Genomic DNA, 57671 nt, shown 5'->3' on the forward strand with positions numbered 1-57671 from the left:
CTGGTGCTGCCGATCCGGCAGCCCGTGCGCACCCCCTGACGCCGGAACCCCCGGGGCCCGGGCGGCCCCGGATCAGGGCGCCGGCGCCCGCGCGCGTTGGGCTTCGTGCGTGCGGAACGCCTGCTGGATGTGCTCGCGCAGTTCGCGGTCGTCCCAGGGCTTGGTCAGGAAGCGGTAGATCGCGCCGTGGTTGATCGCCTCGGTGACCGTGGCGAGATCGGCATACCCCGAGAGCACGATGCGGATGGTGTCCGGGTAGAGCATCTTCACCTGGGCGAGGAACTCGGTGCCGCTCATCTCCGACATGCGCTGGTCGGACAGGATCACCTGGATCTCGTTGGTCGCCAGCAGCGCCAGCGCCTCGCGCACGCTGTTCACGGCAAGGATGCGGTAGCCGTCGCGCCGGAACAGGCGCGCCAGCGCGTTCAGCACGTTCTCCTCGTCGTCCACCAGGAGCAGGGTCTGGTCGGCGCGGGTGGTGGTGAAGAGCTCGGGCCGCAGGTGGCGTGCCCGCAGGACCTGGCCGGCGGGCCCGGCCTCCACCGGCTCGCCGAACAGGTAGCCCTGGAAATAGTCGCAATCGGTGCGACGGAGGAAACCGAGCTGGGCCTCGGTCTCGACGCCATTGGCGATCACCTTCATCCCCAACTGGTGGGCCATCGCGATCATGGCGCGCAGGATCGCGGTCTCGCGGCTGTCGAGCAGGGCGGCCTTGGTGAAGCTGCGGTCGATCTTGAGCGTGTCGGCGGGATAGCGCACCAGGGTGCGGAGGTTGGCGTCGCCGGTTCCGAAGTTGTCCAGGGTCAGGCCGATGCCTTCGCGACGCAGCGCCCGGATGGTCTGGAACACGATATGGGCGTCGTTGTTGAGCACGCTCTCGTTGATCTCCAGCACGATCGCAGGGGCGGGCACCCCGGCGTGCTGCATCAGCCCCAGCAGGTGCTCGACGAAGCCCGGCTGCAGCAGCTGCAGGGTCGAGACGTTGACCCCGATGAAGAAGTCGTCCACGCCCTGCTCGCGCCACTCGCGGGCCTGGGCCACCGCGCGCTCGATCATCCAGTCGCCGATCTGCAGGATCACGCCGAGGCGTTCGGCGGTGCGGATGAAACGTTCCGGCAGCAGCTCGCCCAGAGTGGGCGACTGCCAGCGGATCAGGGCCTCCATGCCGAGCACGCGGCCGTCGCGTGCGCTGATCTTGGGCTGGTACCTGAGCGTGAACTCGTTCCGGGCCAGGGCGCCCACGATCTGGCTGGAGATGGCGCGTTCACCCTGCGGCGTCCTGCTGGTCCGCCCCGAATGCACGTACACCGGCGCATCGGCCCCCGGCGACGCACGCCACATCGACGCTTCGGCCAGCTGCAGCAGCGTGCTCGCGTCGGTGGCGTGCTCCGGCGACAGGCTGATCCCCGCCTTGGCGGTGAGCAGGAGGGTATAGGGAAGGATGGTGAGCGGCTGCTCGATCAGGGCGATCAGGGCCTCGGAGATCTGCTGCGCCGAATGGTCCTTCTCGTCGAGCGTCGCCACCGCCACGAACTCGTCGCTGCCGTGGCGCCAGACCTCGCCCCGGCCCGCGAGTCCGGCGCGCAGGCGCTGGCCGACGATCTGCAGCACGGCGTCGCCGACCTCGGTCCCCATGTTCTGGTTGATCGATGCGAACTGCTCGATGTCGATGTGCAGCACCATCAGGCGGCCGTTGCGCGCTGCCACCGACGTGACCATGGCCTGCAGCGCGGGATGGCCGGCGCCCAGGCGGGGCAGCAGGACGGGAGCGGCGTCAGGGTCCAGCGTCGACATGAACCTATTCTATGCGGCGGCGGGCGACGTTCCCGGCGCTACCGGCACGGGAGGGACGCCAGCACCCGCGTGCCGCGCCCGGGGGCCGAGGCGATGTCCATGCGCCCGCCGGCACTGCGTGCCCGTTCGCGCATCGCCACCAGTCCCGGGCCGACGGTCACGAGAGGATCGAAGCCGCGCCCGTTGTCGACGACTTCCAGCACGCACCGGTCGTCCTCGACGCGCAGCGCCAGCGAGACCCTGTCCGCGCGCGCGTGCCGCAGGGCATTGGCCAGCGCCTCCTGGACGATCCGGAAACCGGTCTGCTCCACGGACGGCCCCGGGCGGCGCGGCAGCGGGTCGATCCGCAGTTCCAGCGCACAGCCTGCAGCGACGCATGCGGCCTCGGCGTGCCAGCGCAGCGCGGCCTCCAGACCCAGCGCGTCGAGCGGCGGGGGACGCATCCGAGCGCAGATCGTGCGCACCTGATGGAGCGCGGCGTCGGCCTGCGCAAGGATGTCCTCGAGCTCCTCCCTGCGCCGGTCCGGGTCGGTCTCGTGCAGGGCCGCGTGCGCGGCCATGCGGATCGCGGTGATCGACTGGCCGGCACCGTTGTGGAGGCCGCGCGCGACCATGCGCCGTTCCTCCTCCTGGGTCGCGAACAGGTGGTCCGCCATCGCCCGCAGTTCGCGATTCTCGGCTTCGATGCGCTCGTGGCGGAGGCCGCGAGCGGCGGGTTCGCCCTTCGGCCTCTCGGCCGGGTCGGGCACGACGGGAACGTCGGAAGCCATCGGGAATCCACGGGACGGGGATCCCAGTCTACCGGCCTTCCGGCGCCGCGCCCGTACGGCGGCGTGCAGACTCAGAACAGCTCGACCGTGCCCGCGCTCATGGATTCCTGGGTCACCGGCTTGTGCGGCGGCTTCTCCCAGGTGGCGCGCTGGGTATGCAGGCGCTGGCTGACCTTCCGCAGTGCTTCCTGCATCTCGTCGTCGAAGACGCCGCCGTTGCGCCGCAGCAGGTCCTGCAGCTCGATGGCCTCGCGGTTGATGGTGTTGAGGCGCTCGAGGTGCGAATGGACGCCGCCCAGGGCCTGGGTGGCGATGTCCTCGAACTGCAGCGCGCGCACCGCCTCGGCGACGGTGGCGTCGATGGCGCGGCCGCATTCGGAGATCTCGCGCATGCCGTCGCCCAGCGAACGGTTGATGGCGGCGACCTGGTCGAGCATTTCGGCGGCCTCGCCGCGCGCCTCGCGCGAACGGTCGAGGTCGCGCGAGGCCATGTTGGACACGGTGTCGCGGACCTTGGCGATCGACTCCTTGGAGCTGTGCGCGAGCTTGCGGATCTGCTCGTTGAAGGCCGTGGAGCGCTCGGACAGGTTGCGGACCTCGTCCGCGACCACCGCGAAGCCACGGCCGGCCTCGCCCGCGCGCGCTGCCTCGATGGCGGCGTTGAGCGCCAGCAGGTTGGTCTGGTCGGCGATCGACTTCACGTCCTCGAGCAGGGCGAAGATCCCGTCCAGGTGGCCGGCCATCTCGTCGATGTGGGTGACCGTGGCGCCACTCTGGCCGCTGACCTGCTCCAGGGCCTCGACCAGCTGCTCCATGCGCTGGCTGGCGTGCTGGGCGAAGCGGGCGACGTCGGAGCCGCCGCCGCGCTGGTCACCGGCCTGGTCGAGGATGCGGGTCATCGCCTGCGCCTGCTGGCGGGACTTGCGGTTCATCGCCTCGAAGCTGCTGCCGAGCCCCGAAACAGCCTGCCTGACCAGGTCGCGCGCACGCTCCACCTCCACCCGCGAGCCCTCGATCTCGGCACCCACGAACTGGCGCAGTTCGGTGAGGAGCTTGTCCTGCTCCCTGGTGGCGCGCTGGTGCGCCGCCGGCCGGGTGACCTCGCGCCGCACCAGCCAGAAGCAGAGCACCAGCCAGCTCGCGGTCAGGGTCAGCAGGATCGCCCAGCGGACCGGCTCCGGCCAGCCGAAGGCGAACGCCAGCGGCAGCAGCAGGGTCAGGGCCAGTGGGGCGGCCAGGCGGATCAGGGTGCGTGCGTACATGGACACTACTCGGCGGATTCTCAGATCCCCGTATCGGCGCCCGCGCCGTCGACTTTAGCCGCGGCTCCCGCGCGTCCTCTGCCCCCGGCCTGGAGCGTGACGGCGGTCACCCTCCCTGTCAGTGCAGCAGTTCCTCCACCGCCCGCGTCATCGCTCCGCGCTGGAACAGGAAGTCCCAGGGGCTGCCACCGTTCTGGCGCCACAGCACCGCCGAGCGCAGCGCCGCCATCAGCATGGCGCGGATCTCGGCGACGATGGCCGCCTGGCCCAGGTAGTGCGGGTTGCCCTGGACCAGCACCCGCGGACGCAGGTGGCTGACCGTGTCGGCGTAGAGGGCGCCGAGCCTGGACAGGACGTCGGGGTGCGCCGTGCCCAGGCTCCGCGCCTCGTCGCGGATGGCAAGGATGCCCGCGTGCACGCGCCCCGCGACCTCCTCGTCCTGCACGAAACGGCGCTCGAGCTGGGTCACCGCCAGCGCCAGCTTGGGCAGCAGCGGATCCTGGCCACGGTTGGCCAGGTAGTCGCGCACCAGCATCAGACCGGGACGGACGTTGGCGACGCCGCCGTACACATCGGCGGTGGATTCGGCGTCGATCCTGAAAACGCTCTCGAGCGCCGTTTCCAGCACCACACCTTCGGCCTGGCCGGTCTCGGCCACCCGGCGCACCTGGCGCAGCGCCTGCGCCAGGCCGGCCAGCGCCAGCATGCGGTCGTGCATCGCGTTCATGCCGCCATGCCCTGCGGTGCGTCCGTGGTCGCGATGACGGCACCGCCGAGGCAGGCCTCGCCGGCGTAGAGGACCGCGGACTGGCCGGGCGTGACCGCGCGCTGCGGGCGGTGGAACGTGACCCGCAGGGCACCGGAATCGTCAACAGACACGTCGCATGGCTCCTCTTGCTGTCGGTAGCGCACCTGGGCGGTGCAGGTGAAGGCCCGCGCGGGTGGCGCGCCGGCGATCCAGTGTGCCGGCTCCGTCCAGAGCGTGCATGCCATCAGCCAGGGGCTGTCGTGGCCCTGGTCGACGGTGAGCACGTTCGCCGCCACGTCCTTGCCGACCACGTACCAGGGCTTGTCGTCGAAGCCGCGGCGGCCGCCGATGTGCAGGCCCTCGCGCTGGCCGAGGGTGAAGTAGAACACGCCGGGATGTTCGCCCACGACTTCCCCGGCGGGAGTGCGGATCTCGCCAGGACGGGCAGGCAGGTACCGGCCCAGGAACGCGCGGAAGTCCCGCTCGCCGACGAAGCAGATGCCGGTGGAGTCCTTCTTGGCCGCCGTGGGGAGGCCGGCGGCCGCGGCCATCGCGCGCACCTCGTCCTTGCGCAGGTGGCCGAGCGGGAAGAGGGTGGCCGCGAGCTGTTCCTGGCCGAGCTGGTGCAGGAAGTAGCTCTGGTCCTTGCCGCGGTCGGCCGCGCGGAGCAGGCGCAAGCGCCGGCCCTCCCGGTCGATGCGGGCATAGTGCCCGGTGGCGATGCGCGCCGCGCCCAGGTCGCGTGCGGCGTCGAGGAAATGCCTGAACTTGATCTCGCGGTTGCAGAGCACGTCCGGGTTCGGCGTGCGGCCGGCGGCGTACTCGGCGAGGAAGTGTTCGAACACCCCGTCCCAGTACTCGCGGGAGAAGTCGCGGAAGTGGATCGGGATGCCGAGGCGGCCGCAGACCGCCACCGCGTCGCGGCGGTCCTCGTCGGCGCGGCAGTGGCCGCTGCCGTCGTCGGCCCAGTTGTCCATGAACAGCCCGGCGATGGATTCGCCGGCGTCGCGCAGCAGCAGCGCCGCGACCGAGGAGTCGACGCCGCCGGACATCCCCACGATGGTGCCGGGCGCGGCCATCAGCGCACCGACCGCAGCAGCGAGAGGGGTGGCGGCTGCCGGCGAGATGGTCGGCGACGACCTGCCAGACCAGCGGGCTGCGATGGCGCCCGGCCTGGGCCTGGAGTTCGGCCGGGGTCAGCCACAGCGCGCGCACGATCCCCTCGTCCAGGACGCGTGCCGGATCGTGCGACAGCGGCCGCGCGGCGAACGCGAAGCGCAGGTAGTGCCGTCCGGGGCTGCCATCGGGCAGGGCGGGCGAGGTCCACTGATAGGCGCCGATGAAGGCCGTCGCTTCCACGGACCACCCGGATTCCTCGAGGGTCTCGCGCACTGCGGCCTCGACCAGGTCTTCGTCGGGCTCGAGGTGCCCGGCCGGCTGGTTGAGCACGACCCGCCCGGCGGAGTGTTCTTCGACGCAGAGCAGCCGGCCGCCGTCGACCACCACGGTGGCCACGGTCACGTCGGGCTGCCAGAACCTGCCCTGCCGGAAGGTCACGGACGGCACGGTGCGCGCGCGGCGGCGGGGCGGGGGAACGCGGCGCAGCGATGGAGGCGGGCAGGCGGCATCGAGTCGAAGCGGCGGCGGGGCCCGCATTTTCGCCCGCGCGACCGGGTCCGTCCACCGGCCGTGCAGCATGCGCGCCGGTATAATCGCGGCATGAGCAACACTCCCGGACACGAGCGCGACCACGGCGTCGCCGTCGAGGCCGGCCGCCCCGAACTGGCGCGGCCGCCGCTGTACTCCGTCCTCCTGCTGAACGACGACTACACCCCGATGGACTTCGTGGTCGAGGTGCTGGTGCGGTTCTTCGGCATGGACATCGAGCGCGCCACCCAGGTCATGCTCCACGTCCATACCCGCGGCCGCGGCGTGTGCGGGGTCTTTTCCCGCGACGTGGCCGAGTCCAAGGTCGCGCAGGTCAACGAGTACGCCCGGCTGAACCAGCATCCGCTGCTGGCGACCATCGAGAAGGCCTGAACCGCCGCTCCGCCGGCGCCTCCGCGCCGCCCGTGCCTCACCCGGCGAAGACAGGCACCGCCGGGATACTGCGGACCATGGCCGGTGCTTGCACGGGACGCGGGCGAGGGCCTACAAGGACTCCATCGCCGGATGGAAAAGCCGCACGGTCGTCCCCATCTGGTCAGCAGTGCAACCAGGAGGCTCGCGCCCCATGTTCAGCAAGGATCTCGAATACAGCATCGGCCAGTGCTACAAGCGCGCCCGCGAGGCGCGCGACGAGTACATGACGGTCGAGCACCTGCTGCTGGCACTGCTCGACAACCCTTCCGCGGAGACCGTCCTCAAGGCCTGCGGCGCCGATTTCCCGCGGCTCCGTTCGGACCTCGAGCAGGCCATCGGCAGCTCGGTCTCGCGACTCGCCGAAGACGACGGCCGCGACACCCAGCCGACCCTGGGCTTCCAGCGCGTGCTCCAGCGTGCGGTCTACCACGTGCAGTCGTCGGGCAAGAAGGAGGTCAGCGGCGCCAATGTGCTGGTGGCCATCTTCGGCGAGAAGGACTCGCACGCGGTCTACTTCCTCAACCAGCAGGACGTCACCCGTCTGGACGTGGTGAACTACCTGTCGCACGGCATCGCCCGCACCGGCGAGGAGCCGCAGTCCCGCGGCGAGGATCCCGTCGCCAGGGCCGAGGGCGCGGAAGGCGAGGGCAAGGGCGACGCCCTCGCCGAGTACGCCACCGACCTCAACGCCCAGGCACGGCAGGGGAAGATCGATCCGTTGGTGGGACGCGCCGACGAGATCGAGCGCACCATCCAGGTGCTGTGCCGCCGGCGCAAGAACAACCCCCTGTACGTCGGTGAGGCCGGCGTGGGCAAGACCGCGATCGCGGAAGGCCTCGCCAAGCGCATCGTCGACGGCGAGGTGCCCGCGGTGCTCGCCGACGCCACGATCTATTCGCTCGACCTGGGCGCGCTGGTGGCCGGCACCAAGTACCGCGGCGACTTCGAGAAGCGCCTGAAGGCGGTGCTGGCCGCGGTCGGCAAGCATGAGGGCGCGATCCTCTTCATCGACGAGATCCACACCATCATCGGCGCCGGCTCGGCGTCGGGCGGCACCATGGACGCGTCGAACCTGATCAAGCCCGCGCTGGCCTCGGGCGAGCTGCGCTGCATCGGCTCGACCACGTTCCAGGAGTACCGCGGCATCTTCGAGAAGGACCGCGCGCTGGCGCGCCGCTTCCAGAAGATCGACATCGTCGAGCCCACCGTGGGCGAGACCTACCAGATCCTCCAGGGCCTGAAACCCAGGTACGAGGCCCACCACGACGTCACCTACGCCGACGAGGCGCTGCAGGCGGCGGTGGACCTGTCGGTCAGGCACATCGGCGACCGCCTGCTTCCGGACAAGGCCATCGACGTCATCGACGAGGCCGGCGCCCGCCAGCGGCTGCTGCCCGAGAACGTGCGCAAGTCGCTGATCGACGTCGAAGAGGTGGAGACCATCGTCGCGCGCATGGCGCGCATCCCCGCCAAGCAGGTCAGCGCCTCCGACAAGGACGTGCTGCAGCACCTGGAGCGCAACCTGAAGATGGTGATCTTCGGCCAGGATCCGGCGATCGAGACCCTCACCAGCGCGATCAAGCTGGCGCGCTCCGGGCTCGGCAACCCGGACAAGCCGATCGGCAACTTCCTGTTCGCCGGCCCCACCGGCGTCGGCAAGACCGAGGTCACCCGGCAGCTCGCGCTGCAGCTGGGCATCGAGCTGGTGCGCTTCGACATGTCCGAATACATGGAGCCGCATTCGGTCAGCCGCCTGATCGGCGCCCCTCCGGGCTACGTCGGCTTCGACCAGGGCGGACTGCTGACCGAGAAGATCGTCAAGACTCCGCACTGCGTGCTGCTGCTCGACGAGGTCGAGAAGGCGCATCCGGACATCTTCAACATCCTGCTGCAGGTGATGGACCGCGGCATCCTGACCGACACCAACGGCCGCGAGGCGAACTTCCCGCAACGTGATCCTGGTCATGACCACGAACGCGGGCGCGGCGCAGGCGGCGCGGCGCAGCATCGGCTTCACCACCCAGGACCACAGCAGCGACGCGATGGAAGTGATCCGCAAGGGTTTCACCCCCGAGTTCCGCAACCGCCTGGACGCGGTGGTGCAGTTCCAGCCGCTGGGCTTCGAGCACATCCTGCGCGTGGTCGACAAGTTCATCATCGAGCTCGAGGAGCAGCTGCACGAGAAGGGCGTCAGCCTGGCGGCGACCCCGGCGGCGCGCGAGTGGCTGGCGCAGCACGGCTTCGACCCGCTGATGGGCGCGCGGCCGATGGCGCGGGTGATCCAGGACAGGGTCAAGCGGCCGCTGGCCGACGAACTGCTGTTCGGAAAGCTCGTGGGCGGCGGCAGGGTGTCGATCGACGCGGTGGACGGCGAGCTGGTGCTCGACGTCCAGGCCGAGCCGGAAAAGCTGCTCCCGGCGACCGTCGGGTGAGCGACAAACAAGAAAGGCGGCCCTGGGCCGCCTTTCTTGCAGGGGCGCGATTCGCGCGCCTTACTTCATGCGATACGTGATCCGCCCCTTGGTCAGATCGTAGGGCGTCATCTCCACCTTGACCCGGTCGCCGGTCAGGATGCGGATGTAGTTCTTGCGCATGCGTCCGGAGATGTGCGCGATGATCTCGTGCCCGTTCTCCAGCTTCACCCGGAACATCGTGTTCGGGAGTGTCTCGGAGACCATGCCTTCAAATTCAATGACGTCGTCTTTCGCCATGCGTCCTGTACTGACCAGTCGAGGGGCCGGGCGCGGGGCCCGAAAGACGGCAATTGTCGCACGGACGGGCGTTCCGCGCAAAAGTTCCGTTAATCGTTTCCGGGGTGCGGATCCGGCCGGGGCGGGGCCAGCGCCGCCGCGGGGATGCGGCCGAACGCCTCTCCCCAGGGGCCGGGCCGGCCGGGCAGGGCGACCAGGCGCCTCACTTCGGCCAGGAACCGCGTCCGGGGCCAGGACTGCGCACCCATGCGCAGCAGGTGCGGGTTCTCCACCTGGGCGTCCAGCAGCGGCCAGCCCCAGCCGTGCAGCGTCCGCGCCAGGGCGGCGAGCGCGAGCCGCGAGCCGCCGCTGGTCGCGCTGAACATGCTTTCGCCGAAGAACATCCGGCCCAGCGCGACGCCATACAGTCCGCCGGCCAGCCGGCCTTCGCCGTCGAGGACTTCGATCGAATGCGCGTGCCCCAGCGCATGCAGGCGCGAGTACGCCGCGCGCATCGCGTCGGTGATCCAGGTCCCCTGCTGTCCGCCGCGTGGCGCGGTCGCGCAGGCCAGCACCACCTCGTCGAAGGCATGGTCCGCGACCACGGTCCAGTCCGAGCGCCGCAGCTGGCGCCGGAAGCGCGAGGACAGGTGCACGGCATCGGTGGCGAACACGGTGCGCGGGTCGGGCGACCACCACAGCAAGGGCTGGCCCTCGGCGTACCAGGGGAAGATGCCGTCGGCATAGGCGCGGAGCAGGCGCTCCGGAGCGAGGTCGCCGCCGACCGCGAGCAGGCCGTCGGGCTCGCGCAGCGCCGTTTCCGGATCCGGGAACCGGGAACCGGGATCCGGGCCGAGCACCACGGGCAGCGCCCGGCTCACGGCGGCGCGCTCCGGTCGCGGAACGGGGAACGTTCCCGCAGCGTCCGCGCCATGCGTTCGACGGCCTCGCACTCCTCGCGGCACCATGCCTCCAGCGCCGGGCGGAAGCCATCGTCGGCGATCCAGTGCCGGCTGCGCACCGGCGCGGGCAGGAAGCCGCGAGCGATCTTGTGCTCACCCTGGGCGCCGGGCTCGAACCGGCGCAGCCCCTCGCGCAGGCAGTATTCGATGCCCTGGTGATAGCAGGTCTCGAAGTGCAGGCCGGGCAGCTGCCGCGTGGCGCCCCAGTAGCGGCCGTAGAGGGTGTCGCGCCCGCGCAGGCTCAGCGCTCCGGCGATCGCTTCACCGTCGAGGTCGGCCAGGACCAGCACCAGCGCACGCGGCAGGGTTTCCGCGAGATGGTGCAGGAAGCCCAGCGTCAGCGCCGGGGCGTTGCCGTAGTCGGCGAAGGTCTCGAGGTAGAAGCCATGCATGACCGCGAGGTCGCGCGCATCGGCCTCGTCGCCGTGCAGCACACGGAAGGTCACGCCCGCCCGGGCGACCTTCGCGCGTTCCTGGCGGATGTTCTTGCGATGGCGGTGGTCCATGTCGCCCAGGAAGGCCGCGAAGTCGGGCCAGCCGGCGTCGTTGCTCCAGTGGTACTGGATGTCGGCGCGGCGCAGCCAGTCGTCGCCGAAGTCCGCGTCCTCGGCAGCGGTGTGGAAGTTGACGTGCGCGGAAGACAGTCCGAGCGCGCTCGCGTCATCGACGATCGCCGCGAGCAGCGCGCGCCGCGCGGCGCCGTCGCGCGCCAGCAGCCGCGGCCCCGTCACCGGCGAGTAGGGCACCGCGCCCAGCCATTTCGGGAAATACGCGCGCCCATGCCGAGCCCAGGCATGCGCCCAGGCATGGTCGAACACGAACTCGCCGTGCGAGTTTCCCTTCCAGGTAGCCCGGGGCCGCGGCGACCAGTTCGTCGCCGTCCCAGAGCGTGACGTGGCGCGGCGTCCAGCCCCAGCGCGGGCGCAGGCAGCCGCTGGATTCGAGGCCCTCCAGGAACGCGTGCGCGACGAAGGGGTTGCCCCCGTCGTGCAGCGCGTCCCAGGCCGCGGCGGGAATCTCCGCGAGCGATGCATGGACGCGCGCGACGGGCATGTTCCGACTCAGCCGCGCGGGGAAGCCGCGCGCGGCGTCTCAGGCATCCTTGTCGAGGAAGCGCTCGGCGTCGAGCGCGGCCATGCAGCCGAAGCCGGCCGAGGTGATGGCCTGGCGGTAGACCTGGTCGGCCACGTCGCCGGCCGCGAACACACCCTTGACCGAAGTCTCCGTGGCGCCGCCGGCAAGTCCCGAGCGGATCTCGAGGTAGCCGTTGTTCATCGCCAGCTGGCCCTCGAACAGCGATGTATTGGGCGTGTGGCCGATGGCGACGAAGAAGCCGTGCACCTCGACCTCGCGGATGCCGTCGTCCTGCACCGACTTCAGGCGCAGGCCGGTGACGCCGGCGTCGTTGCCCAGCACCTCGTCCACCACGTGGTGCCAGACCGGCTCGATCTTCCCGGCGTCGATCTTCGCCTGCAGCTTGTCCTGCATGATCTTCTCGGCGCGCAGGGTGTCGCGGCGGTGCACCAGGTAGACCTTGCGCGCGATGTTGGACAGGTACAGCGCTTCCTCGACCGCGGTATTGCCGCCGCCGACCACGGCCACGTCCTGGTCCTTGTAGAAGAAGCCGTCGCAGGTGGCGCAGGCGGAGACGCCGCGGCCCTTGAACTTCTCCTCGGACTCCAGGCCCAGGTACTTGGCGGTGGCCCCGGTGGCGATGATCAGCGCATCGGCGGTGTAGTCGCCGCTGTCGCCCCTGAGGCGGAACGGCCGCTCCGAAAGGTCGGCGCTGTGGATCTGGTCGAACACCACCTCGGTGTCGAAGCGCTCGGCATGCGCCTGCATGCGCGCCATCAGGTCGGGACCCATCAGGCCGTGGGCATCGCCGGGCCAGTTGTCGACCTCGGTGGTGGTCATCAGCTGGCCGCCCATCTGCATGCCGGTGACGAGCACGGGCTTGAGGTTGGCGCGGGCCGCGTAGACGGCGGCGGTCCAGCCGGCCGGGCCGGAACCGAGGATCAGCAGGCGGCAGTGCTTGGAAGTGCTCATGTATACTCGCGGGCCATGGAATCACGGCGTTGGGAAGCCCATAGCTTGGCGGCGCCGGAGCGGCAAGACAAGGCGGAGCGGGCCGTCGCGGCCGCAACGCAGGGTTCCCAGCGACACCACGACGCGCCGCACATGCGGCGTTTTTTGTGCATCACATGAGAGGGCGAGAGATGCGTATCGGCGTTCCCAAGGAAACCAAGACCCTGGAGGGCCGCGTCGCCCTCGTGCCCGCGGCCGCGGGCGACCTCGTCAAGCGTGGCCACGAGGTGTGGCTCGAGAAGGATGCCGGCATCAAGTCCGGCTTCGCGGACGCCGCCTACGCGGCGCTGGGCGTCAACATCGCTCCCGATGCCGCCGCGCTGTATGAAAAGAGCCAGATGATCGTCAAGGTGAAGGAGCCCATCGCGGGCGACCTGGAGCATCTGCGCGCCGACCACCTGCTGTTCTGCTACCTGCACCTAGCCGCCGAGCCGGCGCTGACGCGCAGGCTGCTCGACATCGGCCTGACCGCCGTCGCCTTCGAGACCGTCGAACTGCCCAACGGCGACCTGCCGCTGCTGGCACCGATGTCGATCGTGGCCGGCCGGATCGGCGTCCAGGTCGGCACCCGCCTGCTGCACCAGCCCGAAGGCGGCAAGGGCAAGCTGCTCGGCGGCCTGCCGTCGACCGAGCGCGGCCGGGTGGTGGTGTTCGGCGCCGGCAAGGCCGGCGGCGCGTCCGCGGCGCTGGCCGCGGCGGGCGGCGCCAACGTCACCGTGTTCGAAATGCGCCAGGACCGCATGGACGAGATGATGCGCCTGGGCAACAACGTCACCGCGCTGTACCCCTACCACGACGTGGTGGCGCGCGAGATCGCCGCGGCCGACCTGGTGATCGGCGCGGTGCTGGTCACCGGCGCCCGGGCGCCCAAGGTCGTGACCCGCGACATGCTCAAGGCCATGGAGCCGGGCAGCGTGCTGGTGGACATCGCCATCGACCAGGGCGGCTGCTTCGAGACCTCGCGCCCGACCAGCTGGAAGGAGCCGACCTACGTGGAGGAGGGCGTGACCCACTTCTGCGTCACCAACATGCCGGGCGCTGTGCCGCAGACCTCGTCGCAGGCGATCTGCGCCGCGATCCTGCCCTGGGTGAACCGGCTGGCCGCAGGCGGCGACTGGGCCGCGGACCCGGCGCTGGCGCGCGGCATCAACGTCGCCGGGGGAAGCTGGTGCACCCGGCCCTGCTGGACATGGCCGTCTGAGCCGCAATGTGATTAGAATCATCCCATTGCGGGAACTTCTTAAGGTCTGATCACACGTGGCAGCACGCGCGGCAAGCGAACGTGGCACCCGGCGCCCCCGCAAGGCGGCGTCGGGCGCGGCCGCCTCCGCGCCCGACCCGCGGCGACAGAGGCTGCTGCGCGACATCGCTCTGATCGCGATCGCGCCGCTGCTGGTCTACCTGCTGGTCTGCCTGGTGACGTACTCGCCCGGCGACCCGGGCTGGAGCAACGCCGGCAGCCTGACCGCGCCGCTGAACAACGCCGGCGGCCGGGTCGGGGCCTGGACCGCCGACGTGCTGCTCGGGCTGTTCGGGCACGTCGCCTTCCTGCTGCCCCTGCTCCTCGGTGCCGTGGCGTGGATCGCACTGTTCGGCATGGACAGCGATGGCGACGGTGCGGCCGACCTCGGCCCGGCGCTGCGCCTGGTCGGCATGGTCGGCTTCATCGTCTCGGCCACCGGCCTGCTGTCGCTGCGCATCGGGCCGGTCGAAGGCTGGTCGGCGGGTGCCGGCGGCATCCTCGGCCGTCTGGTCGGCAATTCGCTTTACTCGGCGTTCGGGCCGGTGGGTGGCAACCTGTTCCTGCTGGCCCTGCTGCTGGTCTCGGTCACGCTGGCCACCGGGCTGTCCTGGCTCCGGGTGATGGACGTCATCGGCGGGTGGGTGCTGAAGCTGCCGGCGCTGTTCCGCCGCGGCAGCAAGCAGGCCAGCGAGTGGCAGGAAGCGCGCGCCCATCGCGAGGAACGCACGGAAACCCGCAAGCTCGACACCGAGCTGCGCGCGAAGCGCGGGAAGGTGCGGATCGAGCCGCCGCCGGCGCCGGTGGTGGAGAAGAGCGAGCGCGCCAGGCGCGAGCAGCAGATCCCGCTGTTCAACGTCGGCGACGGCAGCGGCATCCCGGCGCTTGCGCTGCTGGACGACCCGAAGCCGCAGCCCAAGGGCTACGACGAGGAAACGCTGGAAACGCTGTCGCGCCAGATCGAGTTCAAGCTCAAGGACTTCCGCATCGACGCCCAGGTGGTCGGCGCCTATCCCGGCCCGGTGATCACCCGCTTCGAGATCGAGCCGGCCCCGGGCATCAAGGTCAGCCAGATCAGCTCGCTGGACAAGGACATCGCCCGCGGCCTGAGCGTGAAATCGGTGCGCGTGGTCGACGTGATCCCGGGCAAGTCGGTGATCGGCCTGGAAACGCCGAACACCCACCGCGAGATGATCTATCTCTCCGAACTGTTGCGCTCGAAGGAATACGACAGGTCCGCCAGCCCGCTGACGCTCGCGCTGGGCAAGGACATCGCCGGCAGGCCCACGGTCGCCGACCTCGCGCGCATGCCGCATCTGCTGGTGGCGGGCACCACCGGCTCGGGCAAGTCGGTCGCGGTGAACGCGATGGTGCTGAGCCTGCTCTACAAGGCGTCGGCCAAGGACGTGCGGATGCTGATGATCGATCCGAAGATGCTGGAGCTCAGCGTCTACCAGGGCATCCCGCATCTGCTGGCGCCGGTGGTCACCGACATGAAGGAGGCCGCGAACGGCCTGCGCTGGTGCGTGGCGGAGATGGAGCGCCGCTACAAGCTGATGAGCGCGGTGGGCGTACGCAACCTGGCCGGCTTCAACAAGAAGGTGCGCGAGGCCGCCGACGGCGGCCAGCCGCTGCTGGACCCGCTGTTCAAGCCCAATCCGGAGCTGGACGAGGCGCCGCAGCCGCTCGAGCCGCTCCCCTACATCGTCGTCTTCATCGACGAATTCGCCGACATGATGATGATCGTCGGCAAGAAGGTGGAGGAGCTGATCGCCCGCCTGGCGCAAAAGGCGCGCGCCGCCGGCATCCACCTCATCCTGGCCACCCAGCGGCCGTCGGTGGACGTGATCACCGGCCTGATCAAGGCCAACATCCCCACGCGCATCGCCTTCCAGGTCTCCAGCAAGATCGACTCGCGCACCATCCTCGACCAGAGCGGCGCCGAGACGCTTCTGGGCCATGGCGACATGCTGTACCTGCCCCCGGGCACGGCAATGCCCGAGCGCGTGCACGGTGCCTTCGTCTCCGACGAGGAGGTCCACCGCGTGGTGGAGTACCTCAGGCAGTCGGGCGGCGGCCCGGACTACATCGAGGGCGTGCTGGAGGAAGTGCAGGCCATGGGCGACGGCATCGTGGTCGGCGCCACCGGACTGCCCGAGTCCAGCAGCAGCGGCGACGAGAGCGACCCTTTGTACGACGAGGCGGTACGCGTGGTGACCGAGACCCGCCGCGCCTCCATCTCGGGCGTGCAGCGGCGGCTGAAGATCGGCTACAACCGCGCCGCGCGCCTGGTCGAGGCGATGGAGGCCGCCGGCGTGGTGTCCGCGCCCGAACACAACGGCGACCGCAGCGTGCTGGCGCCGCCGCCACCCCAGTAACCCCCCAAGCCCCCATCCGTAGGAGCCGCTACAGCGGCGACCCCGGCCTCTGCAGAAGCCGGCGACCGGCGCGGTATCGTTTTCCGCGGTCGCGGCTATAGCCGCTCCTGCAATGGGTGGGTGGCGATAGCGGCCGCCAGCCGCGTGGGGGCGCATTCAGCGCCACCGCGACACACTTCGCAACGCATTCCCCCACGGAGCCACCGATGATCCGCATGCGCTACTGGCTGGCCGCGCTGGCCTTGCTGTCCACCCTCGCCGGGACCGCTTCCGCCGCTGCCCGGGACGATCTGGCCGCGTTCAGCAGCGGCCTGAAGGGACTGGACGGCCGCTTCGAGCAGAAGCTCTACGACCTTGACGGTCGCCTCCGGGAGACCTCCACCGGCCGCGTCGCGCTGTCCGCGCCACGTCTGTTCCGCTGGGAGTACGCCACCCCCTATGCGCAACTGATCGTGGCCGACGGCGAGAAGGTCTGGGTCTACGATCCCGACCTCGAGCAGGTGACCGTCCGCGCCCAGGGACCCGAGGAGCAGAACAGTCCGCTGGCGGCGCTGGTGGACCCGGCGAAGCTGGAACGCGACTTCAACGTCCGCGAGAGCGGCGACGCCGACGGCCTGTCCTGGCTGCTGCTTTCCCCGCGCGATGCCGAACAGGCCAGCTTCAGCAGCGCGCGCCTGGGCTTCAGGGGCGCTTCGCTGGTCCGCATGGACGTGGTCGACACCCTGGGCCAGCGCACCGAGGTGGTCTTCAGCGGCTGGACCCGCAACCCGGCCTTCGCGCGCGGCACGTTCCGGTTCGTGCCCCCGGCGGGCGTGGACGTGGTCGGCGAAGGCTGAGGACGGTCGCCGCGCCCTTCGGCGCGCCATCCGCGGCGACGGCGCGGAGGATGTCCCCCTCCGCATCGATCCCGCGTTGGCTTTCGATGCCGGCAGTCCACCACGCCCCGCCGCTGTTCCTGACCAGACGTCGACCGCCGCCCCTCCCCCGGCGCGCAGTCGGACACAGGGGAGGGCAGGGTCAGGGCGGGGGGGCTGCCGACACCATTCCCGGCTCCCGGCGGCCACCTTGGTATCGTGGCATTACAGGATTCCGTGGAAACGACGTGCCCCGCAAGCAAGCCCCCTCCGCCGGCCAGCCCGGCCTTTTGCCACCCGGAGACGATGCATTGGCGCTACGCCCGCTGGCCGAGCGCATGCGCCCGCGCACCCTCGACGAGATGGTCGGCCAGCGACGGCTGCTGGCGCCCGATTCCGCGCTGCGACGCGCGGTCGAGGCCGGCCGCGTGCATTCGATGGTGCTCTGGGGCCCGCCCGGCTGCGGCAAGACCACGCTTGCGCTGCTGCTGGCCGAGTACGCCGACGCCGAATTCCGCGCGATCTCCGCGGTGCTCTCCGGACTGCCCGAGGTCCGCAAGGTACTGGCCGAGGCCGAGCACACCTTCGCCGGTGGCCGGCGCACGGTCCTGTTCGTCGACGAGGTGCACCGTTTCAACAAGGTGCAGCAGGACGCCTTCCTGCCCCACATCGAGCGCGGCACGATCATCTTCGTCGGCGCGACGACCGAGAACCCCTCTTTCGAACTGAACTCGGCGCTGTTGTCGCGCTGCCGGGTGCACGTGATGGAGGCGGTGTCGGCCGATGACATCGGCACCGCGCTGCGGCGTGCGCTCGATGACGGCGAGCGTGGCCTCGGCGGCCGCGGCGTCGCCATAGGCGAAGGACAGCTGCAGCTCGTCGCGCGCGCCGCCGACGGCGACGTGCGCCGCGGGCTCACCCTGCTCGAGATCGCCGCGGAACTGGCCGGCGACGGCGGCACCATCACCGACGACACGCTCGCCCAGGTCCTGGCCGACCGCACGCGCCGCTTCGACAAGGGCGGCGAGCAGTTCTACGACCAGATCTCGGCGCTGCACAAGTCGGTGCGCAGCTCCAACCCGGACGCGGCGCTCTACTGGCTGGCACGGATGCTCGACGGTGGCGCCGACCCGGCCTATCTCGCGCGCCGGCTGGCGCGCATGGCGATCGAGGACATCGGCCTGGCCGACCCGCGCGCGCAGCAGATGGCGGTCGATGCCTGGGACATGTACGACCGCCTGGGCAGCCCCGAGGGCGAGCTCGCGTTCGCGCAGCTGGTGATCTACCTGGCCAGCACCGCCAAGTCGAACGCCGGCTACGCGGCGTTCAACGCCGCCCGCCGCGACGTGCTCGAGCACGGCACCCAGGACGTGCCCATGCATCTGCGCAACGCGCCCACGAAGCTGATGAAGGGCCTCGGCTACGGCAAGGGCTACCAGTACGACCACGATGCCGAGGGCGGGGTGGCGCTGGACCAGACCGCATTCCCGGATGCGATGGGGGAGCGGGTCTACTACCTCCCGGTCGAGCGCGGCCTGGAGCTGAAGCTCAAGGAGAAGCTCGACCGGCTGCGCGCCGCACGCGCCGGGGCAGGAGAACGCGGCACCAGGGCTGGCAGGGACTGATGCGGGATCACGATTGCGCAGGCAACCGGGGATCCGTCGGCGGCAGGTTGCCGCGATCGCCTCCGACCTGTTCCAGGATCCTGTCGAGCCGCTCGATGATCGCCCTGTCGATCTTCTCGTGCAGCCGCATGATCTCCAGCTCGGCGCGCAGGTTGACCTCGAAATCCAGGCTCGCCGCGATCCGGTCCTTCGCCGCCTGCCGGTTCTGGCTCATCATGATGATCGGCGCCTGGATCGCGGCGACCGTCGAGAGCATCAGGTTGAGGAAGATGTACGGGTAGGGGTCGAACGCCAGCCCGACGCGCGACAGCACGTTGCTGTTGAGCAGCATCCATCCGAGCAGGACCAGGATGAAGGCGATGATGAAGGTCCATGAGCCGCCGACGGCCGCGACCCTGTCGGACAGGCGCTCGCCGAAAGTCTGTTGCTGGTCGGCGGCGTCGGCGGCGTCCCGGCTGATGGGGCGGCCTTCGGCGATCCCGTGCAGGACGCTGATCTCTTCGGGTTCGAGCGCATGCAGCGCCTTCCCGAGCAGGCGCTCGGCGAGCGCGGCGACGTGGCTGCGGTTCGTGGCCATACCTCACCTCCTGTCATGCATGCGCGGAAGCGACAGGTTCGACCGCTGGCGCCCCGGCGGTCAATGCAGGCCGCCGCCGGTCCTCAGGGCGGCGGCAGGCAGCCCAGCGCGGCGAGCGGACCCGCGAGAGCGGGGATCTGCATCAGCCACGGCGCGGCGATGGTCAGCAGCCCCGCGACCAGCACCAGTCCCCCCAGGGCCATCCGCCATGGCCCGCGCTGCAGCCACTGGCCCAGGCGCGCGCCCGACCAGGTCAGCGAGACCATCAGCGGCAGCGTTCCCAGGCCGAAGGCGGCCATGGTCAGGGCACCGTTGCGGGCGTCGGCCTGCAGCCAGGCGGCGGCGAGCATCGTCGTGCTGAGGCCGCAGGGCATCCAGCCCCAGAGCACGCCCAGCGCGATGCGCTTGCCGGCGGTGTCGGCCGGGAGCAAGGGCGCCTGCAGCCGGCGCAGCCGCTGCCAGAGGGCCACGCCGGGACGGCCCAGGAACGACAGTCGCCCCGAACGGTCCAGCAGCCGCAGCGCCACCAGCACCAGCACCACGCCCACGAGCATGCGCGCGCCGAAGGCCAGCCACGGGCTGCGCGCCGCGGCCAGGATGCCGCCGCCGAGGCCACCGGCGATCGCGCCGGCCAGCACATAGCCACCGACCCGTCCGAGATTGGGCTGCATCGCGGTCCACCAGCCCCGACTGCCACCCATGGCGGAGAAGCCGGTGGCGATGCCGCCGCACATGGCGGCGCAGTGCACGCCGCCCATCAGCCCGGTGAGCAGCGCCGCGGCGATGGCGAGCCAGTCAGTCGGCATGGTCCCGGCCGGGAGCTTCGTCCGGCGGCTGGTCGGCGCTGTCGTCGCGCAGGATGTCGATCGCGGCGGCATCCAGATTCTCGAACTGGCCCTTGCGCACCGCCCAGCGGAAGGCCCAGATCGCGACCAGCAGCAGGACCAGGCTCAGCGGGATCAGCATCAGCAGGACGTTCATGGTTCCGGGCTCCGCGCCAGGCGCAGCGCATTGAGGGTGACGATCAGCGACGACAGCGCCATGCCCAGCGCGGCCACCCAGGGTGTCACCAGTCCGGCCGCCGCCAGCGGGATCGCCACGATGTTGTACCCCAGCGCCCAGGCCAGGTTCTGGCGGACGATGGCGCGGGTGCGCCGCGCGAGGCGCACCGCGGCCGGGATGCGCAGCAGCGACGGTGCGGTCAGCACCAGGCCGGCCGCGCGGTGGGCGAGGGCGGCTCCGCTGCCGATCGCGATCGAGACGTCGGCGCCGGCGAGCACCGGGGCGTCGTTGAGGCCGTCGCCGACCATGGCGACCACGCGGCCGTCGGCCTGCAGGGCGCGCACGCCGGCGAGCTTGTCTTCGGGCGACTGCCGCGCGGCCACGTGCGCGATGCCGAGGCGCTCTCCGAACGTGGTCACCGACGTCGCGGCATCTCCGCTCGACAGGTGGACATCGAGGCCGAGGCGACGCAGCGCCGCGACGGCGTCGCCGGCGTCCTCGCGCAGGGGCTCCTCGAGCGTGAAACGGGCCGCGGCGGTCGCACCGTCGCCGAGCCAGAGGGCGCCGTCATCCACACGCCCCGCCGCGAAGTCGGCGCGGCCCAGTCGCCAGGCGCGGCCTCCGACGTTGCCGGCCAGGCCCAGTCCGGGGCGCTCCTCCACCCCGGACACGGTCATGCCGACGTCCTGGCCGTCGAAGGCCCGCGCGATCGGATGCAGGCTGTCCCGCTCCAGCGCCGCCGCGATGCCGGTCGCATCCTCGACGTCGAGGACCCCGAAGGCCTCGACCCGCGCAAGCGTGGGGCGTCCGCTGCCGAGGGTTCCGGTCTTGTCGAACACGAGATCGGTGGCGGCGGCCAGCGACCCCATCGCATCGGGATCGGTCGCCAGCACGCCGAGCTTCGCCAGCGCGCCATGGGCGACCGCGAGCGCGGTGGGCACCGCCAGCGACAGTGCGCAGGGGCAGCTGATCACCAGCAGCGCCAGGGTGACCTCGAGCGCGCGCGACGGATCGTGGATGCGCCAGCCGAGGTAGACCAGCGCCGCCACCACCAGGATGCCGGCCACGAAACGGCTGGAGACGGCGTCGGCCAGCTGGGCCGCGCGCGGCCGATGGGACTGTGCACGTTCGACCATCGCTTCCAGCTGCGACAGCCGGGTGCCGGTGCCGACCTGCTCGATGCGGATCCGCGCCGGCGCCTCGCGGCAGACGGTGCCGGCGAAGACCGTATCACCGGGCACGCGGCGGACCGGGTGCGCTTCGCCGGTGAGCAGGGCTTCCTCGAACCGCGCCGGTTCGTCCAGCAGGACGCCGTCCGCAGGCACCGTGTCGCCGGCGGCGACGCAGGCGACGTCCCCCACCGCCAGCGCCGCGGTCGGCACCACTTCGCGGCCGCCGTCGGCCAGCTCGCGCGTGGCCAGCGCCGGGCGCGCCCGCGCCAGCGTGTCCACCTGGGCCACGGCGATGCGCCGGGCGCGCTGCTCCAGCATGCGCGCGCCGAGCAGCAGGAAGACGAACATCACCGCCGCGTCGTACCAGACGTGGGTGCCACCGCGCACGGTCTCGAACACGCTGGCGAAGTACGCCAGCAGCGTCGAGCTGGCGATCAGCGTGTCCATGCCAAGCCGGTGGTTGCGCAGCTCGCGCAGCATGCCGGCGATGAAGGGCCAGCCGCACCAGAAGACCACCGGCGTGGACACGAGGAAGGTGATCCAGCGCAGGAAGTCGCGGGTGGCGACCGGCATCTGCTGGTAGATGTCCAGGTACAGCGCCTCGGCGAACATCATCGCCTGCATCGAAGCCAGCCCCGCGATGCCCATGCGCACCAGATCCCGGTTGCGCTGGGCGCGCCGCTCGCGCTCGCGGGCGATGCCGCCGGCCAGGTAAGGCACGTAGCCGAGTCCGGCCAGTCGGCGCAGCGGCGCGGAGAGGGTGGTGCGCGCCGGGTCCCAGACGATGCGGATGCGGCCGGTGACGGCGTTGGCGACCACTTCGAGCACGCCACGTTCGCGCGCCACCGCGCGGTCGATCAGCCAGGCGCAAGCGGCGCAGCGCATGCCGTCGGTCAGCACGGTGACCTCGCGTCCGCCATCGACCTGGCGGACGTGGCTGGCCTGGACATCGTCGCGGTCGAAGGCGGCGAGCTGGGCCTCGAGGTCGGTGGCGGCGCGGCCGCCGGGCTCGGTGCGCAGGCGATAGTAGTCGACGAGGTCGGCGTCGCGGATCCACTGCGCGGCGGCGGCGCATCCGTCGCAGCAGAAGCGCCGTGGCTGGCCGTCGATCCGGGCGACCGCCGCGGACGGCGGCAGCGCTTCGCTGCAGTGGAAGCAGCCTTCCCCCACGCCGTGCGCGTCGCGCACGGCGGCGGCCGTGGCGACCGCGCCCGCGCTCACCTCACTCCTGCTCGCCGGAGAAGCCCGGCTTCACGTGGGCCGCGCGCTGTCCCGCGGGCAGGCGGCCCTGGAGGCGCCATGGCATGCCCTCGGGCATCACCTCGAGCTTCCAGTCATGGTCGAGGGGGAGTTCGACCTCGGCGCGCCAGCCGTTGTCGCCGGGCGCTGCCCGAAGCTCGACGTCCGAGGCGGCCAGGGTGGGGTGCCGCAGCACCAGACGCAGCGGCGCCGCGCGGTCGAACTCGCCGGTCACCGGCAGCACTTCAACATAGTCTTCGTCCACGCGCAGGATCGCGCTCAGGCGCAGGTCGCGCGCGCGGGCGTCCGGGCTGAGGTCGGCGACCTGGATCTGCGCGGTGCGCGTGACGAGGTCGCCCACCGAGTCGCTGGAGTCGCGCATGGCGACGGTGAGCAGGAACACGCCAGCAACCACCGAGGCCAACGGCAGGCCGATGACGAGCCACATCATGGGCTCGCGCCAGAAGGGACGCTTTTGCGGTTCGCGGGTCATTGGAGGGGTCCGAAGAAACTGCTGTCGACCGTCTGGCTGGCCTCGCCGTCGACGGTCTCGACGCGGAAGCTCAGAGCATGGCGGCCCTTGAGTGAATCCGGCGCGGCGACGATCACCGGGACGCTGAGCACTTCCTCCGCCCGCGCCTGCACCGCGTCCAGGCCACGGCCACGGAGCTCCACGCCGGGCGCGGCGCCCTCGATGACGATGCGGTAGGTCTCGGCGGAATCGCTCTTGTTCACGACCTTGATGGTGTAGTCGTTCTCCACCTGGCCGTCGCCGACCACGCGGTACAGCGCGTTGCGGTCGCGCAGCACCTCGACGATCAGCGGGCTGCGCATGTTCACGCCGGCCACCCAGGCGACCGCCAGCGCCAGCAGCAGGGTTCCGTAGACCAGCACGCGCGGACGCAGCACGCGGGTGGCTTTGCTGTCGATGGCGTTCTGCGTGCTGTAGCGGATCAGGCCGCGCTCGAAGCCCATCTTGTCCATCACGGCGTCGCAGGCGTCGATGCAGGCGCCGCAGGCGATGCACTCGTACTGCAGGCCGTTGCGGATGTCGATGCCGGTCGGGCAGACCTGGACGCACATCGTGCAGTCGATGCAGTCGCCCAGCGCGTCGGGCTCGAACTTCGGCAGCGGTTCGGCCACCTCGCCGGCGCCGCCGAGGGTGATGGTTCCGGCAGCCTGGACGCGGTTGTCGGCCGCGGTCGGGTGCAGCGCCGCGCGGAACACGTAGTCGTAGGCGGTGACCTGGTCGAGCAGGGCGCGGCCGCGGGCGGCGATGCTGCCCAGACCGCGCTTCCGCGGGCCGCGCGGCTCGCCGCGCATCGGGTCGTAGGCGATGATCAGGGTGTTGCGGTCGAACATTGCGCTCTGGAAGCGCGCGTAGGGGCACATGTACTTGCAGACCTGCTCGCGCAGGAAGCCGGCGTTGCCCCAGGTGGCCAGGGCGTAGAACAGCACCCAGAAGGTCTCCCAGCCGCCCCACTCGAACGGCACCAGGCGGGCGCCCAGCTCGGTGATCGGGGTGAAGAAGCCGACGAAGGTGAAGCCGGTCCACAGCGCGAACACCAGCCAGAGCGTGTGCTTGGCGCCCTTGCGCAGGACCTTCTCGCGGGTCCAGGGGCCGGCGTCGAGCTTCATCCGCTTGTTGCGGTCGCCCTCGGTCCAGCGCTCCATCCACAGGAACACTTCCGTCCACACCGTCTGCGGGCAGGCATAGCCGCAGAACAACCGGCCCGCGAGTGCGGTGAAGAAGAACAGCGCCAGCGCCGCGATGATCAGGAGCAGCGCGAGGAACAGGAAGTCCTGCGGCCAGAAGGTCAGCCCGAACACGTGGAACTTGCGCGCCGGCAGGTCGAACAGCACCGCCTGGCGGCCGTCCCAGCGCAGCCACGGAAACACGTAGAACATGCCCAGCAGCCAGAACACGGCCGCCACGCGCAGGGTGTTCAGACGTCCGGAGACCTCGCGCGGATAGACCTTCCGCTCCTTGACGTACATCGAGCCGCCGGTGTCCTCGGCGAGCTCCAGGGGAATGCGACGGTTCATTTCTCTCGGGGGAGCGCCCGGTTGAAGCGGCTCGACGGGCGCAGGAGGATCCAGGTGAACAGGCTCGAGGCCGCGGTCGCGACCCAGAACATGAAGAAGGCGATGGAGTAGCCGAGGCTGCGGCTGATGTCGAGGTCTGGGAAGGTGATGTCACGCAGCTGCAGCGGATCGACGAAGGCCGAGAACACCATCGTCGCCACGCAGGCCGAGAAGAAGCTCGGCCACAGAATGGCGCCCACCCGCTGCGCCATGGGGCGCGGCGGGTGGTCGAAGGCGGGGCCGGGCGTGCCGGTCATTGGTTCTCCGCTTGCCGCGTCGCGCCCGCAGGAGGATTGGACAGCGACCAGACGTAGGAGCCCACCAGCCGCGAGCGGGTCTCGCCCAGCAGTTCGCGGTGCGCCGGCATCACGCCATGGCGGCCCCGGTTGATGGTCTCCATGATCGATTCCAGCGAGTTGCCGTACATGGCGTACCCGTCGGTCAGGTCGGGTGCGCCGAGGTCCTGGTTGCCCTTGCCGTCGATGCCGTGGCAGGCCACGCAGACGCCCTCGTACAGGCCCTTGCCCTGGGCGGCGAAGTAGTCGTTCGCGGGCACTTCGCCGGCCAGCGCACGGACGTAGGTGGCGACCGACAGCACCGCGTTCTCGCCGCCCATGCCGTTCAGCACCGTGCCCCATTCGGGCATCACGCCCTGGCGGCCGTCGAGGATGCTGGCGAGGATCCGGTCCTCGGAGCCGCCCCAGTGCCAGATGTCGTCGGTCAGGTTCGGGTAGCCGATCGCTCCCTGGGCGGACGAGCCGTGGCAGGTGGCGCAGGTGTTGGCGAAGATCGCACGGCCCAGCTCGACCGCACGCTCGTCGCCGGCCAGGTCGGAGATCGCGCGACCGGCGTAGGGGGCGAAGGTCTCGGCGAGGATGGCGTCGTGCCTGGCCTTGTCGGCGGCATGTTCGCCGGCGGAGCTCCACTTGCCCAGGCCCGGGAAGGTGCCGAAGCCGCCGTACCACACCAGGTAGCCGACCGAGAACACGATCGTCAGGTAGAAGCCGATGATCCACCAGCGGGGCAGCGGCTTGTTGTACTCGCGGATGTCGCCGTCCCAGACGTGGGTGGTGTCCTCCGGCTTCGGATCACCGGGACGCCGGCGCTTGGTCCAGGAGAGCAGTGCCCAGCAGCCGGCCAGGTTCGCCAGCACCAGCACGATGACGTAAATGCTCCAGCCGGTGCTCATTCCCGGGGCTCCTCGGAATCGTCCTCAAGGGGCAGCCGCGCGGCTGCGTCGAACTCGGCCTTGTGCGAAGGCCGCCAGATCCAGATCCAGCCGCCCACGAAGAGCAGCAGCAGTGCGAGCGTGATGATCCCGCCGGTCATCGGGCGTTCTCCACGGGCTCGGCCTGGCCTTCGACCGCCGCCGCGGTGACCGCGGCGGCGGTCGGCGCGTGGCGGCCCAGGCCCTGCAGGTAGGCGACGACGGCGTCGAGCTCGGTCTTGCCGGTCACGGCCTCGGCCGCGCCTTCGATCTGCTCGTCGGTGTAGGGATCGCCGAGGCGGCGCAGGTTGCGCATGTTGCGGGTCACGGCCTCCGCGTCCACCGGCGTCTCGGCCAGCCACGGGAAGGAAGGCATGTTCGATTCCGGCACCACGGCGCGCGGATCGACCAGGTGCACGCGGTGCCAGTCGTCGGAATAGCGGCCGCCCACGCGGGCGAGGTCCGGTCCGGTGCGCTTGGAACCCCACTGGAACGGACGGTCGTAGACCGACTCGCCGGCCAGCGAGTAGTGGCCGTAGCGTTCGGACTCGAAGCGCAGCGTGCGCACCATCTGCGAATGGCAGTTGTAGCAGCCTTCGCGGACATAGACGTCGCGGCCGGCCAGCTCCAGCGCCGGGTAGGGCTCGACGCCGGGAAGCGGCTCGATGGCCTCGGCCTGGTACATCAGGGGCACGATCTCGGCCAGGCCGCCGAAGGACACGGCGATGGCGATCAGTCCGATCAGCAGGCCGACGTTCTTCTCGACCTTCTGGTGGGCGTTGGGTGGGGGCGTGGTCTTCTGGTCGCTCATGTCAGGCTGCCTGGGTGGACGCGCGTGCATCGGACGGATCGGGCGGCAGCACGGGCTGCGGCACCGGGTCGCGGGCCATCTGGAAGGTCTTCCAGGTGTTGACCGCCATCAGCAGCATGCCCGCGAGGATCAGCACGCCGCCGCCGAAGCGCACGAGGTAGTAGGGATAAGTGGCGTTGAGCGACTCGACGAAGCTGTAGGTCAGCGTGCCGTCGGCGTTGGTCGCGCGCCACATCAGGCCCTGCATCACGCCGGCGATCCACATCGAGACGATGTAGAAGACCACGCCGATGGTGTGCATCCAGAAATGCACGTCGATCCACTTGACCGAGTACATCTCCTTCAGGCCGAGCACGCGCGGCATCAGCGAGTAGATCGAGCCGAGCGTGATCATCGCGACCCAGCCGAGCGCCCCGGCGTGCACGTGGCCGACCGTCCAGTCGGTGTAGTGCGACAGAGAATTGACCGTCTTGATCGACATCATCGGCCCCTCGAAGGTCGCGATCATGTAGAACGACAGCGCGACGATCAGGAACTTCAGGATGGGGTCCGTGCGCAGTTTGTACCAGACGCCGGACAGGGTCATGATGCCGTTGATCGCACCGCCCCAGCTGGGCGCAAGCAGCACGATGGAGAACACCATGCCCACCGACTGCACCCAGTCGGGCAGGGCCGTGTAGTGCAGGTGGTGCGGGCCGGCCCACATGTAGACCGCGATCAGCGCCCAGAAGTGGACGATCGACAGGCGGTAGGAATAGACGGGGCGCTCGGCCTGCTTGGGCACGAAGTAGTACATCATGCCGAGGAAGCCGGTGGTCAGCAGGAAGCCGACCGCGTTGTGGCCGTACCACCACTGCACCATGGCGTCGACCGCGCCGCTGTACACCGGGTAGGACTTGGCGAAGCCCGAGGGGATCGCGATGTTGTTGACGATGTGCAGCAGCGCGATGGTGATGATGTACGCACCGAAGAACCAGTTGGCGACGTAGATGTGCTGCACGCGGCGCTTGGCGATGGTGCCGAAGTACAGCACCGCGTAGGCCACCCAGACCACCGCGATCGCCCAGTCGATGGGCCATTCCAGTTCGGCGTACTCCTTGCCCTGGGTCATGCCCAGGGGCAGGGTGATGACGGCGGCCACCAGGATCGCCTGCCAGCCCCAGAAGACGAACGCCGCCAGCCGGTCGGAAATGAGGCGGACGTGGCAGGTGCGCTGCACCACGTGCAGGCTGGTGGCGAACAGCGCGCTGACGCCGAACGCGAAGATCACGCCGTTGGTGTGCAGCGGCCGGAGGCGGCCGTAGCCCAGCCACGGGATGCCTTCGCCGAGGGTCGGCCAGTACAGCTGGGCGGCGATGAATACGCCGACGGCCATGCCGACGATGCCCCAGACCACGGTCGCGATCGTGAACTGGCGCACGACCTTGTCGTTGTAATAACCGGACCTGGCGGCGCCGCGGTCGCAGGCGACGGCGTTGGCCGATACGGTGGCTGGGGTCGAGGACATGTGCGGTGACCTTGGTTGCGTGGCGTGGATTGTCCGGCAGGGGGCCGGGCGCGGGTTTGATCGCGGTCAAATTCGCGCGGATATCCCCGGAGCCCGCCGATGGGCTTCTTGCGAGGGCCGACGCCGATGGCGTGCGGCGATGTTGCATCGCACATTATATGTCGCGGACGAAAAAAAGGTTCTTCTCTCTCCTTTCGAGTCCGGGTCGCCCGCCACGGACGCAGGGGGGATGCCCAGCCGGATTCTCCGCGTCCTGCTGCCAGATCCGGCCGCCGGCCATCCATGACCGGCTCTGGGCATCCCCCCCTGCATCCGCGGCGGGCACGACCTTTGGTCGCGGTCGGGACGAGGGCCACGTCGACGTCCACGTCGAAACGGAGGGCGTCATGACCGGGAGCAGCCCGGCTCCGCCGTTGATCTTCCGTCCCGAAGCCGCAGAACGTCGGAGCCCGTCCCGCGTACAGGGGGTGTGCGGACAGCCGGCCATGGATGGCCGGCGGCCGGCAGTGGGAGCAGGACGCGGAGACGGCCGGGGGAGCACACCCCCTGTACGCGGGACGGGCTGCGCGGACCCCAACGAGGCGACTCCAAGGCGCGACGCTGCGCCAGAAGCGCGACAACGCGCCAACTGCACGCCGTCACCCCCCGGAGTCTGGCGACGAACCGAAAAAAAGGGCGCGCCTTCCGGCGCGCCCACTGGGGAAAGGATTCCGCGCCCCGAGGGTGCGCGTCGGGTCTTCAGGGGGTGACGACCAGCTTGCCCTTCATCAGCGCGGCATGGCCGGGGAAGGAGCAGAAGAAGGTGTAATCGCCGCCCGCCTTCAGCTTGCTGCCCGGGAACGAAGCCTTGGTCTTCGCGCCGCCGCCGATCATGTCGGTGGCGCCGAGCACCTTGGCATCACCCTTGGGGAGATAACCGGCGGCCGCGCCGGCCTTGGCGCCAGCGGCGTTGATCGCCTGGACGTCCGCCGTTGCGGCGACGACAACGTTGTGTCCCATCGCCACCACCGGCAGCTGGCCGGTGTGCTCGAGCTCGATGCTGATCGTCTTGCACGAGGCGGACACGGTGATTTCCTTCTGGTCGAACTGCATGCGGTCGTCGCCCTTGAGCTTGATCGTGCAATCGGCCGCGGCGGCGGTGCCACCGAAGGCGAGCAGGCCGAGGCCGAGGGCTGCGATGACCAGGTGCTTCATGGTGGATCTCCTGTGGGGATGGATTCAGCGTATGGGCAAAGTATTGTCGCCGTGACCGGTCCGCGCCATGACGTGGGTCAAGCGGCAGCCAGCAGCCAGAACACGCCGCCCGGATGGTGGGCCCGCGCGATGCTGTACATGAAGGCGAAGGTCGCGACGGCCGCGACATAGCACGCCGTACGCACCCGCGCCGAGCGGCCGCGCCTGAGCGCGAACATGCCCAGGGCCACGTAGGCTACCAGCAGCACGATCTTCGCGGTGAGCCAGCCATTGGCGAACAGGGCACCGGGCAGGATGGTCAGCAGCATCAGCGCCGCGGTGAGCAGGGTGGTGTCGATGGCGTAACTGAGGTAGCGCACCGGCGCGGCCAGCGCCCAGCCCGGCTGCCCGAACTGGACCAGCAGGCCGCGCAGCGCGAACAGCAGCCCGCTGGCCATCACCGCGGCGACGTGCACCCACTTGATCTGCGGATAGAACTCGATCATCTCGCTATCCCGGCCTCCCGTCGGCTCGCGGCGACAGGTAGATCCTGCCGAGTCGCGCCACCCAGGGACCCAGAGCCACCAGCCAGCCGAGCGCGGCCACCGCCCACCAGGCACCCGGATCGCTCGCGACGTCGGCGAGGATGCGGACGATCGCCACCACCTGGATGGCGATGAAGGCGAACCAGGCCACCCCCGGCATCTCGATCCTGCGGCCGGAATGGCCCTGGGTGACCCGGGTGACCATCGCCACCAGCAGGCTGCCGAAGAAGCCCACGAACAGGGCATGTGCGGGCGCCCGGCCGAGGACGAAGCCCTCGCCGGCGAAGTAGACCAGGCTCTGCACCGCATACAGCCCGAAGGTCACCGGCAGCCAGGCCAGGCCGAGGAACAGCACTGCGAGGATCCCCGGCTTGGGTCCGCGCGGCCACCAGCGCCACAGCGCGAGCAGGGACAGGCCCAGCAGCGGCAGGTCAGCCAGCCACAGCCAGGCGTAGGCGTGCACCAGTTCGAGGGCCAGGTGCAGCAGGCACAGCGCCCAGAACGCCCCCAGCAGCCACAGTGGCCGCCAGGAGACATAGCCGGGCACCACGTTGCCCGCGAAGAACGGGAACATCCGGTGCGCCACCGTCAGGTAGACCGGCAGCAGCAGGCCGAAGGTGCCGATCTTGATGCTGGCGAAGATCCATGACGGCGACCCGACCAGCAATGCCGCGCCGAACGCCGCCAGCCCGATCCAGCCCATCAGCAGGGCCGCGAAGCAGGAGCGTGCATGCCAGGTGCGGTTGCGGTCGCGCAGCACCAGGTCGCCGAGGAAGCACAGCCCGGCCGTCCAGCCGGCCAGGGTCATGGCCAGACCGATCTCGATGCCGGCAGGCGCGCCCAGGGCCCCGAGGAGCGTCGCGATCTGTCCGCCGAACATGCCCAGGCCCACCGGCACGTAGTGCCAGCGCGCCGCCTCGGGCAGTCCCATCCACTTCGGGAACGTGGTCAGCAGGAAGCCGAAGATGAAGCTCGGCAGCATCTGGTACTGCATGACGATGGCGTGCAGCCAGCCGGCGTACGGGTCCGGCTGCGACATCGACAGCAGGCCCGGCCAGCGCGCTGCGGCCAGCCAGGCTGTCCACCACGCCATCGCCAGCAGCACGTTGCCGGCGCCGACGAAGAACATGATGCGGTGGGGGGGCGGCGGCGAGCAGCCGCGGCGAGAGGCGGGCATCGGATCGTGTGTCCATGGCGCAAGTGTGGGCCTTCCGGCGGCGGAGCGGCCTTGACCCAGGTCACCGGGAGCGCTGGTGAGGGCTCAGGCGTTCTGCGGGAGATGAAAAATGGTTCTTCTCCGGACTCCGGGGGTGACGGCATGCAGTTGGCGCGTTGTCGTGCTTCTGGCGCACGGTCGCGCCTTGAAGTCGCTTCGTTGGGGTCCGCGCAGCCCGTCCCGCGCACAGGGGGTGTGCTCCCCCGGCCGTCTCCGCGTCCTGCTCCCATCGGCCGGCCGCCGGCCATCCATGGCCGGCTGTCCGCACACCCCCTGTACGCGGGACGGGTTCCGACGTTCTGCGGCTTCGGGAGGAGGATCAAGAGCGGCGGAGCCGGGCTCCTAGTCATAACGCCCCGTTTCGACGTCGACGTGGCCCTCGTCCCGACCGCGACCAAAGGTCGTGCCCGCCGCGGATGCAGGGGGGATGCCCAGAGCCGGCCATGGATGGCCGGCGGCCGGATCCGGGAGCAGGACGCGGAGAATCCGGCTGGGCATCCCCCCCCTGCATCCGTGGCGGGCGGCCAGGACTCGAGCGGAGCGTCCGTGGCGGGCGGGCCGGACTCGAACGGAGCGTCCATCGATCAGGAGAAAAACCTGAAAAAAAAGGGGGCGGACTGCGTCCGCCCCCTCCGGCCATGCGCCGGGAAACGATCAGGCTTCGTTGCCGAGCCGGTCGCCGACGGGCTCGCGGCGGCGACCCGGCGAGAGCCAGAGCGAAGCCACGAACAGGCCGATCAGCAGTGCGCCGCAGGCGAAGATCACGTCGCCCGGGGTACGCATCCAGACCAGCATGTCGATGATCGGACGGCCCATGAACTCGGCCGAGCGTGCATACCAGTAGCCGTCGTTGATGCTGGCCTCGAGCTGCAGCACGCCCAGCGGCAGCAGGGTCAGCACGGTCATCAGGGCCAGACCGATGTTGAGCGCCCAGAAGCCCGAACGCAGCAGGCCCTCGCGCCAGACCAGGTTGGGCTTGAGGCCGCGCAGGCAGTACAGCATCAGGCCGATGCCGAGCATGCCGTACACGCCGAACAGGGCGGTGTGGCCGTGGGCCGCGGTCAGGTTGGTGCCCTGCATGAAGTACAGCGCGATCGGCGTGTTGATCAGGAAGCCCAGCAGGCCGGCCCCGACCAGGTTCCAGAAGCTGACCGCCAGGAAGCACATGATCGGCCACTTGTAGCGCTGCATCCAGGGCGTGGCGCGGCCGTTCTGCCAGGTCTCGTAGGCCTCCCAGCCGATCAGCGCCAGCGGGACCACTTCCAGCGCCGAGATGCTCGAGCCCACCGCGATCACCGCCGTGGTCGTGCCGGCGAAGTACAGGTGGTGGAAGAGGCCCAGCACGCCGCCGGCCATGAAGATGATGGTGGCGAAGAGCACGCTGTTGGTCGCCGTCCTGCCGCGCACCAGGCCCAGCTTGACGAAGATGAAGCTGATCACCGCGACCGCGAACACCTCGAAGAAGCCCTCCACCCACAGGTGGATGATCCAGAAGCGCCAGTAGGTGATGATCGAGATGTGCGAGTGCTCGCGCCACATCAGACCGGCCGCGTACAGCAGGCCGATGGCGACCACCGACAGGAACAGCAGGCCGGCGATCGAGGACATCTCGTCCCTGCGCTTGAGCGCGGGCCACAGGGCACGTCCCATCAGGGTCAGCCACAGCAGGAGGCCGATGAAGAGATAGATCTGCCAGAAGCGGCCGATGTCGGTGTACTCCCAGCCCTGGTGGCCGAACCAGAAGTTCCTGTCCAGGCCGAGCTTGTTCATCACCGCCATCCACTGGCCGGCGAACGAGCCGACCACGATCAGGATCAGGCTGATGAACAGGAAGTTGACTCCGAAGCGCTGGAACTTCGGCTCATGCCCCGAGATCGCCGGCGCCAGGTACAGGCCGGTGCCCAGCCAGGCGGTCGCGATCCAGAGGATCGCCAGCTGGGTGTGCCAGGTGCGGGTCAGCGTGTAGGGCAGGTATTCCGCCAGCGGCAGGCCGTATGCGGCCTGGCCTTCCACCTGGTAGTGGGCGGTGGTCGCACCCAGCAGGATCTGCACCAGGAACAGCGCCATCACCAGCCAGAAGTACTTGGACACCGCGCGCATCGAAGGCGTCACCGCGATCGACAGCGACGGGTCGCTCTTCGGCGGCACGAGCGGCGTTTCCTTGCCGTGGCTGACGGCGTAGTGCCAGACCAGCAGGGCGATGCCGGCGATCATCAGCAGGACGCTGAAGAGCGACCACATCAGGCTGCTGGAGGTCGGAGTGTTGCCGACCAGGGGGTCGTGCGGGAAGTTGTGGGTATAGCTGATCTCGCTGTCCGGGCGCTCGGTCACCGTGGCCCAGGACGCCCAGAAGAAGAAGCCCGACATCAGGCGCCGGTGCTCGGCGTCCGGGATGGGGTTTTCGCGCAGGGCGTAGGTCTCGCGCAGATGGGCGCTGGCCGGGTCGTCGGAGAACACGCTGTCGTAGTGCGCGCTCACCACCTCGATGGCGCGGGCACGCTCGTCGCTGATGACGAGGGTGTCCTCGGAACCGTTGTAGGTGTTGATGCGGATGTCGGGCCGCAGCTGCGCCTGGAGGCGGGCCTGGTCGTCCGCGGGCAGGGAGCCGTACGAAGCGCCGTACTGGGCCTGCGCCCGGCCTTCCAGCATCGCCAGGGCCTCGCGGTGCAGCCATTCGGCCGACCAGTCGGGCGCCAGCAGGGCACCGTGGCCCCAGATCGAGCCGATCTGCTGTCCACCGAAGCTCTGCCAGACCTGGCGACCGGTTTCCAGTTCCTGCTTCGTGAAGACCACCTGGCCGCTCTGGGTCACGATCTTCGATGGAAGCGGGGGTGCCTGCTGATGGATCTCGCGACCCATCCACAACATGACAGCGAACGTGACCATCAGCAGGGCGGACAGCCCCCACCACAGTCGTTTGGTGGTATCCATTCAACTCTCCTCGGACACAGGCTTTGTGCCGGCGCAATCCTGACGAGTGGCCGAGAAAAACGAACTGACGTGGGTCAAGCAGAAGTGAACCGGCGTTGTCCGGTGCGAGCGGAGGACTCAGCTGCGCAGGACGGGACCTGCGAGCGTCTCGAGTTGGACGCGATCGAGGAGTTCGAGTTCGCGGCGGTCGACGGCGATCATGCCATCGCGCTGGAAGCGCTTGAGCACGCGACTGACGGTTTCCGGCGCCAGCCGCAGGTAGTTGGCGATGTCGGTCCGCGCCATGGTCAGCTGGAAGCGGTCGGGCGAGAAGCCGCGCGCCTCGAGTCTCCGGGAGAGTCCGATCAGGAACGCCGCCATGCGCTCGTCGGCGGTCCAGTCGCCGGCCAGAAGCGCGGCACGGCCGATGCTGCGGCTCAGCAGGCGGAACAGGTGCTGCTGCAGGCCGGGCAGCTTCCCGGCCAGCACCGAGATCTTCGGAAACGAGAACCGGCACAGCATGACCGTGTCCAGGGCCACGGCGTTGCATGGGTAGGTGTCGCCGTCGATGCCGTCCAGGCCGATCACCTCGCCCGGGAAATGGAAGCCGAGCACGTGCTCGCGGCCGTTGGCATCGATGATGTAGGTCTTGACCGTGCCGGCCCGCACCGCGGCGATCGCCTCGAACGGATCGCCCACGCGGAACACGTGGTCGCCGGCATGCAGCGGGCCGACGTGCTCGACCAGCATGTGCAACTCGCCCAGCGAGGCCTTGTCCATGCCCTGGGCCATGCAGGCCTGGGAGAACGCACAGGTGGAACAGAAGTGCAGCTCGTCGCCATCGTCGGCCAGGATGCTGGGATCGACGCGCGGAAACGCGACCTTGTTCACCACGGACGGACCTCCCCCGGCGTCAGATGGCGCGGGAGAAGCGGGGCCGGGTGTCCGGGTCGGCGGGGGGCGGGGTGAGATAGCGGTCGAAGCACATGGCAATGTTACGCAAGAGCAGCCGTCCGCGCGCGGTCACTCTGATCCGGCGAGGTTCGATGCGTACCAGACCGTCCTCCTCCAGGGGCTTCAGCTTCTCCAGCCCTTCGGCGAAATAGTCTTTGAAAACAATGGCATGGCGCCGCTCCAGCGCATCCATCGGCACCTCGGCCTGGCACATCAGCTGCTGGATCAGATCCGCGCGGATGACGTCGTCCTCGTCGAGCTGCATGCCGCGGAACACCGGCAGGCGGCCCTCGTCGATCGCGAGCTGCCACGAGGGCAGGTCGCGCGGGTTCTGGCTGAAGGTGTCGCCGATATGGCTGATGGCGCTCACGCCCATGCCGATCAGGTCGCTGTCGGCATGGGTGGTGTAGCCCATGAAGTTGCGGTGCAGGCTGCCCCGGGCCTGGGCCATGGCCAGGTCGTCGTCGGGCAGGGCGAAATGGTCCATGCCGATGTATTCGTAGCCGGCGGCCGACAGCTTCCGGATCGCCAGCTCCAGCAGGCCGAGCTTCTCCTCGGGGCTGGGCAGGTCCTCGGCCTTGATCCGGTTCTGCGGGCGGAAGACCTCGGGCAGGTGGGCATAGCCGTAGACCGCCAGGCGGTCCGGGCGCATCTCCAGAACGGTGTCGAGCGTGCGCGCGAAGCCCTCGGGGTTCTGCCGGGGAAGACCGTAGATCAGGTCGACGTTGACCGAGCGGAAGCCGTTGGCGCGACAGGCCTCGACCACCGCGCGCGTTTCCTCCACCGACTGGATGCGGTTGACCGCCTCCTGTACCACCGGGTCGAAGTCCTGGACGCCGAAGCTCGCCCGATTGAAGCCGATGCGGCCGAGCTCGGCGATGTCGGCCGGCGACACGAAGCGCGGGTCGAGCTCGATCGAGATGTCGCTTTCCTCCGGCCGGGCGAAGTGGTACTGGCGGCGCAGGGCATCGACCAGTTCGCCGATCTGCGACGGATCCATGAAGTTCGGAGTGCCGCCGCCCAGGTGCAGCTGGACCACCTCGCGGTCGCGGTCGAACAGCGCCGCGGTCATGTCGATCTCCCGGTACAGCCTCGCCAGGTAGGTCTCGGCGCGGGACTTGTCGCGGGTGATGATGCGGTTGCAGCCGCAGTAGAAGCAGGGGCTGACGCAGAAGGGGACGTGGACGTAGAGCGACAGCCGACGCGGGATCGGGTCCCCATTGCTGGCCGCCGCGGCTTCGCGCAGCTGGTCCTCCCCGAACGCGCTGCTGAACTGCGGCGCGGTGGGATAGGAGGTGTAGCGCGGCCCCGGCCGGTCATAGCGGCGGAGCAGGTCGGCATCGAAGGGCTGGGAGGCGTCCATGGAGGGGATACTGAAGCAGGGTCGGGAGGCATGCCTTGACTCCGGTCAAGGCCTGCCATAGGGTCCCGGCCCGGCCTCACCCGCATGCGCCTGGCTGCCCCGGCGACAGGGGAGGTAGATGTCGCGCCCGGGATCGTACAGCGTCGTGCGCACGTCGGTGAGCCCGAGCAGGGTATGGAACAGGTTGTCGTGCGTGTACTCCAGCCCGGCGCTCCCGCGCACGCAGGCGATGTCGAGCCCGGTCTGCCGGCGCCATCCCCGTGAGAACCAGGCGACCATCGGCACCCGCAGCTGTTCGACGGGCGCAATGGCATGAGGCATGCCATGCAGGTACAGCCGGTTCTCGCCCAGCGATTCCCCGTGGTCGGACAGGTAGAGCAGGGCGGTATCGTAGTCTTCCATCCCGGCAAGCGCGTCGATCGCCTGGCCCAGCACGTGGTCGGTGTAGAGCAGGGCGTTGTCATAGGCGTTGACGATGTGCGCGCGCTCGCAGCGGCCCAGGTCCGAGGTCGCGCACACCGGCGTGTAGCGGGCGAATCCGGCGGGATAGCGCTCCGAGTAGGTCGGGCCGTGGTTTCCGAGCATGTGCAGCACGAGCACCCGGTCGCCGGGCTCCCGGCGCGCGGCCGCGGCGAGGTCGCGGACCAGGATGCCGTCGAAGCAGTGCGCGCCACGGCAGAGATCCCGATCCGTGCCGCCCCTGAAGTCCTCGAACGCGAGGCCGCTGCAGACGCCCTTGCAACCGGACTGGTTGTCGCGCCACAGCACCGAGACTCCTGCGCGCTGGAGCACATGCAGCACCGATTGGTGGCCGCGGATGGCCTTCCCGTCATAGTCGGCGCGTCCCTGCGGCGAGAACATGCAGGGCAGGGAGACTTCGGTGCTGCTGCCGCAGGCGGTGACATGCGGATAGTTGACGACGTCGCGCCTGGCCAGCGCCGGCGTGGTCTGCCGGTGGTAGCCGCCGAGGCCCCAGTTGGCCGCGCGCGCGGTTTCTCCGACCACCAGGACCAGCAGCCGGGGCCTGCGCATGGTCGCCGCCGGCAGCTGCACGGCATCCTCGCCGATGGGCAGCTGCACGCGCGCCGAGCGGGGGCGCTCGCTGGCGACCTTGGCCAGCGAGACGACCGCATTGGCGGGCGTGAGCAGGTAGCGCACCTCGCGCTGGTTGCGCAGGAAGGAGGACAGGGACTGCATCGAGACCGCCGCACCGGCCAGTCCGAGCATGACCATGGCGACGAGGAACATCGCGCGCACCAGCAGGACGCGGCCCGGCCGGCGCGGCGTGATCCGCACCCGGGCCAGGAACAGCAGCGCTGGCAGCGACACCAGCAACGGCCGCAGGACGTCGGGGCCGAGCAGATCGCGGGCCTCCGCCCAGTCGGTGTTGACCACGTTGCGGACCATGTCGGCATCGATGTAGATGCCATAGGCCGCCATGTAATGGCCTGCGATGGCCGCCAGCAGCACCAGCGCGAAGAGCATGCCGCGCCAGATGCGTGGCCACAGCAGCAGGCCCAGCAGGAAGCCCTGAGCCGCGACGGCCATCAGCACCAGCGACAGGATCCACCGCGGCGCGATCGGTGCCGGCACCGCCGCCTTCCAGAACACCGGGTTCGAGAGCGCGGTGAAGTACAGGCTGGCGAGCAGGATCAGGGTTTCGCTGCGCAACACCGGGCGCCAGCGAAGGAGCGCCGCCAGCGGCCCGGAACGGGCGGGCAAGGGCACGGTGCCGGCACGCCCTCGACCGAAGGCAGGTGCGAGCGGCCTGGACGCAGCCGACATTCGGGAACCGGGGGTAGTGGAGAGGGCCGCATCCTGCGTCGCGGCGTGTCCGAGCGCGGTCGGACATCCGTCGGCAAGCCGTTAAGCGCAGGCGCGCCCATCCAAGCCGCGCAACCCTCAGGGGACTTCACCCGTCCTCGGAATGGCCGTCATCCTCGATCCAGTAGGCATGGGCATCCAGCAGCAGACCGGCCGCCGAGGAGAAGGCCAGGGCGCGGGCCTCGACTTCGGCCATCGCAGCCTCGGCCGCGCGTCGGCGGGCTGCCAGCAGGTCGGCCAGGTCGACGCCGTCCAGCGCATGGCCGCGGGCCAGGCGTTCCGCCTCCCGGGCCTGCGCCCGCGCCGCGGCGTCGGCAAGCGCCCAGGCATTCGCCTGGAGCGCAGCGCGGCGTGCAAGGGTGCGCGCCTGCAGGGTGACCTCGGTCCGCGAAGCCGCCGCATCCGCCCATGACGCCGTGGCCATGGCGGCCTCTTCTTCGGCGACCGCGCGACGGGGGCCCGCACCCAGGGGCACGCTGAAGAACACCCCCAGCACGGTGTCTTCGCCGCCGCGTTCGGACACCGCGCGCAGGCCGATGCTCGGATCGGCGCGGCGGTCGAGCCGGGCGCGCTCGGCGCGGCGCTCGGCCAGCCGGGCGCGCCCTTCGGCCAGTGTGATGTCATGGCTGACCTCGACGACGCGCGCCGCCCATGCCTCCCAGTCGATGCTTTCGTCGCCGGGGACCGCAATGAGCGGCGCCTGCGTGGGCAGGTGCAGGTCCGGGTAGCGCAGCGCCAGCGCCAGCCGCGCCTCCTGTTCCCGCAGGGCCGCATCCTCGAGCGCACGCCGCGCACGTGCTTCGGCCGCCATGGCCGCGTCGCGTTCGGCGGCCGCGGCGTGGCCGGCATCGAAGCGCAGCGTGGTCGCCTCGAGATCCCGACCGGCGGTGCTCGCGGCTTCGCGCGCCAGGCCGACCAGCTCGCTTGCGGCCAGCCATTCGACCCAGGCGTGGAGCAGACCGGTCGCCGCGACATGGCGGGCGTCGGCCAGCGTGTCCGCGCCGACACCGAGTTCGAGGTCGGCGATGCCGTGGTCCAGCGCCGCCTTGCCCGGCAGGCGCACGCCGCGCTGCAGGCTGAGTTCCCATTCCTCGAAGCGGCCGCCGGCGCCGGTGTCGCGCTCCTGCCATTGTCCGCCGGCGATCCAGTCGTGCGGTCCGCGCTGGCGGCCGCCGGCGCGGGCATGGGCGGCAAGCCGCTCGCCGCGCGCGCGTTCGACGCCCGGATGGGCTTCGATCGCGGCAAGGGCTCCGGTGCGATCCGGCAGCGTGCGCATCACTCCGGGCGGCAATCCGGGGGGGCTGGGCCGGGGCCGGTCCCGCGGTCCCTGCCAGCGCGGATGCCGATATCAGCGCGACGGCGAGGGCGATCGCCAGCAAGGTCGTCCCGGGCCGCTTCATGCCAGCCTCCCGAAATCCAGGACCGGCGTCAGCCACCACGTGATGCCGGCCGCGGACATCCGCTCGCGCAGCCCTTCGAGGAGTCGTTCGGCGGAGGCCCGCGGCATCACCGCCAGCAGCAGGCGGCGGTCGGCATGGCCACGCACCAGCTCCTGCACCGACGCGTTGTCGAAGCCATGACCATGGCCGGCGGCGGCCACCGTGGAGAATCCGCCCAGCCCGGGATCGAGTTCGAGCAGCAGCGCGAGCAGGGGACGCTCCGCCGGGGGTGGAAAGGCCAGCGCGAGCTGGACCAGGGAGGGGTCGTTCATGGCGTGCTCCGGGGGCGCGGCTGGCCGAAGCGCAGGAACAGCAGCGGCAGCATCAGCAGGGTGAGCGGGGTGGCGGTCGCCAGGCCGCCGACCACGACGATCGCCAGCGGGCGCTGGATTTCCGAACCGGGCCGGTGGCCAGCAGCAGCGGCACCAGTCCCAACGCGGTGATCGAGGCGGTCATCAGCACCGGGCGCAGGCGCCGCATCGCACCGTCCACCACCACCTGCGCCATCGGCATGCCGCGCGCGCGCAGGTCGTTGAAGTGGCTCGCCATCACCGTGCCGTTGAGCACCGCGATGCCGAGCAGGGCGATGAAGCCGACCGAAGCCGGCACCGAGACGTACTCGCCGGCAAGCCAAAGCGCCAGCACGCCACCCACCAGGGCGAACGGAATGTTGGCCAGCACCAGCAGCGCCGGCCGCGTGCCGCCGAGGCTGGTGAACAGCACCACGAAGATCAGCCCCAGCGCCACCGGCACCACCAGCGCCAGGCGCGCCGAGGCGCGCTGCTGGTTCTCGAACTGGCCGCCCCATTCCAGGCGATAGCCCGGCGCCAGCGGTACGGCCCGGTCGACCGCGGCGCGTGCCTCGTCGACGAAGCCGACCAGGTCGCGGCCGGCCACGTTGGCCTGCACCAGGGCGTAGCGCGAGCCGGCCTCGCGGTCCACCTTCACCGGCCCCTCGACGCGCTCCACCCTGGCGATGTCGCCCACGCGCACGCGCTGGCCGCCGGGCGACACCAGTTCGAGGTCGGCGAAACGCGCCGGATCACTGCGCAGCGCCTCCTCGCCGCGGACCACCAGCGGGATGCGGCGGCCGCCCTCGACCACCACTCCGACCGCCACGCCTTCGACCTGGGCGCGCAGCTCCCGCTGCAGCGCCGCCACGTCGAAGCCCGCGCGGCCGGCGGCGAGCCGGTCGACCTCGATCTCCAGGTACTGCACGCCGTCATTGGCCAGCCGGTACACATCCTCGGCGCCGGGCACCGCGCGCACCGCCTCCTCGACCTGCGCGGACAGCAGTTCGAGCTCCGCGAGGTCCGGCCCGAAGAGCTTGATCGCGACGTCCCCGCGGGCGCCGGTCAGCATTTCCGACACGCGCATCTCGATCGGCTGGGTGAAGGCGTAGGCGGTGCCCGGGAAGCGCTCGAGCACCACGCGCAGCTGCTCGGCCAGCCAGTCCTTGTCCGGTTTGCGCCACTCGTCCTTGGGCGCGAGCACCAGGAAACTGTCGGTCTGGTTGAGCCCCATCGGGTCGAAGCCGAGTTCGTCGGCGCCTGCGCGGGCGATGATGCTGCGCACCTCGGGCACCTCGGCCAGGATCGCGCGCTGCACCGCCAGGTCGACCTCGCCGCTGGCGTCGAGGTTGGCCGAAGGCAGCTTTTCCAGCTGCACCAGGATCGCGCCCTCGTCCAGGGTCGGCATGAAAGTCTTGCCGATGCCAAACCATGCCAGCGCCGCCAGCACCAGCGCGGCCAGCGCGGCCAGCACCGCGCGCCGCGGATGGGCGAGGGTCGCCTGCAGGGCACGTGCATAGGTCGGCGCGATCCGGCGCATCAGCCACGGCTCGTGGTGCCCGCTGCGCAGCAGCCAGGAGGCCAGCACCGGCACCACCGTCAGCGACAGCAGCAGCGAGGCGCCCAGCGCGAACACGATGGTCAGCGCCACCGGGCTGAACATCCGCCCCTCCAGCCCCTGCAGGGTGAGCAGCGGGGTGAACACGAGGCCGATGATCAGGATGCCCGAGGTCACCGGCGCGGCGACCTCGGCGGTCGCGCGCCACACCCAGTGCAGCCGCGGGACGCCGTCACCGGGATGCGCGGCGGCAAGCTGCTCTTCGGTGTTCTCCACCACCACCACAGCGGCGTCGACCAGCATGCCGATCGCGATGGCCAGTCCGCCCAGGCTCATCAGGTTCGCGCTCAGCCCGGTCAGCCGCATCACCAGGAAGGTCGCCAGCACCGACAGCGGCAGGGTCACCGCCACCACCACGGCCGCGCGCACGTTGCCCAGGAACAGCAGCAACAGCACCACCACCAGCACCATCGCCTCGACCAGCGCCTTGCCGACGGTACCGGTGGCGCGCGCGATGAGATCGCTGCGATCGTAGAAGGGTTCGATGCGCATCCCGGGCGGCAGGCTCGGCGCCAGCTCGGCCAGCCGCGCCTTGACCCCGTCGACCACGGCCGAGGCATTGGCTCCGCGCAGCCCGACCACCAGGCCCTGCACCGCCTCGCCCCGGCCGTCCTTCGTCACCACGCCGTAGCGGGTCAGCGCGCCCTCGCGCACCGCGGCGACGTCACCGACGCGCCACGTGAGACCGTCGCGTTCGGCGACCACGGTGGCCTCGATGTCGGCGGCGCCGGTGATCGCGCCGGTCACGCGCACCACCAGCGATTCCTCGCCCTCGTCGAGACGGCCGGCGCCGTCGTTGTGGTTGTTCGCGGCCAGCGCCGTTTCCAGCTCGTCGATGCCCAGCCCGGCCGCAGCCATGGCGGCGCGGTCGGGGACCACTTCCCAGGTGCGCACGCGGCCGCCGAGCGCGTTGACGTCGGCGACGCCGGGGACCGAGCGCAGAGCGGGGCGGATCACCCAGTCGAGCACCTCGCGGCGCTCGGCCAGCGAATGGTCCTCGCCCTCGATCGTGAACATGTACATGTCCGACAGCGGGGTGGCGATGGGTGCCAGGCCGCCGTCGAGTTCGGGCGGCAGGTCGCCGGAGGCGGCCGCGAAGCGCTCGGCCACCTGCTGGCGCGCCCAGTAGATGTCGGTGCCCTGCTCGAAGTCGAGGGTGATGTCGGCCAGCGCGTACTTGGCCGAGGCGCGCATCATGGTCTGCCGCGGAATGCCCAGCAGCTCCATTTCCAGCGGCACCACGACCCGCTGTTCGACCTCGCCCGGGGTCATGCCCGGGGCCTTGAGGATCAGTTTGACCTGGGTGGGCGCGATGTCCGGGAAGGCGTCGACCGGCAGCCCCTGCCAGGCGACCACGCCGGCGAAGGCGAGGGCGAGGGCCGCCAGCGCGACCAGCAGCCGCTGCGACAGCGACCACGCGATCAGGCGCGACAGCATGTCAGCGGTTCCCTGCGTCGGGCAGGGATTCCGCCACCGCCTTGAGCGCGAGCACTCCCCGTGAGACCACGTCGATGCCCGCCGGCAGGCCGCCGACCCAGGCCTGGCTGCCGTCGCGGTAGTGCACCTGCACCGGGATCATCGCGATGGCGTCGCCGAGGCGGGCGAAGACCGCGTCACCCGAAGCGATGCCGACCACGGCGCTGGCCGGCACGCGCCGGGTGCCGACCGGGGCGGCGCGATCGATCGCGAGTTCGACCAGTGCACCCGGCAGGCCGGCCCCGGCCGGCATCCGTGCCGAGACGGTGATCGTACGGCTGCCTGGATCGATGGCTCCGGCCACCGAGTCCAGTTCGCCGACCGCGCCGCCGACCGTGGCACGCATGCCCGGTGCCAGCGTGCCGGCCAGGCGCGCCGGCGCGCGGCCGATGACGACGCGTTCGTCGCGCTCGCCGATCCGCGCCAGCAGTTCGCCGGGCTGGAGCGCACGGCCGTGGCCGCTTGCGCGCTGCAGCAGCCGGCCGGAGCGCGGGGCGCGCACCAGCACGGTGCCGTCGGCGGACAGCGAGGCGCCGCCGGTCACGGCGTGGTCGGCGCGGGCGGCGGCGCCGAGGACGGTCGCCTCCGCGCGGAGCGCCTCGACTTCGCGCGCGGCGATCACGCCGGCATCGAGCAGGGCCTTGCCGCGTGCAGCCTGGCGCAGCGCGGCGTCGCGCCGTGCCACCCGCCCGGCGGCGTCGGCCAGCGCCGCCGCCCACGCCGGGCTGGCCACCGACAGCAGGGGCGCGCCGGCAGCGACGTCACGTCCTTCGGGCGCATGGATCTCGGCCAGGGTGCCGGGGTAGGGCGCGACCAGCGCGAACTGCGCGTCGGAAGCGATTTCCACCTCGGCCGGGATGCGCGCCACCGGGATCCAGGCGGTGTCGACCGCAGGCGCGAAGAGCAAGGCCATGGCTTCGACCTGGGCCGGTTCCAGCGCCAGCGGGATGGGCGCCGTGGCCCGGGCCGCGGGCAGCAGCAGCGCGGCGAGCGCGAGGAAGAGGAGGGAAGCAGCGCGGGGAGGGGACACGGACGCTCCGGGAATCGGGGTTCGTCGCCAGTGTCGGGAGCCAAACTTTCGTTTCGCTTAAGCCGTCGCCTCGTCCAGCCCCCGCCAGCCGGCGACCTCGACCGACAGCCGCCCATCCTCGAGCCGGAACTCCAGGCTCAACGCCTGCGCGGCCGCCAGCGCATGCGCCAGCGCCAGGCCGAGGCCGGCGTGCGCGCCGCCGCCGCGATCGTCCGCGTCGACGGCGTCGGCGCGGAAGAAGCGCCGCCCCAGCTCGGGGAGCATGGCCGGCGTGAGGCCGGGTGCCGCATTGGCGATCACCAGGCGCAGCGGCGCCGTGGCGAGTCCGACTTCAATGGCGCTGCCTGTCGGGGCATGTTCAACCGTGTTGTCCACCAGGATGGCCAGCAAGCGCGCGCTCATCGCGCCGTCGGCGCTGACCCAGGCTTCGATCGGAGGGCGAAGGATGCATTCGAGTCCGCGTTCCGCCTGGCGTCCGGCAGTCCGCGCGCATGCGGCGCGCACCAGCCCGGCCAGGTCCAGAGGTTCCGGCTGCGCGACCGTCAGCCCGGCCTCGTGGCGGGCGAGGGCGAGCAGGCCGGCGACGGTCCGATCCATCTCGGCCCCCAGCTGCGACAGGTCCTCCAGCGACTGCCGCAGGTGCGCGGGATCCTCCTGCATCAGGCTGGTCTCGGTGATCGCGCGCAGCTCGGCCACCGGCGTGCGCAGCTCGTGGGCCAGGTCCTGGGCGAAGCGGCGTTCGCGCGCCAGGTTGCCGAGCAGGACGTCGATCACCTCGTCGAAGCGCCGTGCCACGGGCGCCAGCTCGCGTGGCAGGCTTCCGTCGTCGAGGCGGTCGCGCGGTTCGCGCAGGCGCATCGTCGCGATGCGGCCGACCAGCTGGTCCAGCGGCCGCAGGCCCAGGCTCGCGCCGCTGGCCGCCAGCAGCACCGCCATCCCCAGCGCCAGGGCGATCGCGACCGCCAGCATCAGGTGCAGGCGGCGTTCGAGCGCATCCAGCTGTTCGCGCTCCTCGGCCACGACCAGGTCGAGTGCGATGCGCGGGTCCCCGGGCTCGAGAGGATAGCGGCGGACGATCGCGCGCCCGGCGTGGCCGTCGGGGAGCGGCAGGTCGAACCAGGTGGTGCCGGCAGCGGCACTGGCGGCGGGGCGGGGCAGGTCGCTGGTCTGCGCCGAGCGCGAGCGCGCGACCACGTTTCCGTGCGCATCCCAGGCCTGGAAGAAATCGGTGTGGCCTTCCTCGCGGAATTCCGGCATCCAGCGTTCGATCGGGTTCGCGCCCTCGACCTGGGCGCCCAGATAGACTGCGATGGCGTTTGCGCGGGAAGACAGGCCGACATCGAAGCGGCGGTAGATTTCACGGTCGACCGCGAGGTCCAGGGCCAGGAAGAGTCCCCCCAGAGCCAGCGCCAACGCCGCCGCGACGCCGAGGATGACGCGCTGCCTCAGCGAAACGGTCCTAACGCGCGGCATAGCCGAAGCCCCGCCGGGTCTCGATCACGTCCTCGAGCCCGCCGCGCGCGAGCTTGGCCCGCAGGGTGCTGAGCAGCACCTCGATGACCTTGTCGGACGCCTCGCTGTCGGCGGAGTACAACCGTTCGAACAGCTGCGCCCGGCTGTAGACGCGGCCCGGATGGCGGACCAGAACTTCGAGCAGGGCGTACTCCTTGGGGCCCAGGTCGATCGTTCCGCCGGGCCCGCCCACGGTCCGGCGCGCCGTGTCCAGCCGCAGGCCGCGGTGCTCGAGTACCGGCAACGGCTGTTCGTGGCGCCGGCGCGCGAGGGCGAGGACGCGTGCACGCAGCTCATCGAACGAGAACGGCTTGACCAGATAGTCGTCGGCGCCGTCGTCGAGCCGGCCGACCCGCTCATCGACGCCATCGAGCGCGGAGAGCACCAGCACCCGCGCGTCCAGTCCGCGCCTGCGGACCTCGCGCAGCACTTCGCGGCCGTCGAGCCTCGGCATCAGCAGGTCGAGCACGATCACGTCGTACTCGCCGGCATCGAGGAAGGCCAGCGCGGCGCGGCCGTCGGCGGCGACGTCCACGGCCAGGCCCATGCTTCCCAGGCCGCTGCGCAGGGCTTCGCGCAGGCGCTCGGAGTCGTCGACGATCAGTACCCGCATGGCGGCCTCCCGACTGGAGCCACCAGTCTAGGGCGCCAGCTTTGGTCCAGCTTAAGGCGGGCCCGGGATCCCGGGCTGGAGCCTTATCGCATGAGCAGGCAGTCGATTGCGTCCAGGACGATGTGGACGAGCAGCCCGATCCCGAACAGCCGGGTGCGCGGATGCAGGCACAGCAGCGCGTACACGGAGATCGCAGGAGCCGTATGCAAGGGATGGAAGCCGATGCTGCAGCGGCCCGGGGCATAGACGGGATCTGCGAGCAGGTGGTCGATATCGATCAGCCAGCCTGCAAGCAGCCACAGCCAGGCGCGTCCCCAGCGCTGGCGATACCCGATGAGCGCGATCGCCAGTGGCACTGCGGCGTGCAGCAGCAGATGGACAACTGCCCGGGTGTCGAGGTCCGCGATCATGGCGGCCATGCTAAGCGGGGATCGGTTGTAGTCAGTTTCTACAAACGCTGGCCCATTACTAACTAGTTGCAAATCATCAACTTATGAATCATTTCTCATTAACAATATGAAATTTCGTGCGCACGTCACGCGGATGGGTCACGAACTCGCGGCGTTTGCAATGATCGGCCATGGACTCTTGCCCGTCGTGGAGGAGAGCTTGGGCGTTGCCTTTTCTGCTGCGACCAAACGTCAATCAACGCAGACTCGGGAGTCAGCGCTCAGCTCAGAGGCTCCCTGCAAGGCGATGTGAAGGGCCTCATCAAGATCGACGTCAGTCGGGAGTGGAAGTGACGATCCGTTCGCGCCGGCGGTCAGCTGGATGGCAGGGCTTATCGAGACCGCTACACCGTCCTCACCCAGCAAGACTGAAAATCCAATGAAGCTTGCCGTCGTCGTTGCGTAGGATTTGGCTTGTGGGCGTGGAGTCCCCCTATGGCCGATGCGAAGAATACTTCTGAAGCCCTTAAGGTGGCACGTCGGAGCGTGGCTTTGAGGGTGAAGAAAGGAGCCTTGGTCGTGTGCGATGGGCGCGCTGCGACGGTACTGGCTGTCGTCTCTGCGTCTCAACTTTGGATCAAGCATTTAGGTACGGAGGATCACCAGTGGGTCAGCCTTGAAGACCTGCGTCCGTACGTTGAGCAGCCTGCCCCAAAGTTGCTAGAAGTTGTCCAAGACGATGAAAGTGATTTTGAGCGCGCAGTCGAATGGATGCGTGCTTTTGATCGCTACAAGGGCTGCTCGACTCTTACTCCGAGTGTCAAATCATCCATTGCGAAAGAAATGGAGGTTAGTCGCCGCACTGTTGAAAGACACTTCGATCTGTACCAGATCGACTCAACTGTCCGTGGTCAGCTTCCATGCAAACCGGGGCCAGAGAAGGGAAGCTCATCGCTCACAAGAGTCCAGCTCGCAATCATCGACAATGCAATAGATGAGCGATATCGAGTCGAAGAGAGGGGGTCCGTTCAGGCCACCGCTGACTTGGCAGGAGCCAGGTGCGTGGCCGCGGGCGTAAAGGCACCCTGTTACAACACTGTACGGGCTCGCATCTCCGTGCTGGATCGCTGGATGATGGCACGAGATCGACACGGACGCGTCCGAGGCGACGCAAAGGCCGGCCCGGCTGGTCTTGGCATCGCAAACAAGAGCGAGATTAATCCGCTCGACTACGTGCAAATGGATCATGCAATCGTTGACGTAATCGTCGTTGATCCCGATACACGCGAAGAGATCGGCAGGCCATGGATTACTCTGGCGATTGATATCGCAACGCGCTGCATACTTGGCTTCTACTTGACCTTCGATGCCCCATCACAAGCCAGCGTCGCGCTCGCACTTGAACAATGTTGCCTGCCAAGAGATGCCTGGCTGAAAAGTCTCGGCGTCGCTGAGCCATGGCTGCCTTACGGTTTGATGAAGACCATTGGGTGGGACAATGCCAAGTGCTTCCGTAATACAAACTTGATAGCGGCGTGCCGAGGCCACGGTATCGAGCCTCGATTTCGTAAGGTGCGAAATCCGGTGCACGGTGCTCACATCGAGCGCGTAATCGGCACCTATATGGGCCGCGTCCACTTGCTCAAGGGCACGACATTCTCGAACACCAAGGAGCGTGAGGACTACAAGAGCGGCGAGAACGCCATCATGACCTTACGAGAGCTCGAGCTCTGGACGATCCACGAGATCAATGGCCGCTATCACAACACCGAGCATAGCGGGCTGGGATGTACTCCACTGGAAGCGTGGAAGGACGCGTGGACAGAGGATGACGGGATTCGGCTGCCACCAATTCCCGCCAACCGGCGCGACTTTCGACTCTCGCTCTTTCCGCGCGTCCAGCGCAGCGTAGGCCGCGAAGGCGTCCAGCGCTTTGCACTAAAGTACTGGGATGAGGGCTTGATCCCGCTGATTGGTTCCAAGAGCAAGTTCCCGGTTGCCCACGATCCCCGCGATATAAGCCGCGTCTATCTACTGGCCGGCACGACTTGGATCGACGTGCCTTGGCGTGACCGTACGCGTGCACCTATTGCATTGTGGGAGTGGGAGCGCGCCAAGCACGAAGTGCGCAGGAAACATAACCGGTCGGCCTGTAGCGCAGAAGCGTTCAAGCATATTGAAGCCCAGCGCGAGCTGGAGCGAGAAGCCGAGAGAACTACGAGAAAGCAGCGCCGAGACCGGCAACGACGTCCTGAGGATGATCGACCTAGGTCGCGTGCAACTAGCGTTGACTACGGAGTCGCGCCCACCTTGCTCTCCGATCCATTTTCGCAAAAGTCATGACTGACATCTCGGACGCGGCCATCGCACTGCTTACAGCCTCTATCGATCGCAAGGTCGACTGGATTCTGGCTGATTCCTGGGTGCACACCAATGCGACATCCGTCGCTTTCCAGTGGATGGCTTACATCCATCGCTGTGGACCGGTAATTCGCCCGCCATGTTTGCAGATCACCGCGGAAGGAGGCATGGGAAAAACTGCCATCCTCCTTTCCTACGCCAAATTGCACCCGGTCGAGAAGGATCCGGACGATCCGCTTCGGCTACAGCGGCCTGTGGCTTACGTCGAGTGTACGCCCGAAAACAGTGGCGCTCTCGGCGTGCGGCGAGCAATCTTGAAGGCTTGCTGGCCACTCGCAGAACGCCTTAATGGCGGAGAGGAGGAGGTGGACAGGACCCTTCGTGCGCAGGGTGTACGCGTACTCTTGCTCGATGAGTTTGGTGAGCTGACCAAGTCTGGGCCTGCCAGTCACCAGCGGGCACTGTCGGAACTTAAGCGGGTCAGCAATACCGCGCGCATTGGGATCGTCGCGGCCACAGTCAGCAATCTTTCGCATGTTCTCGCCGTCGATCAACAGTTTGCCAGTCGATTCAGGCGCAAGATTGTGATTGAACCGTGGTCGCTCTCAAACGACTTGCGCAACTTTGTCTATGGCTTGCAACGAAATCTCCCGTTTCCAAAGAGATCAACGCTAGATGATCATCGCTCTTTGCCGGAGATTGCGGAAAAAAGTGAAGGAAATACCAAAGAGATTGTTGAACTGGTTCGATTGGCTGCACTACACGCGCTCGGCGCTGGGGCAGACCACGTAACTTACGATCACTTGAGGTTGGCCATCCGCGACCCCGCACCCCCTGGTTTAGTACTTGAGAACGTCAAATGAGCGTCGAGACCTGGGCGGGGCTTGGGTCGCATCGCGGTGCCGGTGAGTCACTGGCCTCTTGGTTGCGGGCTGGACCCTTGGGAGCACGAGCTTGCCCCGCTCGCGGGGCCCGCGGTCGGAGGGCAGACTCGTTGTTCTGCCCTGCATGCTGGGTAGATGAGGCTGGCCGGCGCCGCTGGTACTCGCGGGAGGCGTGGTCAAACAACAGCGTTGTTTGCACGGTCCACGGTTTGCCGTTGCTGTACTGTGACACTGTGCCGAAGCGAGTGCGCGGGCGGCGATGGTCACAATCCTTACGGGAGGAGTTCGATGCCTTGGCCAAGTGGGCTCCGCAGGATCATCTCCGAGCCGAAAGCGAAGCGATCACGCGCGCTATCTGCGCGCGCAGTGATCCGCGCGAAGCGTACTCGGCCGCCTGGTCGGAGGCGCAATGGTACTTATGGGCAGAGGGGTGGCCAGTTGCCGCCGCTCCGAAAATGCGCCTCCATGGCGTCCTCCATCCGATAGTCCAGTCTGATCGCTTGGCACTGACGGCCATTGTCCGACGAATAGTAGTGAACCTGGAAACGGGTCGACACACAGGTTGGCCAGCCTTGCCGGTTCGCCCGCGCGTCTTGATATGGCTTCAGGCGCGAATTCAGCGCCTGCAGATTGACTGTCGAATGGGGGTAGCGGGGTGCTTTCGCGACGCCATGAGCAAGCGCGGATAGGTTTCGTTTATGGCGCGATTGCATCTCACGGTTGATCGTACGCATAGGCAGGTTCCTGCGATTTCATATTTGCCTTTGCTGCCGGACGAAACTCTCTCGAGCTGGGTCAATCGCCATCCCGGCACGTCGCTGCAGCGGCGCCCCTTTCAAGAAGAGAAAACCTTCGGGAAGCTCACGATCGATCTTCCCGACCTTCCTGGCGCCTTGTACGATGAGCTGCAGCGCGCAGCGCTACCACCCGATAAATGGGTCTTGCTGCCCCACCAGCGCACACTGTGCTGTCCGCGTTGCTTTGCTGAGGATTGGGCGCGGGGAATGCCGCGTTATTTGCGTAGAGCGTGGTGCGTAAGCTGGCGAACCTGCTGTCCTCGCCACGGGCCATTTTTTGATACTGACAGAGGAGCGGTTCCTCCGGAGTGGGGCCACTTTCTGACCCGCCCGAGCTGGTCGGGACATGAAGCAACTATCCTGCACCTGCGACCACAGGGATGGTATTTTACGCTTGCACTTGGCGCGGACCAGCGGGCAATCCATCTAGAAGCGGCTCTGGCAGACGTACCCGGCGCCTGGCGCCCCGGAGGCTTGAGCGGAAAAAAACTAAGGGCGATCTATCGGCAAATTGTTTCGGACCTGCTCGCCCAATTCTTCTTAATTGGAGGGGGTTCGGAAGCACCTCCCCCTCACTCTAGCTTCAATAATGCTTTAAACGGCAATCGATTCGCGATTAACGTGCTCGCCGAGGCAATCTTGTCCGAGTGGACCAATACCCCCCTGCCTGCGCCCACACTTGCTCGCCGGACGATGCTGTTGGTGCGGGCGATCGGCTGGGGTCTTTCCCGCCCGGCGAAGGCTCATCCGTCGCAGGTGCTGCTTCGTGGACCCAGTGATCGCTGCCGATCGCTGGTTCGCTATGCCGGGTTCCTAAGGCGCCTTGACTACGCTCGCGTTTCGGATCCGGAAGCTCCTAGGCTGATCGGTTACCTCACCGTTCCCGAGGCTCGTCTCCTCGGGATGTCTGGAAATACTGAGTTCAAGTTGGCCAGCATGGCCGTTGAGGGGCGTTTTTTGGCCTACCACGGCCGGAGCGGTCGGCTGGTGGAGAACCCCTTTCTGCCTGCCCAAGAGCGTGTGGGCCCGGGGGAATTTCCGGCGAACGTTCTCTTGCCTAAATGGGCGTATTGCCCGCCTCTTGATGAAGGCTGTATGTCGTCACCTCGATTCCTCGATTCGACTAGTAGTCAAAAGGCTCGCAGGCGGCGATGTCGCCGCGAGGAGCTGAGGAGCGTGCGACCTCCGCTCATTGGCGATGGTGATTAGGGCTGGTTATCAGGGGTAGGGTGGGGCGGCTCGGGTCTTTAAGTTCGTACCGCAAGGTGGGTCGGTCGCTGGCCGGAGGGGCTCCTCAAAGATCACACAAAAAGCAATAGGGTTCACCCAATGCATTGAGCCAAGTGATTCTGCTCGGCCAGCACTGGGTGGTGACGTTGACAAGCAGTCTCTGGCCGCATAGCGCCCGCAGGCACGCTCGAGCGTCGTCAGCTGGCGACTGGGGACTACGCAGCTCTAGCTGGACGGCCGGTCTCGGACCCATCGTCAGGTTTCCGAAATAGAAGAGGACCGCGGAACTCCGCGGCCCTTCGCGTTCCGGCGTTGCCCAGATCTCGCTGGGCGGCTAGCCGCCCAGCGGGACACGATCCGCATCGGCACTCCCGTCGATGTCGAAGTCCCACTCAAGCACGTCGTAGGTTCGGGACCCGTAGCCAATCCAGTCGACAGTGAACGTGCCTGCCTCTCGCTGGATCGTTAAGCAGCCCTGCACCTTGCCGCCGCCTTTGTCGAAGGTGAACGCCATGCGGGCGGGTTCGACGCAGTTGGAAACCGGGAAGCGCAGCATGACGATCCGGGGCACGCCGTGGCGGCTATTCAAGATCAGGGCGGCATCAGAGAAAGTCGGGGAACCGGCGGGTTCTTGTGCCGCCGCCTCACGTTGCTCCTGCTCGGCCTGATCATGGTCGCTACCCGTGTTTCCAAGTTTCCAATCAGCCACTTCATAGGTCTTGGTTCCATTGCCGAACCAGTCCACCCTGAACGTGTTCGTCGCTGCTTGGAGGGTCCAACAGCCACGGACGGTCTTGCCTTTGTCTTGCGTGAACGCCACACGCGCGGGGTCGGGGCAGTTGTAGACCGGGAACCGCATCACCAGGATTCGCGGCAGCCCATGTCGGCTGTTCAGGATCATTGCGGCCTCCCCGACGGTCGGGGGGCGAACACCGGCGGAATCGGGAACTACCAAGGTCTCTGTGTCCGCCGATCCAGCGGCAGTGGCGTACTCAACTGCCTGGACCACCTCTTGCTTCGCCTGGTTGGCTGCCCACCCGTCAATGTTGGCCTGCCGCTCGGCTTCGCGTGCTTCTTCTTCCTCGCGGCGCTCCTCGGAGGCCGCGCGGCGCTCGTCCCATGCCTGACGCATGGCGCGCCCCTTCCGGTAGTTCTCGGCGATGATGTCGCCCGTCGTGCGTTGCTGTGCGACCGCGTGGCTGCAGGCCGCCGCCCCAGCAAATACGAGGAGTGCGGTCGTCAGTTTCATGTCATCCCCTTTCCCTGGCGCAAGTGCAGTCGATATTCGCATGCTGAAACGGCCCCGACCAGAAGCGGGTAGCCCCGCGCGATTACAGGCACGATTGGGCCGCTGCTGCGCGTGCTGACATCGCGCTCGGGTTGTGCGGCCATTGGGTGGCTGTCTCTTCCTCGGGAGATCTAATGGCTGCAGCTGGTCTCCGTCCCGCGCCCGACCCACGAAAAATAGCGAATCCGGCCTCGGCATCTGCGGCTGGAGCGAACCCACGGAAGCCCGACCAGCGGCGCCATGCCAAGCGAATCTCAGTCCAAGCGACCGCCTCGATTACAATTCGACTTCGAACCGGGCTGGGGGGCCCCCGTCGCATGAATCACTCCGCTCTATCGTCCTTCATCTGGTCGGTCGCCGACCTGCTTCGCGGCAACTACAAACCGCACGAGTACGGCCGCTTCATCCTGCCCTTCACCGTGCTGCGCCGGCTCGACTGCGTTCTGGCACCCACCAAGCACAAGGTGCTGGCCGAGCTCAAGAAGAAGACCGACGCCGGGATCAACCCCGATCCGTTTCTGCGGCGCATCGTGGGCGAGGCTCGCTTCTACAACACCTCGCCGATGGACCTGTCAAAGCTGCTCGGCGACCAGGATCACATCCGCCAGAACCTCTATCAGTACGTGCAGGGCTTCTCCCCGGAGGCGCGGGACATCTTCGAGCGCTTCGACTTCTACACGCAGGTCGAGCGGCTGGCCAAGGACAAGCTGCTGTACCTTGTCACCGAGAAGTTCGCCAACATCGACCTGCACCCGGACCGCGTGGACAACGCGCAGATGGGGCACGTGTTCGAGGAGCTGATCCGCAAGTTCGCCGAGCTGTCCAACGAAACCGCCGGTGAGCACTTCACGCCGCGCGAAGTCATCCGGCTGATGGTCAACCTGATCTTCATCGAGGACGACGACGTGCTGACGCCCGGCAACCCCGTGGTGCGCACCATCTACGACCCGACGGCCGGCACCGGCGGCATGCTGTCGGTCGCCGCCGAGCATCTGATCGAGCACAACCCGGCCGCGCGGCTGACGCTGTACGGGCAGGAACTCAACGACGAGTCCTACGCCATCTGCAAGGCCGACATGCTGATCCGCGGGCAGGACGTGGACAACATCGTGCCGGGCAACACGCTCAGCGAGGACGGCTTCGTCCACCGCAGGTTCGACTACATGCTGTCCAACCCGCCGTTCGGCGTGGAGTGGAAGAAGGTGCAGAAGGCCGTGCGCGACGAGCACGAGCAGAAGGGCTTCGACGGCCGCTTCGGCCCCGGCCTGCCGCGCGTGTCCGACGGCTCGATGCTGTTCCTGCTGCACCTGGTCGCGAAGATGGCGCCGGTGATCAACGGCGAGGGCGGCAGCCGCTTCGGCATCGTGCTCAACGGCTCGCCTCTGTTCACCGGCGGGGCGGGGAGTGGCGAGAGCGAGATCCGCCGCTACCTGCTGGAGAACGATCTGGTCGAGGCGATCATCGGCCTGCCGACCGACATGTTCTACAACACCGGCATCGCCACCTACGTGTGGATTGTCAGCAACAAGAAACCCGATGACCGCCGCGGGCAGGTGCAGCTGATCGACGCCAGCGGCTTCTGGCGCAAGATGCGCAAGAGCCTGGGCAGCAAGCGCAAGGAGATGGGCGAGGACGACATCGCTACCGTCACCCGGCTGTTCGGCGACTTCACCGAGGCCGAGCGCGTCACCGTGCTGGACGCCGACGGCCGCGAGGTGGAGCAGCGCATCGTCACCGCCACCGACAATCCGCCGGTGGCGCCCGAAGGCGGCAAGCTCAAGCGCGTGCCGATCTCGCGCATCTTCGACAACGAGGCCTTCGGCTACACCACCATCACGGTCGAGCGGCCGCTGCGTGACGAGGCCGGCAACGTCGTCAAGTTCGAGAAGGGCAGGCAGAAGGGCCAGCCGCAGCCTGACAGCAGCCTGCGCGATACCGAGAACGTGCCGCTTGGCGAGGACATCCAGGCGTACTTCGAGCGTGCGGTGCTGCCGCATGCGCCGGATGCGTGGATCGACGAAGGCAAGACGAAGGTCGGTTACGAGATCCCGTTCAACCGCCACTTCTACGTGTTCGAGCCGCCGCGTCCGCTGGAGGAGATCGACGCCGAGCTGAAGCAGGTGGCCGGGAACATCACGCGGATGCTGGGGGAGTTGGCGGAATGAGTCTGCCGGCGTATCCGGAGTACAGGGTTAGCGACATCGATTGGGTAGAGATGCTGCCCGCGCACTGGGATGTGGCTAATCTCAAGTGGGTCTGTCGGCGATACTCGGGTGGAACCCCCGACAAGAATCGGCTCGAATTCTGGGAGGACGGAACGGTTCCTTGGCTGAACTCCGGAGCGGTCAACGACGGCTGCATCTATGAACCGACGACCTACATCACGCGGGAGGCATTGGAGAGCAGCAGCGCAAAGTGGATCCCGGCAGGTGCAATTCTGATGGCGCTTGCGGGGCAGGGCAAGACAAAGGGCATGGTCGCCCAGCTGATGTTCGAATCGACCTGCAACCAATCGATGGCCGCAATTGTGCCAGCCGGGCGAGTGCAAGCGAGATACTTGTACTGGTGGCTTGCGAATAATTACCAGAACATTCGGAATATGGCTGGTGGCGATCTTCGCGACGGCCTCAATCTTGACCTGCTGGGCGAGATTCCATGTCCACTTCCGAGCTGTGATGAGCAAGCCGCTATCGCCGTCTTCCTTGACCGCGAAGCCGCCAAGATCGACGCGCTGATCGCCGAGCAGGAAAAGCTGCTGGCGCTGCTGGCCGACAAACGCCAGTCCACCATCTCCCACGCCGTCACCCGCGGGATCGACCCCAATGCCCCAATGAAGGACTCCGGCATCCCGTGGCTGGGCGAGGTGCCGGCGCATTGGACGCTAGGCGGGCTAACGAAGTTCATTGGGCCGATTGTTGATTATCGTGGGCGGACACCGGACAAAGGTGACAAAGGCATGTTCCTGGTGACGGCAAAAAATGTCCGCGACGGCATTATCGACTACGAAGCATCCCAAGAATATGTTGACCCGAACGAAGCTGCTGCGCTGCTGTCGCGGGGTATGCCTGAGGTGGGCGATGTGCTTTTCACGACCGAGGCGCCACTAGGTCAGGTTGCACAGATAGATAGAACGGACATCGCGCTGGCTCAGCGTATTGTTAAGTTTCGAGGTGCGCCGAACGTCATGACCAACGAATACTTGATGTATTGGCTGATGAGCAAGCCATGTCAGTCGCGACTCGCGAGTCTTGCAACCGGTTCTACGGCTCTGGGAATCAAGGCGAGCAAACTCGGCATGATTGAATGCCTCGTTCCTACTGTTTCGGAACAGCAGGCCATCGTTGACTTCATTCGCGCGGAATTAAGACGATTCGATGCTTTGCGGGATGAGGCTCAGCGAGCTGTCGAACTATTTAAGGAGCGCCGTAGCGCCCTCGTCGCCGCCGCCGTCACCGGCCAAGTCGACGTGCGCGGCGCAGTGGAGTCGCAGGCCGCATGACCGACCCCTGGCTCCGCGATGTCCCCGCGGTGTTCCGCGCACTGGCGGATCCCCGGCTGGAAAGCGCGATCCCGCGGCCGATGACGGGGCCGCTCGAACAGGCTTGCGCCCACTGGAGCGCGCTGCACTACACGCTGTCCAGCCTGCTGGGCTGGGCCAGCGTCGGCCGCGGCTTGGCGTGGTGGTACGCCGCCGGCAAGCCGGTTGACGATTCACCCGTGCTGGCACTGGTGCAGCGGGTGTGGGGCGGCGATGACCTCATCGACTATTACGCCGCGTGGTCGTGGTTGCCGCCGCGTGTCGGCTACGAGTTGCCGCAATCCGCCGTGATCGACGGCGGCCCGTCGCCCACGTGGCTCGCCCGGCATTCGCGTTGGCCGGACGAGGACTGGTGGCGCAGCTTCGTCCGACGCGGGCAGGTCCACCACCACGACCCGTTCTACGGCGGCAGCGATCCGCTGCACCTGTCCATCCACCACGGCCCACCCACGACCGAGCCGTCGGAAAACCCGCTGGTTCACCTGATCCCGGAGCAGCGCCGCGCCGTGCTGGTCACGGGAGGGCTGGACCACTGGCTGGCCGACCTGCACGCGCTCGACGCGCGCCTGCCGCCCATCGGTGACCGCTCATGGCGGGTCGAGGTGTTTGATCGCCGCACCGGTTACCTGGGTGTATACCGCCGCAGCCGCGTCACCGGCCGCTGGTTCACCGGCAGGCACGCCATCCACATGCGCGGCCACGACGCGCACGACTGACCGCAGGGAACGCTCATGCCCCATCCGCAGACCATCCAGATCTTCCTCCCCGCTGGCGATCCGCAGGGCATCCGCATCGCCGAGATCACCACCCGCATCGTCCGCGTCATCGAGGTGCCGCGCAGCTTGCTGGGCGACTTCCTCAAGATGCCGGAGGCCGAGCAGGTCGGCGTGTACTTCCTGTTTGGCGAGGACGAGGACGGCGGTGCCCCTCGCTGCTACATCGGCCAGACCGGCTCGCTCAAGACCCGCCTGTCCCAGCACAACGCCGCCAAGGACTTCTGGAACCGCGCGCTGATCGCGGTGTCGCTGACCAACAGCCTGACCAATACCCATGCGAGCTACCTGGAATGGCTGTCGATCCAGAAGGCGCAGTCGGCCGGGCGCTACGTGATGGACAACGGCAATGCCGGGG

The 57671-nt window shown here is 68.8% G+C and carries 45 protein-coding genes and 4 pseudogenes (2 of these 49 running past the window's edge); 13 read left to right on the forward strand and 36 right to left on the reverse strand.

Annotated features, from left to right (window positions below; all coding sequences use genetic code 11):
• On the forward strand, window positions 1-39 hold the final stretch of the coding sequence (locus FPZ22_RS00540) for an ATP-binding protein (protein ID WP_144889319.1). It extends 1167 nt beyond the left edge of the window; only the last 39 of its 1206 coding nucleotides appear in the window; its start codon lies off the left edge, out of view; the stop codon is at window positions 37-39.
• 33 nt (window positions 40-72) lie between these two features.
• Here the strand turns inward: FPZ22_RS00540 and FPZ22_RS00545 are convergent, their stop codons facing one another.
• The 6 genes and pseudogenes from FPZ22_RS00545 to FPZ22_RS00570 all read right to left on the reverse strand — a co-directional run.
• Entirely contained in the window at window positions 73-1794 is a 1722-nt protein-coding gene (locus FPZ22_RS00545; protein WP_144889321.1) for an EAL domain-containing protein, read from the reverse strand.
• A 38-nt stretch (window positions 1795-1832) separates the two neighbouring features.
• Window positions 1833-2564: a sensor histidine kinase gene (locus FPZ22_RS00550; RefSeq protein WP_144889322.1), complete on the reverse strand. Its 732-nt coding sequence runs from the start codon at window positions 2562-2564 to the stop codon at window positions 1833-1835.
• A 71-nt stretch (window positions 2565-2635) separates the two neighbouring features.
• Entirely contained in the window at window positions 2636-3826 is a 1191-nt protein-coding gene (locus tag FPZ22_RS00555) for a methyl-accepting chemotaxis protein (protein WP_144889324.1), read from the reverse strand.
• A 118-nt stretch (window positions 3827-3944) separates the two neighbouring features.
• On the reverse strand, window positions 3945-4544 hold the full coding sequence (gene hflD / locus FPZ22_RS00560; RefSeq protein WP_425463025.1) for a high frequency lysogenization protein HflD: 600 nt from the start codon (window positions 4542-4544) through the stop codon (window positions 3945-3947).
• 5 nt (window positions 4545-4549) lie between these two features.
• The gene (mnmA, locus tag FPZ22_RS00565; RefSeq protein WP_144889328.1) at window positions 4550-5653 is read right to left on the reverse strand and encodes a tRNA 2-thiouridine(34) synthase MnmA; all 1104 of its coding nucleotides are present in this window, start codon (window positions 5651-5653) and stop codon (window positions 4550-4552) included.
• Between the two features lie 25 nt (window positions 5654-5678).
• Window positions 5679-6131, reverse strand: a pseudogene (locus FPZ22_RS00570) (NUDIX hydrolase); the annotation flags it as partial.
• A 162-nt stretch (window positions 6132-6293) separates the two neighbouring features.
• Between FPZ22_RS00570 and clpS the strand changes: the two are divergent.
• Together clpS and clpA are read left to right on the forward strand one after the other, a co-directional pair.
• The gene (gene clpS / locus FPZ22_RS00575; RefSeq protein ID WP_144889330.1) at window positions 6294-6614 is read left to right on the forward strand and encodes an ATP-dependent Clp protease adapter ClpS; all 321 of its coding nucleotides are present in this window, start codon (window positions 6294-6296) and stop codon (window positions 6612-6614) included.
• Window positions 6615-6807: 193 nt separating this feature from the next.
• Window positions 6808-9088 (forward strand): annotated as a pseudogene (gene clpA, locus FPZ22_RS00580) (ATP-dependent Clp protease ATP-binding subunit ClpA).
• A 60-nt stretch (window positions 9089-9148) separates the two neighbouring features.
• On the opposite strand, the gene infA reads toward clpA, so the two are convergent.
• The 4 genes and pseudogenes from infA to trxB form a co-directional block, all read right to left on the reverse strand.
• Window positions 9149-9367: a translation initiation factor IF-1 gene (gene infA / locus FPZ22_RS00585; protein WP_144889332.1), complete on the reverse strand. Its 219-nt coding sequence runs from the start codon at window positions 9365-9367 to the stop codon at window positions 9149-9151.
• Between the two features lie 89 nt (window positions 9368-9456).
• Complete coding sequence (gene aat, locus FPZ22_RS00590; RefSeq protein ID WP_210412680.1) at window positions 9457-10227, reverse strand: leucyl/phenylalanyl-tRNA--protein transferase; 771 nt, start codon at window positions 10225-10227, stop codon at window positions 9457-9459.
• A pseudogene (locus FPZ22_RS00595) lies at window positions 10224-11361 on the reverse strand (GNAT family N-acetyltransferase). The gene aat and the pseudogene FPZ22_RS00595 overlap by 4 nt, the downstream one beginning before the upstream one ends.
• A 39-nt stretch (window positions 11362-11400) precedes the next feature.
• Entirely contained in the window at window positions 11401-12354 is a 954-nt protein-coding gene (gene trxB, locus FPZ22_RS00600; RefSeq protein ID WP_144889336.1) for a thioredoxin-disulfide reductase, read from the reverse strand.
• A 170-nt stretch (window positions 12355-12524) separates the two neighbouring features.
• On the opposite strand from trxB, the gene ald reads away from it, so the two are divergent.
• From ald to FPZ22_RS00620, 4 genes are all read left to right on the forward strand, one after another.
• The gene (gene ald, locus FPZ22_RS00605) at window positions 12525-13610 is read left to right on the forward strand and encodes an alanine dehydrogenase (protein ID WP_144889338.1); all 1086 of its coding nucleotides are present in this window, start codon (window positions 12525-12527) and stop codon (window positions 13608-13610) included.
• A 40-nt stretch (window positions 13611-13650) separates the two neighbouring features.
• Window positions 13651-16011 carry a DNA translocase FtsK gene (locus FPZ22_RS00610; RefSeq protein ID WP_144889340.1) on the forward strand — a complete coding sequence of 787 codons (2361 nt, stop codon included), beginning with the start codon at window positions 13651-13653 and terminating at the stop codon, window positions 16009-16011.
• A 206-nt stretch (window positions 16012-16217) separates the two neighbouring features.
• The gene (gene lolA / locus FPZ22_RS00615) at window positions 16218-16847 is read left to right on the forward strand and encodes an outer membrane lipoprotein periplasmic chaperone LolA (RefSeq protein ID WP_144889342.1); all 630 of its coding nucleotides are present in this window, start codon (window positions 16218-16220) and stop codon (window positions 16845-16847) included.
• A gap of 356 nt (window positions 16848-17203) precedes the next feature.
• A complete protein-coding gene (locus FPZ22_RS00620; RefSeq protein WP_144893796.1) occupies window positions 17204-18490 on the forward strand; it encodes a replication-associated recombination protein A in 1287 nt (428 codons plus the stop codon).
• A 7-nt stretch (window positions 18491-18497) separates the two neighbouring features.
• Here FPZ22_RS00620 and FPZ22_RS00625 read toward each other — a convergent pair whose 3' ends face one another.
• The 25 genes and pseudogenes from FPZ22_RS00625 to FPZ22_RS00745 form a co-directional block, all read right to left on the reverse strand.
• Entirely contained in the window at window positions 18498-19067 is a 570-nt protein-coding gene (locus FPZ22_RS00625) for a DUF1003 domain-containing protein (protein ID WP_144889344.1), read from the reverse strand.
• Between the two features lie 83 nt (window positions 19068-19150).
• Window positions 19151-19873 carry a sulfite exporter TauE/SafE family protein gene (locus FPZ22_RS00630; RefSeq protein ID WP_144889346.1) on the reverse strand — a complete coding sequence of 241 codons (723 nt, stop codon included), beginning with the start codon at window positions 19871-19873 and terminating at the stop codon, window positions 19151-19153.
• Window positions 19863-20048 carry a cbb3-type cytochrome oxidase assembly protein CcoS gene (gene ccoS / locus FPZ22_RS00635; protein ID WP_144889348.1) on the reverse strand — a complete coding sequence of 62 codons (186 nt, stop codon included), beginning with the start codon at window positions 20046-20048 and terminating at the stop codon, window positions 19863-19865. Before ccoS ends, FPZ22_RS00630 begins: the two co-directional genes overlap by 11 nt.
• Entirely contained in the window at window positions 20045-22462 is a 2418-nt protein-coding gene (locus FPZ22_RS00640) for a heavy metal translocating P-type ATPase (RefSeq protein ID WP_246120782.1), read from the reverse strand. Before FPZ22_RS00640 ends, ccoS begins: the two co-directional genes overlap by 4 nt.
• Window position 22463: 1 nt before the next feature.
• The gene (locus tag FPZ22_RS00645) at window positions 22464-22973 is read right to left on the reverse strand and encodes a FixH family protein (protein ID WP_144889350.1); all 510 of its coding nucleotides are present in this window, start codon (window positions 22971-22973) and stop codon (window positions 22464-22466) included.
• Window positions 22970-24526 (reverse strand): 4Fe-4S dicluster domain-containing protein, encoded by a 1557-nt coding sequence (locus tag FPZ22_RS00650; RefSeq protein WP_144889352.1) that lies wholly within the window; start codon window positions 24524-24526, stop codon window positions 22970-22972. The genes FPZ22_RS00645 and FPZ22_RS00650 overlap by 4 nt, the downstream gene beginning before the upstream one ends.
• Complete coding sequence (locus FPZ22_RS00655) at window positions 24523-24822, reverse strand: hypothetical protein (RefSeq protein WP_144889354.1); 300 nt, start codon at window positions 24820-24822, stop codon at window positions 24523-24525. Before FPZ22_RS00655 ends, FPZ22_RS00650 begins: the two co-directional genes overlap by 4 nt.
• A complete protein-coding gene (ccoP, locus tag FPZ22_RS00660; protein WP_144889356.1) occupies window positions 24819-25754 on the reverse strand; it encodes a cytochrome-c oxidase, cbb3-type subunit III in 936 nt (311 codons plus the stop codon). Before ccoP ends, FPZ22_RS00655 begins: the two co-directional genes overlap by 4 nt.
• Entirely contained in the window at window positions 25751-25894 is a 144-nt protein-coding gene (locus tag FPZ22_RS00665; protein ID WP_144889358.1) for a cbb3-type cytochrome oxidase subunit 3, read from the reverse strand. Before FPZ22_RS00665 ends, ccoP begins: the two co-directional genes overlap by 4 nt.
• Window positions 25891-26583, reverse strand: a complete 693-nt coding sequence (gene ccoO, locus FPZ22_RS00670; RefSeq protein ID WP_144889360.1) for a cytochrome-c oxidase, cbb3-type subunit II — start codon at window positions 26581-26583, stop codon at window positions 25891-25893. The genes FPZ22_RS00665 and ccoO overlap by 4 nt, the downstream gene beginning before the upstream one ends.
• 1 nt (window position 26584) lies before the next feature.
• The gene (gene ccoN, locus FPZ22_RS00675; protein ID WP_246120961.1) at window positions 26585-27958 is read right to left on the reverse strand and encodes a cytochrome-c oxidase, cbb3-type subunit I; all 1374 of its coding nucleotides are present in this window, start codon (window positions 27956-27958) and stop codon (window positions 26585-26587) included.
• A gap of 870 nt (window positions 27959-28828) precedes the next feature.
• Window positions 28829-29284 carry an azurin gene (gene azu / locus FPZ22_RS00680; RefSeq protein WP_144889364.1) on the reverse strand — a complete coding sequence of 152 codons (456 nt, stop codon included), beginning with the start codon at window positions 29282-29284 and terminating at the stop codon, window positions 28829-28831.
• 77 nt (window positions 29285-29361) lie between these two features.
• Window positions 29362-29769, reverse strand: coding sequence for a SirB2 family protein (locus FPZ22_RS00685; RefSeq protein ID WP_144889366.1), 408 nt, complete (start codon window positions 29767-29769; stop codon window positions 29362-29364).
• A 4-nt stretch (window positions 29770-29773) separates the two neighbouring features.
• Window positions 29774-30937, reverse strand: coding sequence for an NnrS family protein (locus FPZ22_RS00690; protein WP_246120793.1), 1164 nt, complete (start codon window positions 30935-30937; stop codon window positions 29774-29776).
• A gap of 741 nt (window positions 30938-31678) precedes the next feature.
• Window positions 31679-33955 (reverse strand): nitric-oxide reductase large subunit, encoded by a 2277-nt coding sequence (locus tag FPZ22_RS00695; RefSeq protein WP_144889370.1) that lies wholly within the window; start codon window positions 33953-33955, stop codon window positions 31679-31681.
• 117 nt (window positions 33956-34072) lie between these two features.
• Window positions 34073-34825 carry a helix-turn-helix domain-containing protein gene (locus FPZ22_RS00700; RefSeq protein ID WP_246120795.1) on the reverse strand — a complete coding sequence of 251 codons (753 nt, stop codon included), beginning with the start codon at window positions 34823-34825 and terminating at the stop codon, window positions 34073-34075.
• 22 nt (window positions 34826-34847) lie between these two features.
• Window positions 34848-36251, reverse strand: a complete 1404-nt coding sequence (gene hemN, locus FPZ22_RS00705; protein WP_144889372.1) for an oxygen-independent coproporphyrinogen III oxidase — start codon at window positions 36249-36251, stop codon at window positions 34848-34850.
• Between the two features lie 45 nt (window positions 36252-36296).
• Entirely contained in the window at window positions 36297-38036 is a 1740-nt protein-coding gene (locus FPZ22_RS00710) for a phosphoethanolamine transferase (RefSeq protein WP_144889374.1), read from the reverse strand.
• A 127-nt stretch (window positions 38037-38163) separates the two neighbouring features.
• The gene (locus FPZ22_RS00715; RefSeq protein ID WP_144889376.1) at window positions 38164-39351 is read right to left on the reverse strand and encodes a TolC family protein; all 1188 of its coding nucleotides are present in this window, start codon (window positions 39349-39351) and stop codon (window positions 38164-38166) included.
• A 120-nt stretch (window positions 39352-39471) separates the two neighbouring features.
• Entirely contained in the window at window positions 39472-39786 is a 315-nt protein-coding gene (locus FPZ22_RS00720) for a DUF3240 family protein (RefSeq protein ID WP_144889378.1), read from the reverse strand.
• Window positions 39783-42859: pseudogene (locus FPZ22_RS00725) on the reverse strand (efflux RND transporter permease subunit). The gene FPZ22_RS00720 and the pseudogene FPZ22_RS00725 overlap by 4 nt, the downstream one beginning before the upstream one ends.
• Before the next feature lies 1 nt (window position 42860).
• A complete protein-coding gene (locus tag FPZ22_RS00730) occupies window positions 42861-43928 on the reverse strand; it encodes an efflux RND transporter periplasmic adaptor subunit (RefSeq protein ID WP_144889380.1) in 1068 nt (355 codons plus the stop codon).
• Window positions 43929-43985: 57 nt separating this feature from the next.
• Window positions 43986-45401, reverse strand: a complete 1416-nt coding sequence (locus FPZ22_RS00735) for a histidine kinase dimerization/phospho-acceptor domain-containing protein (RefSeq protein ID WP_144889382.1) — start codon at window positions 45399-45401, stop codon at window positions 43986-43988.
• A complete protein-coding gene (locus tag FPZ22_RS00740) occupies window positions 45388-46053 on the reverse strand; it encodes a response regulator transcription factor (protein ID WP_144889383.1) in 666 nt (221 codons plus the stop codon). The genes FPZ22_RS00735 and FPZ22_RS00740 overlap by 14 nt, the downstream gene beginning before the upstream one ends.
• An 83-nt stretch (window positions 46054-46136) precedes the next feature.
• Window positions 46137-46463 (reverse strand): DUF6122 family protein, encoded by a 327-nt coding sequence (locus tag FPZ22_RS00745; protein WP_144889385.1) that lies wholly within the window; start codon window positions 46461-46463, stop codon window positions 46137-46139.
• Window positions 46464-46937: 474 nt separating this feature from the next.
• Between FPZ22_RS00745 and FPZ22_RS00750 the strand changes: the two genes are divergently transcribed.
• Together FPZ22_RS00750 and FPZ22_RS00755 are read left to right on the forward strand one after the other, a co-directional pair.
• Entirely contained in the window at window positions 46938-48785 is a 1848-nt protein-coding gene (locus tag FPZ22_RS00750) for a Mu transposase C-terminal domain-containing protein (RefSeq protein WP_144889387.1), read from the forward strand.
• On the forward strand, window positions 48782-49666 hold the full coding sequence (locus FPZ22_RS00755) for a TniB family NTP-binding protein (protein WP_144889390.1): 885 nt from the start codon (window positions 48782-48784) through the stop codon (window positions 49664-49666). The genes FPZ22_RS00750 and FPZ22_RS00755 overlap by 4 nt, the downstream gene beginning before the upstream one ends.
• Before the next feature lie 2382 nt (window positions 49667-52048).
• On the opposite strand, the gene FPZ22_RS00760 is transcribed toward FPZ22_RS00755, so the two are convergent.
• The gene (locus FPZ22_RS00760) at window positions 52049-52963 is read right to left on the reverse strand and encodes a hypothetical protein (RefSeq protein ID WP_144889393.1); all 915 of its coding nucleotides are present in this window, start codon (window positions 52961-52963) and stop codon (window positions 52049-52051) included.
• Window positions 52964-53319: 356 nt separating this feature from the next.
• Here FPZ22_RS00760 and FPZ22_RS00765 point away from each other — a divergent pair, with 356 nt between their 5' ends.
• The 4 genes in view from FPZ22_RS00765 to FPZ22_RS00780 are tightly spaced (at most 15 nt apart) and all read left to right on the forward strand, a layout consistent with a single transcriptional unit that may run on beyond the window.
• The gene (locus tag FPZ22_RS00765; RefSeq protein WP_144889395.1) at window positions 53320-55167 is read left to right on the forward strand and encodes a type I restriction-modification system subunit M; all 1848 of its coding nucleotides are present in this window, start codon (window positions 53320-53322) and stop codon (window positions 55165-55167) included.
• The gene (locus FPZ22_RS00770) at window positions 55164-56501 is read left to right on the forward strand and encodes a restriction endonuclease subunit S (RefSeq protein WP_144889397.1); all 1338 of its coding nucleotides are present in this window, start codon (window positions 55164-55166) and stop codon (window positions 56499-56501) included. The genes FPZ22_RS00765 and FPZ22_RS00770 overlap by 4 nt, the downstream gene beginning before the upstream one ends.
• Window positions 56498-57256: a hypothetical protein gene (locus FPZ22_RS00775; protein ID WP_144889400.1), complete on the forward strand. Its 759-nt coding sequence runs from the start codon at window positions 56498-56500 to the stop codon at window positions 57254-57256. The genes FPZ22_RS00770 and FPZ22_RS00775 overlap by 4 nt, the downstream gene beginning before the upstream one ends.
• Window positions 57257-57271: 15 nt before the next feature.
• Window positions 57272-57671, forward strand: partial view of a GIY-YIG nuclease family protein gene (locus FPZ22_RS00780; RefSeq protein ID WP_144889402.1) — the 5' end (the start) only. 464 nt of this gene lie beyond the right edge of the window; only the first 400 of its 864 coding nucleotides appear in the window; it begins with the start codon at window positions 57272-57274; the stop codon falls past the right edge of the window.

Source organism: Luteimonas granuli, from assembly GCF_007795095.1.
GTDB classification, from domain to species: Bacteria; Pseudomonadota; Gammaproteobacteria; order Xanthomonadales; family Xanthomonadaceae; genus Luteimonas; species Luteimonas granuli.

Coding starts and splice junctions, on each gene's coding strand:
- FPZ22_RS00545 (WP_144889321.1), bottom strand. CDS start 1,794: ATGTCGACGCTGGACCCTGACGCCGCTCCCGTCCTGCTGCCCCGCCTG.
- FPZ22_RS00550 (WP_144889322.1), bottom strand. CDS start 2,564: ATGGCTTCCGACGTTCCCGTCGTGCCCGACCCGGCCGAGAGGCCGAAG.
- FPZ22_RS00555 (WP_144889324.1), bottom strand. CDS start 3,826: ATGTACGCACGCACCCTGATCCGCCTGGCCGCCCCACTGGCCCTGACC.
- hflD (WP_425463025.1), bottom strand. CDS start 4,544: ATGCACGACCGCATGCTGGCGCTGGCCGGCCTGGCGCAGGCGCTGCGC.
- mnmA (WP_144889328.1), bottom strand. CDS start 5,653: ATGGCCGCGCCCGGCACCATCGTGGGGATGTCCGGCGGCGTCGACTCC.
- clpS (WP_144889330.1), top strand. CDS start 6,294: ATGAGCAACACTCCCGGACACGAGCGCGACCACGGCGTCGCCGTCGAG.
- infA (WP_144889332.1), bottom strand. CDS start 9,367: ATGGCGAAAGACGACGTCATTGAATTTGAAGGCATGGTCTCCGAGACA.
- trxB (WP_144889336.1), bottom strand. CDS start 12,354: ATGAGCACTTCCAAGCACTGCCGCCTGCTGATCCTCGGTTCCGGCCCG.
- ald (WP_144889338.1), top strand. CDS start 12,525: ATGCGTATCGGCGTTCCCAAGGAAACCAAGACCCTGGAGGGCCGCGTC.
- lolA (WP_144889342.1), top strand. CDS start 16,218: ATGATCCGCATGCGCTACTGGCTGGCCGCGCTGGCCTTGCTGTCCACC.
- FPZ22_RS00620 (WP_144893796.1), top strand. CDS start 17,204: ATGCGCCCGCGCACCCTCGACGAGATGGTCGGCCAGCGACGGCTGCTG.
- FPZ22_RS00625 (WP_144889344.1), bottom strand. CDS start 19,067: ATGGCCACGAACCGCAGCCACGTCGCCGCGCTCGCCGAGCGCCTGCTC.
- FPZ22_RS00630 (WP_144889346.1), bottom strand. CDS start 19,873: ATGCCGACTGACTGGCTCGCCATCGCCGCGGCGCTGCTCACCGGGCTG.
- ccoS (WP_144889348.1), bottom strand. CDS start 20,048: ATGAACGTCCTGCTGATGCTGATCCCGCTGAGCCTGGTCCTGCTGCTG.
- FPZ22_RS00645 (WP_144889350.1), bottom strand. CDS start 22,973: ATGACCCGCGAACCGCAAAAGCGTCCCTTCTGGCGCGAGCCCATGATG.
- FPZ22_RS00650 (WP_144889352.1), bottom strand. CDS start 24,526: ATGAACCGTCGCATTCCCCTGGAGCTCGCCGAGGACACCGGCGGCTCG.
- FPZ22_RS00655 (WP_144889354.1), bottom strand. CDS start 24,822: ATGACCGGCACGCCCGGCCCCGCCTTCGACCACCCGCCGCGCCCCATG.
- ccoP (WP_144889356.1), bottom strand. CDS start 25,754: ATGAGCACCGGCTGGAGCATTTACGTCATCGTGCTGGTGCTGGCGAAC.
- FPZ22_RS00665 (WP_144889358.1), bottom strand. CDS start 25,894: ATGACCGGCGGGATCATCACGCTCGCACTGCTGCTGCTCTTCGTGGGC.
- ccoO (WP_144889360.1), bottom strand. CDS start 26,583: ATGAGCGACCAGAAGACCACGCCCCCACCCAACGCCCACCAGAAGGTC.
- ccoN (WP_246120961.1), bottom strand. CDS start 27,958: ATGGCCGTCGGCGTATTCATCGCCGCCCAGCTGTACTGGCCGACCCTC.
- azu (WP_144889364.1), bottom strand. CDS start 29,284: ATGAAGCACCTGGTCATCGCAGCCCTCGGCCTCGGCCTGCTCGCCTTC.
- FPZ22_RS00685 (WP_144889366.1), bottom strand. CDS start 29,769: ATGATCGAGTTCTATCCGCAGATCAAGTGGGTGCACGTCGCCGCGGTG.
- FPZ22_RS00690 (WP_246120793.1), bottom strand. CDS start 30,937: ATGTTCTTCGTCGGCGCCGGCAACGTGCTGCTGGCGATGGCGTGGTGG.
- FPZ22_RS00695 (WP_144889370.1), bottom strand. CDS start 33,955: ATGGATACCACCAAACGACTGTGGTGGGGGCTGTCCGCCCTGCTGATG.
- hemN (WP_144889372.1), bottom strand. CDS start 36,251: ATGGACGCCTCCCAGCCCTTCGATGCCGACCTGCTCCGCCGCTATGAC.
- FPZ22_RS00710 (WP_144889374.1), bottom strand. CDS start 38,036: ATGTCGGCTGCGTCCAGGCCGCTCGCACCTGCCTTCGGTCGAGGGCGT.
- FPZ22_RS00715 (WP_144889376.1), bottom strand. CDS start 39,351: ATGCGCACGCTGCCGGATCGCACCGGAGCCCTTGCCGCGATCGAAGCC.
- FPZ22_RS00720 (WP_144889378.1), bottom strand. CDS start 39,786: ATGAACGACCCCTCCCTGGTCCAGCTCGCGCTGGCCTTTCCACCCCCG.
- FPZ22_RS00735 (WP_144889382.1), bottom strand. CDS start 45,401: ATGCCGCGCGTTAGGACCGTTTCGCTGAGGCAGCGCGTCATCCTCGGC.
- FPZ22_RS00740 (WP_144889383.1), bottom strand. CDS start 46,053: ATGCGGGTACTGATCGTCGACGACTCCGAGCGCCTGCGCGAAGCCCTG.
- FPZ22_RS00745 (WP_144889385.1), bottom strand. CDS start 46,463: ATGATCGCGGACCTCGACACCCGGGCAGTTGTCCATCTGCTGCTGCAC.
- FPZ22_RS00750 (WP_144889387.1), top strand. CDS start 46,938: ATGGCCGATGCGAAGAATACTTCTGAAGCCCTTAAGGTGGCACGTCGG.
- FPZ22_RS00755 (WP_144889390.1), top strand. CDS start 48,782: ATGACTGACATCTCGGACGCGGCCATCGCACTGCTTACAGCCTCTATC.
- FPZ22_RS00760 (WP_144889393.1), bottom strand. CDS start 52,963: ATGAAACTGACGACCGCACTCCTCGTATTTGCTGGGGCGGCGGCCTGC.
- FPZ22_RS00765 (WP_144889395.1), top strand. CDS start 53,320: ATGAATCACTCCGCTCTATCGTCCTTCATCTGGTCGGTCGCCGACCTG.
- FPZ22_RS00770 (WP_144889397.1), top strand. CDS start 55,164: ATGAGTCTGCCGGCGTATCCGGAGTACAGGGTTAGCGACATCGATTGG.
- FPZ22_RS00775 (WP_144889400.1), top strand. CDS start 56,498: ATGACCGACCCCTGGCTCCGCGATGTCCCCGCGGTGTTCCGCGCACTG.